Origin of the sequence: Embleya sp. NPDC008237 (genome assembly GCF_042956465.1) — a bacterium.
In the GTDB taxonomy this organism is placed as follows: Bacteria; Actinomycetota; Actinomycetes; order Streptomycetales; family Streptomycetaceae; genus Embleya.
The window spans coordinates 57672-112876 of record NZ_JBIBGL010000003.1 but is presented as its reverse complement, the minus strand read 5'-3'; the positions used below and the strand labels follow the sequence as shown (position 1 = coordinate 112876).

Below are 55205 nucleotides of genomic sequence, written 5' to 3'. Positions count from 1 at the left end.
GGCCTGCGCGTCCGCGACCCGCTGGATCAGCCCGGTCGCGGCCGCCTTGGCCATCAGCGCCGTGTCGGCGTGCACCCGGACCGGGCCGTGAGCGCTCACGCGCCGTCGCCCTTCTTCTTCCGGGCGGCCCGCGGCGCCGCGGGCTTGGCCGCGGCGGCCTTGCCCTCGCTCTTGTCGACCGCCTTGCGGGTCTCGACCCGCTTGCCGGCCGCCGCACCGGACGTGCGCTTGAGCGGCGGAGCCGTACCGACCTCCTTGGTCGCCCGGCGCAACGGCGCCTCGCCCTCCTCGACCCGCTCCACGTCCCGCACCGGCGTCTGGGACACCGGCGACTCGGTGAACGAGGCCGCGGAAGGCACCCGCGCCGCCTCCAACGCGGCTCGGGCCAGCGTCGCCGCGTACACGTCGTCCGGGTCCAGCCTGCGCAGTTCCTCGGCGACCAGGTCGGAGGCCTCGCGGCGCTTGAGCGCGACCACGCGGTCCGGCTGGCCGGGCGAGGACAGCGACGCCATCATCCCGTCCGGGCGGTCGATCACGATCTCGCCGTCCTCGGTCACCAGCGTCACCGAGGTGATCCCGGGGCCACCGGTCTCCACCCGCTCCACGTCGACCTCGAGCCGGTCGGTGAGCCACAGCGCGAGCAGTTCCGCACTCGGGTTGCCCGCCTTCGCGCCGACCTTCGCGCCCAGGATCCGGCTGTACTTCTGGTCCAGCGCCGCGGCCAGCAGGCTGCGCCACGGCGTGGTCCGGGTCCAGGCCAGGTCGGTGTCGCCCGGCGTGTACGCGCTCGCCCGCAGCCGCAGCACATCGGCCCGGCGCGGCGGCGCGGCGGCGTCGGTCACCCGACGGGTGGCCAGCGCGCCCAGCAGATCCTTGCTGGGCACCTCCGGCGCCCGCCCGGGCCACCACACCACGACCGGCGCGTCCGGCAGCAGCAGCGGCAGCACGACCGACTCGGCGTGATCGGCCAACTCGCCGTGCATGCGCAGCAGTACGGTCTCGCCCACGCCCGAGTCGCCGACCCGGACCTCGGCGTCCAGGCGCGGAGCGATCTCCTGGCCGGGGCGGCCGATCACCACCAGGATCCGCGACGGGTGCTCGCGGGCGGCCTCGCCCGCGGCCTTCATCGCGTCGTACTGGTTGGCCTCGTCGGTGACGATGACCAGGGTGAGCACCATGCCCAGGGTGGGGCTGCCCATCCCGCGGCGGGCCTCCACCAGTGCGGCATTGATCTTGCTCGACTTGGTGTCCGTCAGATCGATCATCATGGGCGGCGCCAGCTCCGTCCGTCACGTGCGAGCATCTCGTCGGCCGCGTCGGGACCCCAGGTCCCGGACACGTAGGGCTCGGGCTTGCCGTGCTGCGCCCAGTGTTCCTCGATCGGGTCGAGGATCTTCCAGGACAGCTCGACCTCCTCGTGCCGCGGGAACAGCGGCGCGTCGCCGAGCAGGACGTCGAGCAGCAGGCGCTCGTACGCCTCCGGGCTCGACTCGGTGAACGACTCGCCGTACGCGAAGTCCATGTTCACGTCGCGCACCTCCATCGCGGTGCCCGGCACCTTGGAGCCGAACCGCACCGTCATGCCCTCGTCCGGCTGCACCCGGATGACCAGGGCGTTCTGCCCCAGCTCCTCGGTCGCGGTGGCGTCGAAGGGCAGGTGCGGCGCGCGCTGGAAGACCACCGCGATCTCGGTGACCCGGCGGCCGAGCCGCTTGCCCGCGCGCAGGTAGAACGGCACGCCCGCCCAGCGGCGGTTGGCGATCTCCAGCTTGATCGCGGCGTAGGTGTCGGTGCGCGAGTCCGGCGGGATGCCGTCCTCTTCGAGGTAGCCCTTGGCCAGTTCGCCGCCCTGCCAGCCGCGGGTGTACTGGGCCCGGACGGTGCCGCGGGACAGGTCGTCGGGCAGCTTGACCGAGCTGAGCACCTTGAGCTTCTCGGCGACCAGCGAGTCGGCGTCGAAGGACACCGGCTCCTCCATCGCGGTCAGCGCGAGCAGTTGGAGCAGGTGGTTCTGGATCACGTCGCGCGCGGCGCCGATGCCGTCGTAGTACCCGGCCCGGCCGCCGATGCCGATGTCCTCGGCCATGGTGATCTGGATGTGGTCCACGTAGGACCGGTTCCACAGCGGCTCGAACATGGTGTTGGCGAAGCGCAACGCCATGATGTTCTGGACGGTTTCCTTGCCCAGGTAGTGGTCGATCCGGAAGACCGCCTCGGGCGGGAAGACCTCGTCGACGACCTTGTTCAGCTCGCGCGCGCTCTTGAGGTCGTGCCCGAACGGCTTCTCGATCACCACGCGGCGCCACGAGTCGGCCTTGGGGTCGGCGAGCCCGTGCTCCTTGAGCTGGCGAACCACCTCGGGGAAGGCCTTCGGCGGCACCGACAGGTAGAAGGCGTGGTTGCCCTGGGTGCCCTGCTGCTCGTCCAGCTCGTCGATCGTCTGGCGCAGCTGGTCGAACGCCTTGCCGTCGTCGAACTCGCCCTGGACGAACCGGAATCCCTCGGACAGCTGCTGCCAAACCTCTTCCCGGAAGGGGGTCCGGGCGTGTTCCTTGACCGCCTCGTAGACGACCTGGGCGAAGTCCTGGTTCTCCCAGTCGCGCCGGGCGAACCCGGTCAGCGCGAAGCCCGGCGGCAGCAGGCCGCGGTTGGCCAGGTCGTAGATCGCCGGCATCAGCTTCTTGCGGGACAGGTCGCCGGTGACGCCGAAGATGACCAGGCCGGAGGGGCCGGCGATGCGCGGGAGCCGGCGGTCCTGCGGGTCGCGCAGCGGGTTCTCCGGCCACACGGCCGGCTCGGACTTGGGGGCCTTGGGGCTCATCGAGCCGCTCCGTTTGCGAGGGCGCGGGCGGCGTCGAGCAGTTGCTCGAGTCCGGCCGCGCGGTCGGTCAGGTGCAGGCGCAGCACCGGGCGCTCGCGCGAGGTGATCGCGCCGAGGTCGCCGAGCGCCTGGGCCAGTTGCAGGCGGCCGAAGCTGTAGGGCTTGCCGGGCACGTCCAGGTCCTCGGCGTTCGCGCCGGTGATCTGGAGGAACACGCCGACCGCAGGCCCGCCCTTGTGGAACTGGCCGGTGGAGTGCAGGAATCGCGGCGCCCAGCCGAAGGTGACCTGCTCGCCGCCCTGTGCCTCGGCCAGCAGCGGGCGCAACTTGGGCGCGTCGGTGTCGCCGAGCCGGTCCAGGTAGGCCATCACCGCGACATAGCCGTTGTCCGGCACCGTCGCGAGCAGCGCGCGCAGCGCACCGGTGAGGTCGCTCGCCCCGTCCAGGAGTGCGGCGTCGCCGTGCACCTCGACCGCACCGTCGACGAACGCGGGTGTGCCCACGGGCAGCGGGCCGTCGTCGCCCGCCTTGGTCAGCAGAGCGCCGGTGTTGTCCTTGGACTCCTGCACGTTCGGCTGGTCGAACGGGTCGATGCCGATCACCCGGCCGGCAACCGCCGTCGCGTACTCCCACAGCAGCAACTGCGCGCCCAACGGGCCGGACACGCGCAGGTCGGCCTCGGGCCGGTCGATGTCCTCGTCGCCGATCACGGTACGCACCGCGTCGGCGCCCACCGCGTGGTCGAAGCCGGGCGCGTCCATGCCCTCGACCACGACCGGCAGGATGCCGCGACCCTGCTTGCCGGTGGACTCGGCGATCAACTGCTCGGCCCAGTCGCCGAAACCGACGATGTCGCCGGTGTCGGCGAGCACGAGCTTGTCCCGGCCGTGGTTGGCGGCGGCGCCGAGCACCGCGCCCAGCAGCAGGCCCGGGTTGTCCCGGTCGCCGGCGAGCGAGGGGGCGAGCGCGGCTGCGTCGTCGAGGAGTTGCTCGACGTCCACGCCGGCCAGCGCGCTGGGTACCAGGCCGAACGCGGTCAGCGCCGAGTAGCGGCCGCCGACGTTGGGGTCGGCGAGCACGATCGTGTAGCCGGCGTTGCGCGCGGTGTTCTCCAGCGGCGATCCCGGGTCGGTGACGACCACGATCCGGCCGGCCAACTGGTCGTTGGTGAGGCCCTCGTCGAGGAAGGCCTGTTCGAACGCGCGGCGGTGGCTGTCGGTCTCCACGGTGCCGCCGCTCTTGCTGGAGACGACCACGACGGTGCGCTCCAAGTCCTCGCCGAGCGCGCGGCGGACCTGGGCGGGGTCGGTGGTGTCCAGCACGGTGAGCTTCTTGCCGTAGGTGGCGGTGATCACCTCGGGCGCCAGCGACGAGCCACCCATGCCGGCCAGGACCACGTGGTCCAGACCCTCGGCGCTCAAGCGCTCGCGCAGTTCGGCGAGTTGCGGCAGCAACGCTCGCGAGGAGGCGGGCAGATCCACCCAACCCAGGCGGATCGCGGCCAGCGATTCGGCCTCCGGACCCCACAGCGTGGCGTCCGAGGCGACCAGGCGCGCGGGCACCTTGTCCACGACGCAGGCGGTGATGACTTCGGCGACTGCGGCGGCGTGCGATAGGTCACCGGAAACGGTGACGTCCACGCCGCCGGCGGTCACGCGTTCGTCGTTTGCGTGTACCACGGGCGGTCAGCCCTCCTATTAATGGGGTGGGAGTGTGCTGAAATCATGCCCTGATTGCGTGGAGTATCCGTCCTGTCGCCGCCGAACGGGTCACGTTCGGCGGCGACGGGACGAAGGGGTGCTGCGCCGGTCGGCGAGGGAGGCCGACCGGGTCCTGCGGTCCTGCGGTCCGCGCTGCCACGACCTGCGACCACACGGCCTGCGATCCATGCGGTCCGCGGCCGCGGAACGGCCTGCGGTCGTGGCGCGGGTCGTTCGTCGGTCCGGCGGGCGTCAGCCCTTGGCGAGCCGCTCCAGCTCGCCCTGCACGGACGCGAGCAGCTCGTTCCAGGAGGTCTCGAACTTCTCGACACCCTCCTCTTCGAGCAGGTCGACGACCTCGTCGTAGGAGATGCCGAGCTTGGCGATCGCGTCCAGGTCGGCCTGGGCCGACTCGTACGTGCCGTGCACGGTGTCACCGGTGATGGAGCCGTGGTCGGCGACCGCGTCCAAGGTGGCCTCGGGCATCGTGTTCACCACGCCCTTGACGACCAGGTCGTCCACGTACATGGTGTCGCGGTACGCCGGGTCCTTGACGCCGGTCGAGGCCCACAGCGGGCGCTGCGGCCGGGCGCCGGCGGCGGCCAGGGCCTGCCAGCGCTCCGTGCCGAAGACCTCCTCGTAGGCCTGGTAGGCCAGCCGCGCGTTGGCGACGGCCGCCTTGCCGGCCGCGGCCTTGGCCTCGTCCGTGCCGAGCGCCGTCAGCCGCTTGTCGATCTCGGTGTCCACGCGGGAGACGAAGAAGGACGCCACGGACTCGATCTTGGAGATGTCCAGGCCGGCCGCGCGGGCGCGCTCGATGCCCTCGACGTAGGCCTCCATCACCGCGCGGTAGCGCTCCAGCGAGAAGATCAGCGTGACGTTGACGCTGATGCCCTCGGCGAGCGCCTGCGAGATCGCGGGCAGACCGGGCTTGGTGGCCGGGATCTTGATGAACAGGTTCGGCCGGTCGACGAGCCACCACAGCTGGCGGGCCTCGGCGATGGTCGGCTCGGTCTTGTGCGCGAGGCGCGGGTCGACCTCGATCGAGACCCGACCGTCCACCCCGTTCGTCGCGTCGTAGACCGGGCTCAGCACGTCGCATGCCCGGCGCACGTCGGCCGCGGTGATCATCCGCACGGCCTCTTCGACGGTCACGCCGCGCACGGCGAGGTCGCGCAGCTGCGTGTCGTAGACGTCGTTGCCGGTGATCGCCTTTTGGAAGATCGCCGGGTTGGTGGTCACGCCGACGACCTCGCGGTCGCGGACGAGTTCCTGCAGGTTGCCGGACTCCAGCCGCGTCCGGCTCAGGTCGTCGAGCCACACGGCCACGCCCTCGGCGGACAGGCGACGCAGGGGTTCCGTCATGACACTTTGCTCCTTATCGAGTCGGCGGCCGGACCCGGCCGCCTCGTGGGCGGCGGATCGGCGCCCGGCGTGGGCGGTGTCGGGCGGGTGTTGCCACCCGACACCGCCCACAGGGTTACGTGATCTTCAGCTACCGGCGTGCGCCAGGGATTCCCGAGCGGCCGAAACGACCGCCTCGTGGGTCAGCCCGAACTCGGCGAACAGCTTCTTGTAGTCCGCCGACGCGCCGAAGTGCTCCAGCGAGACGATCCGGCCCGCGTCGCCGACCAGCTCGCGCCAGCCCTGCGCGATGCCGGCCTCGACCGACACGCGCGCCTTGACCGACGGCGGCAGCACGTGCTCGCGGTACGCCTGGTCCTGCTCGTTGAACCACTCCAGGCAGGGCAGCGAGACGACCCGGGTCGGCACGCCCTCGGCCTCCAGCACCTCGCGCGCCGCGACCGCGGTCTGCACCTCGGAGCCGGTGCCGATCAGGATCACCTGCGGGGTGCCGCTGGACGCCTCGGCAAGCACGTAACCGCCGCGCGCGGTGCCCTCGGCCGGGCCGAACTCGGTGCGGTCCCAGGTCGGTACGTCCTGGCGGGTGAGCAGGATGCCAGCCGGGCGGTCCGTGGTCTCCAGGATCTTGCGCCATGCCACCGCGACCTCGTTCGCGTCCGCCGGGCGGACCACGTCCAGGCCGGGGATCGCGCGCAGCGCCGCGATGTGCTCGATCGGCTGGTGGGTCGGGCCGTCCTCGCCCAGGCCGATCGAGTCGTGCGTCCACACGTACGTCGTGGGCAGCTTCATCAGCGCGGCGAGCCGCACGGCCGGGCGCATGTAGTCGCTGAAGACCAGGAACGTGCCGCCGTAGATGCGCGTCCCGCCGTGCAGCGCGATGCCGTTCATGGTCGAACCCATGGCGTGCTCGCGGATGCCCCAGTGCACGGTGCGGCCGTAGGGGCTCGCGCCCTCGAGCGGGTTGCCCTCGGGCAGGAACGAACTGCCCTCGTCGATCGTGGTGTTGTTCGACTCGGCGAGGTCGGCCGAGCCGCCCCACAGCTCGGGGATGACCGCGCCGAGCGCGGCGAGCACCTTGCCGGAGGCCTTGCGGGTGGCGACCGGCTTGCCGGCCTCGAACTCCGGCAGCACCTTCTCCCAGCCGTCGGGCAGCCGGCGGGCGGAGATCCGGGCGTGCTCGGCGGCGCGCTCGGGGTTGGTCTCGGCCCACTTGGCGAACGCGCTCTTCCACGCGTCGTGCGCCGCGCGGCCGCGGTCGACCACCTTGCGGGCGTGCGCCAGCACGTCGTCGGCGATCTCGAAGCTCTGCTCCGGGTCGAAGCCCAACACCTTCTTGGTGGCCGCGACCTCTTCGGCGCCCAGCGCCGAGCCGTGCGCCTTGCCGGTGTTCTGCGCGTTCGGCGCGGGCCACGCGATGATCGTGCGCATGCCGATCATGGTCGGCCGGCCGGTCTCCGCCTTGCCCGCCTCCAGCGCCGCGTGCAGCGCCTCGACGTCGATGTCGCCGTTGGCCTGCGGCTCGACCCGGATGGTGTGCCAGCCGTAGGCCGCGTAGCGGGCGAGGACGTCCTCGCTGAACGCGGTCTCGGTGTCACCCTCGATCGAGATGTGGTTGTCGTCGTAGACCACGACGAGGTTGCCCAGCTTCTGGTGACCGGCGAGCGAGCTGGCCTCGGCGGAGATGCCCTCCTCCAGGTCGCCGTCGGAGGCGATCACCCAGATGGTGTGGTCGAACGGCGAGGTGCCGGGGGCGGCTTCGGGGTCGAACAGGCCGCGCTCGTAGCGGGCGGCCATCGCCATGCCGACCGCGTTGCCCACGCCCTGGCCGAGCGGCCCGGTGGTGGTCTCGACGCCGGCGGTGTGGCCGTGCTCGGGGTGACCGGGCGTGCGGCTGCCCCAGGTGCGGAACGACTTGAGGTCGTCCAGGGTCAGTCCGTAGCCGGACAGGTAGAGCTGCGTGTACAGGGTCAGGCTGGTGTGCCCCGGGGACAGCACGAAACGGTCGCGGCCGGTCCAGTCCGGGTCGGTCGGGTCGTGGCGCAGGAACTTCTGCCAGATGAGGTAGGCCGCGGGGGCCAGGCTCATGGCCGTTCCGGGGTGGCCGTTACCGACCTTCTGAACGGCGTCCATCGCCAGCACGCGAGCGGTGTCGACGGCTCGCTTGTCGAGGTCGCTCCAGTCGAGAGAGCTGTTGTCGGGGGTCGGCTTGGTGCTCACCCTGTTCAGGGCTCCTTCCGGGGTCTTCCGGGATAGGCCGAATAAAAGCGGCCGGCTCGGGACCTTCGCCCCGGCGCCTCAGGCACGTGGCCGAGCCTACCGGGGGTGACATGGTCCCTCGCTCGGAGGACGCCCACGCGGGTGGTGACTTTCACTTTGTGGACAGGACGGGAGATACGCGGGGGCCGGGTGCGACCCACGGTGGGCACGGGGCCGGACGCACGGCGACCTTCGTCTCGGCTACCCGGCGGTGCTGCGGGCATGCCCCCGAGGGTTTGTGCCCCTGGTGAGGGACTACAGTTTCCTGCTAGTGGGTCCGGGCCTGGACGCTCCGACGCCGCTTGCATACCGCTTACATATTGACGAGCAAACCGGCTTCCGGGCGACACCCGGGCCCGGCCGAAAACGCTGCTGATGGGGTGTTCGTGACAGCCGTCGAATCCCGACCGGCCGGGCTGGTGGGAAATGCGCCCGCCGGCGCCCGCCCGCCGATGGCCCGGATTCTCGCATTCGTGGCCCTCACCAAGCCGCGCATCATCGAACTGCTGCTGATCAGCACGATTCCGGTGATGTTCCTCGCGGCGCACGGCCTGCCGGACCTGGGTCTGGTGCTCCTGGTCGTGTTCGGCGGCTACCTCTCCGCGGGCAGCGCGAACGCCTTCAACATGTACCTCGACCGGGACATCGACCGGCTGATGCACCGCACCGAACGCCGGCCGCTGGTCACCGGAATGGTGTCGCCGCGCGAGTCGATCGTGTTCGCGAGCGTGCTGGGCGTGGTTTCCACCGCGTGGTTCTGGTTCCTGGTCAATCCGCTGTCCGCGGCGCTTTCGGTCTTCGCGATCTTCTATTACGTGGTCGTCTACACGATGCTGCTCAAGCGGCGCACGCCGCAGAACATCGTGTGGGGCGGCATCGCCGGCTGCATGCAGGTGTTGATCGGCTGGACCGCGGTGACCAATTCGCTGGACTGGGCCCCGGTGGTGCTGTTCGCGGTGATCTTCTTCTGGACGCCGCCGCATTATTGGCCGCTGTCGATGAAGTTCACCGACGACTACACCAACGCCGGCGTGCCGATGTTGCCCGTGGTCGCGGGCAACAAGGTCGTGGCGAACCAGATCGTGGCCTACAGCTGGGTCATGGTCGGCGTCTCGATGCTGCTGTGGCCGGCCGCGGACACCGGCCCGCTCTACCCGATCGCGGCGGCGTTGCTGGGCATCGCGTGGTTGTGGGAGGCGCACGGCCTCCAGCGTCGGGCCAAGGCCGAGATCACGGGTGGCAAACTCAAGGAGATGCGGCTGTTCCACTGGTCGATCACCTACCTGACCCTCCTGTTCGTCGCGGTGGCGGTCGACCCGCTGTTGTTCTGATCCGATTCGGATGCTGCGGTCCGGCTTTTCCGATCCGATCGGCCGCCGGGGGCCAAGTGGATCGCACGATCGAGGGTGACGTGATCCGGACCACGCGCATTCGCCCGGATCCGGCGGCGCGCCCTCGGTAATGTGGGCGCCATGACGGACACCGAGACCACGACGGCCACGCCGGACCCGGGTTCCCCGGATGCGCGGGTCGAGCGACAGGTGCGCAGAATCGCCAAGCACATCGAGCGCTTCACCGCCGCACACGGCGGCGGGGGCGACGCGATCGTCGAGTACGTCGGGCGCGACGCGACCCGGATCGTGCTCGTCGGGGCCGACGGGGCGTGGGGCGACCAGGTCGTCCGCGACCCGGACATCGCGCGGGCGGCCATCGCCAAGGCGGGCGTCACGCTGCACGAGGAGTTCCCGAACGACCTCGCGGCGAAGGTGCGCACGACCAAGTACGAGTGGTCCCGGATGGCGGGCCTGCAACTGGGCGGCTCGCAGGGCTGATCCGGTCGTTCACGACATCACGCGGGCGGCCCCGCGTACGGGTCGAGTGCCCGGAACCGGACGGTGTCGCTGCGACGGTCGAACCACAGTTTGGTGGAGTAGCCGTCGCGGTCGAGTTCGTTCACCTGCCGCACGGCCCACCAGGCGGGTAGGACCGCCGATCCCGTCCCGATCCCCAACAACGTCCGTCGCTCCAACGCGTCCTCCTGATGTCCGCTGCGGGGGGCGCCTCATCCGGATCGAGCGCCTCACCCGGACCACCTGTTGATCGCGCCACATACGCGCCCTAAGGCAGCAGGCCCACCCGGCGGCGGAGGTCGGCTTCGGGGGTCAGGGTGGTCGGATCGATCCGGGTCCGCTCGGGCACGTACCGCTCGTAGAGGGGCTCGCCGCCGCGCGGGATCGGCTGCCGGTCGAGGAGTACGAGCAAATCGGAGCGGGCGCATGCGTACGCCCGGACCGCCCGCACCGCCGCGTCGTGGCGCTCGTCGGTCGGATCCTCGTCCCCGACCCGCACCGCCTCGTGCGCCCGGTCCTCCGCGGCCCGGGCCCGAAAGTACGTCGGCGCGACGTCGTGGTGCCAGGCGGCGAGGTCGAAGAGCAGCCTGTCGCGCCGAGCCGCTTCGAACCGGTGACCCGAATCCTCCGCGGCGCCCTCCGGCGCCGGCGCGAAGAAGGCGAACCCGCGCTCCCGATGCAACGGATGGTCGTGCTCGTGCCTGCCGGTGTAGCCGTCCAGGTCGATGGGCGGCATCGGGGTCGGCGTCGGCTGCGCGGCGGTCATCGCACCATGACAGGGCACGCGTACGGCGTTGTCCAGCACCGGTCGCGTCCTCGCACGGACCGATGAATCGCCGGCCGGCCAGGCGGATCCGGACCCGGGCCCGAGACCGGGCGGATGGCCGACGCCCCGCCCTCCCGTGTCGAGCGATACGCCCGCGCCCACGCCCCCGCACGCCACCTGCGGATTTCGCCCGGGACTACCCAGGGCAACCAGGCGGGCTCGTCCCGGAGCCGTTCGGGCGCCACGTGGGCGTGGTTCGGGGTTCACGGGGGTACGGGTGTTCCGGTCTTGTTCGCCGGGTACAGCAGAGCGGGAAAGTGACATGAGGGACCGAACCGGGGACCTCGACCGGGACCGGACCACGGGACCACACGATGGACCGAAGGAGTGAGAGGGCGATGGCTACCGCTCTGAAGGAGGACGACGCACAGGCCCACGTGCACGGCGTGTGCTTCAAGACCGGCCCACCCGCACGGGTCGGGATCGAGCTGGAATGGATCGTGCACGACGGCGCCGACGCCCGCCGGGAGGTGGCGCCGGAGCGGCTGGACGAGGCCCTGGCCCCCTTGAAGGCGCAGGGGCTGCCGTTCGGCAGCGGATTGACCCGCGAGCCGGGTGGGCAGGTCGAGCTGAGCTCACCGCCCGCCACCTCGCTCGCCCGATGCGCCCAGGACCTCCGGGCCGACACGGCCGCCCTGGAGCAGGCGCTGGCGGCGAGCGGACTGGTGCTCGCCGGCCACGGCCTGGAGCCGTATCAGGACCCGCCACGGATCGTGGACCATCCCCGCTACCGGGCCATGGAGGCGTACTTCGACCGGGACGGCGCATGGGGCCGGATGATGATGCGCGGCACCGCGTCCGTGCAGGTCAACCTGGATGCGGGAGAGGAGGGCGAGGGCCGCCGGGGCTACCGATCACGCTGGGAACTGACCCACCGACTCGGCCCCGTACTGGTCGCCGCGTTCGCCAACTCCCCGCTGTGGCAAGGCAAACCGACCGGATGGCGGTCGACCCGACAACTCGTCTGGGCCCGGATGGACCCCGGCCGCACCCGGCCGCCGGGACCACCGCCGGGAGCCGACCCCGACCCGCGCGCCGCATGGGCGTGCTACGCGCTGGACGCCCCGCTGCTGTGTGTACGCGGCAGTTCGGCGGACGGCTGGACCGCACCCGAGGGGCTGACCTTCCGCTCCTGGCTGCGCGGCGCACCCGGAGTGCGTCCACCCACCCTGGAGGATCTCGACTACCACCTGACCACGCTCTTCCCGCCGGTCCGCCCGCGTGGCTGGCTGGAGCTGCGGATGATCGACGCCCAGCGCGGTGACGACTGGGTCGTCCCCGCCGCAATGGCCGCCACCCTCTTGGACGACCCGGTCGCGGCCGAGGCGGCCTGGGAGGCGACCGAGCCGCTGTGTCCGAACGGCTCGGCGGTGCCGACCGATTCGGTCTGGAGCCGGGCCGCCCGACTCGGGCCCGCCGACCCGGTACTCGGCAAGGCGATTCGGGCGTGCTTCGCGGCCACCGAGAACGCCCTCTCCGACAACGGCACCCCCGGACCGCTCCGTGCGGCCGTCGCCGAATTCACCAGGCGCTACGCCGAACGGGGCCGATGTCCCGCGGACGACCTGCTGGAAAGGACCAGTCGATGAAGTCGTTGAAGCCGTCGCAGTCGCCGAAGGCGTCGAAGCAGTCGAAGCGGTCCCGGCGAGCGAGGTCGCAGGCCGCACAGCCGACCGAAGCCGGCCCCACCCGATCCACGCGATCGGCAGAGCCGACGGACGCGCACGTCGAGCCCCCGGTCGCCGACCGCCGGACGATAGCCCGGGCCGCGCTGGCCCGGGCCCGAGCCCGGACGCTGGCTCTCACCGACTGCCTGACCGACGAGGAACTGACCGCCCAACACTCCCGGTTGATGTCGCCGCTGGTCTGGGACCTGGCGCACATCGGCAATCAGGAGGAGCTGTGGCTGGTCCGCCGGGCCGGCGGTGAACCGGCGCTGCGTCCGGACCTGGACCCGCTGTACGACGCATTCCGTCACCCGCGTGCCGACCGGCCCGCGCTGCCCCTGCTCGGGCCCGAGCAGGCCCGGGAATACGTCGGGATGGTGCGCGAACACACTTCGCGCGTACTGGAATCCGTCGATCTCGACACCGGCGGTGACCCGCTCCTGGCCGAGGGATTCGTGTTCGGCATGCTCGCCCAGCACGAGCAACAGCACGACGAGACCATGCTGGCCACCCACCAACTGCGGCTGGGGGAACCGGTGTTGGACGCGCCCGCGACACCCGGAGCGGCCGACGTGGATGCCCTGCCGCAGGAAGTCCTGCTCGCCGCAGGACCGTTCGAGATGGGCACCGACACCGACCCGTGGGCGCTGGACAACGAACGACCCGCGCACATCGTGGACGTACCGGAGTTCTGGTTGGACACCGTGCCGGTGACCAACGCGGCCTACCAGGAGTTCATCGCCGACGGCGGGTACGCGGACGAGCGTTGGTGGAGTCCGCAGGGTTGGCGACACCGACAGGAGGCCGAGCTCACCGCGCCGCTGTTCTGGCGGCGCGACGGGGAGACGTGGCTGCGCCGGCGGTTCGGCCGGACCGAACCGGTGCCGCCCGACGAACCGGTCCTGCACGTGTGCTGGTACGAGGCCGACGCCTACGCCCGCTGGGCCGGCCGGCGGTTGCCGACCGAGGCCGAGTGGGAGAAGGCGGCCCGGCACGATCCGGCCGGTGGGCGCTCGCGGCGGTATCCGTGGGGCGACGCGGAGCCCACCCCCGAACACGCCAACCTCGGCCAACGGCACCTGCAACCGGCGCCCGCCGGCGCGTACCCGGCGGGTGCCGCGGCGTGCGGGGCCCGCCAGCTGCTCGGCGACGTCTGGGAGTGGACCGCCTCCGACTTCCTTCCCTATCCCGGGTTCGCGGCGTTCCCGTACCGCGAGTACTCCGAGGTGTTCTTCGGCCCCGGCCACAAGGTGCTGCGCGGCGGCGCGTTCGGCGTGGACGAGGTGGCCGCCCGAGGCACGTTCCGCAACTGGGACCTGCCGATTCGTCGGCAGATCTTCGCCGGCTTCCGGACCGCCCGCGACGCGGCGCCCCGGGAGGTGCGCTGATGTGCCGTCATCTGGCCTATCTGGGACCGGAGATCACCCTCGCCGAGGTGCTGACGGAACCGGCGCACGGCCTGTACGAGCAGTCCTGGGCGCCGCGCCGGCAGCGCTACGGGACGGTCAACGTGGACGGCTTCGGCTTCGGCTGGTACCCGGGCGGATCGGCCGAAGCGGGCTCCGGCGACGCGGCCGAGGCCGTCGTGGACGTCGAACCCGCCCGCTACCGGCGGGCGTTGCCGATCTGGGCCGACCCGAATCTGCCCGACCTGGCCCGCACCGTGCGCAGCGGCGCGTTCCTGGCCGCCGTGCGCAGCGCCACCGCCGGCACCAGCCAGGACGAGGCCGCGGCTGCGCCGTATCGGGACGGCCGCCTGCTGTTCAGCCACAACGGCGCGATCCCGGACTGGACCCGGTTGCCGATCGGGCCCGCGCTCGACCCGGCCGACCTGCTGACCCTGGAGGCGCGCTGCGACTCGGCGCTGCTGTGGGCCATGCTCGCGCGCCGACTCCGCCGGCGCGAGCCCGTCGGCGGGGCGCTGGCCTCGCTGGTGCGTGGGATCGCCGAGGTGCGCCCGAATGCCCGGCTCAACATGTTGCTCACCGACGGGGCGACCGTCTTCGCCACCCGATACGGGGACACCCTCTGGTACCGCACCGCCCCCGGGCGGGTCCTGGTCGCCTCCGAGCCCGACGAGGACACGGTCGGCGGCTGGGGCGCGTGGGTCGAGGTACCCGATCGTTCCCTTCTCGTGGCCACCCGCGGCGGTGTCCGCATCGCCGCGATCCGCCCCGTACGGGCGGTCGCCGCACGTCCGCCATCCGCCGCACAGGCACAACGTCCGTCATCCGCCCCACAGGAACGGCGTCCCATGAACAGCCGCTTCACCCTCGACCACCGGCTGCCGGCCGACTACTTCGACACCACCCTGCGCGCCGACGTGCTCCGGGGCCTCACCGCGCCGACCAAGTCGCTGCCGCCGAAGTGGTTCTACGACGCGCGCGGCAGCGAGTTGTTCGAGGAGATCACCCACCTGCCCGAGTACTACCCCACCCGCGCCGAACACGAGATCCTCACCCGGCGCGCCGAGGAGATCGCCGCCGCCACCGGGGCCCACACCCTGATCGAGCTCGGCTCCGGTTCCTCCCGCAAGACCCGGCTGCTCCTGGACGCGCTCACCGCCGCCGGCACGCTGGACCGCTACGTGCCGCTGGACGTGAGCGACTCGGCGCTGACCCAGGCCGGTGAAGCGCTGTGCCGCGACTACCCGGGGCTGCGGGTCGCGGCCACGGTCACCGACTTCGAACACGACCTGGCCCTGGCCGACGAACCCGGCCCCCGCCTGCTCAGCTTCCTGGGCAGCACGCTCGGCAACCTCGACCCGGCCCAGCGTGTGGACTTCTACCGCATCCTGCGCCGTGCCCTGAGCGCCGACGACACCCTGCTGCTCGGTGTCGACCTGGTCAAGGACCCCGGCGTGCTGGTCGCCGCCTACGACGACAGTCAGGGCGTCACGGCCGCCTTCAACAAGAACGTGCTGCACGTGCTCAACCGCGAACTCGACGCCGACTTCGACCCCGACGCCTACGACCACGTCGCCCTGTGGAACGCCGAGGCGGAGCGCATCGAGATGCACCTGCGCTCCCGCGTCGACCAGACCGTCAAGATCCCGACCCTCGACCTCTCCGTCGACTTCGCGCGCGACGAACTGCTGCGCACCGAGATCTCCACCAAGTTCCGCCGCGCCCCGCTGGAAGCCGAACTCGGCACGGCAGGCTTCACCATCCGCCACTGGTGGACCGATCCCCGGGAGCGCTTCGCCCTCCTGTTGGCGGTCCCCACCCGCTGACCCGGGAGGTTCCGGAACATCGAAACGGGTCGAACCCGCGAGGGTTCGACCCGTTTCCGCGCCGGCGCCCGACGGTCAGTAGCGGGTGGCGACCGGTTCGCGCAGTTCGGCGTCGTCGAAGTGGCCGATCTCGGCTTCGGGCGATGCGTCGCCGCGGATGCGCAGACCGAACAGGGCGCGGGTGGCGGTGACCACGGTGAGGGCGGCGCCGAGCATGTGGGTGAGGACCATCCACTCGGGGAGGCCGTTGAAGTACTGGATGTAGCCGATCAGGCCCTGCGGGATCAGCACGGCCAGCAGCCACCAGACGCGGTGCTGGGCGTCCGTGGGGGCGTCGGTGACGCGCAGGGCCAGGGCCAGGGCGACGGCCGCGCCCAGGAGCAGGAAGGCCAGGTCGGCGTGCAGCCAGGCCATCTGGTCGATGTTCACGTCGAAACGCTTGGCCTTGAGGTCGCCCGCGTGCGGCCCGGAGCCGGTGACCACGGTGCCGATCACGACCAGCGCGCCGGCCACGGCCAGCGTGCCGTAGCCGAACCAGCGGATCTCCGGGCGCACCGGCAGCCGGGCCGGGGCGTCGCCCTCGCCGCCGCGTTCGTACAGCGCGACCGCCGAGGCGATCAGCAGCATGGACAGGAGCAGGTGACTGGCCACCGCCATCGGGTGCAGGTCGGTCAGCACGGTGATGCCGCCCAGTACGGCCTGGCCGACGACCGTGCCGATCTGGATCCAGGCCAGCGTGGTGATGTCCTTGCGGCGCACCGTCAGCCGGTATGCGGCCACCACGCAGGCCACCGCGATCGCGCCGACCACGTAGGTCAGCATGCGGTTGCCGAACTCGATGTACGCGTGGTGGCTGACCGCCTGGTGCGGCGTCCAGTCGCTGGTGTCCTTGTCGCACCGGGGCCAGGTGTCGCACCCCAGGCCCGAGTCGGTGAGTCGGACGAGACCGCCCGTGACGACGATGCCGATCTGCGCCACCAGGTTCGCGAGGAACACCCGGCGGGCGACGAGGGGGGAGACGGCCTGCAGACTCATGCGCGACATGCTACGTCGTGAATGAATTCACAAGCGCACCAGGGGTGTCGACCGATGCCGATCCCGCGCCGCGCCCGCCGCGCTCGCGGACCTCACTCCCAGCGGAAGAAGCGCGCCGCCGCGCCCAGGCCCAAAACCGCCCAGACCGCCAGGATCGCCAAGTCGCCCAGCGGCAGCCCGGATCCGTCCCGGAGCACGTCCCGCAGCCCGTCCGACAGCGCCGAGATCGGCAGCAGCGCGAGCGTGTGCTCGACCCCGGAGGGGAACTTGTCCAGCGGCACGATCACCCCGCCGCCCAGCAGCAGCAGGATGAACACCAGGTTCGCGCCGGCCAGTGTGGCCTCGGCGCGCAGTGTCCCGGCCATCAACAGGCCCAGCCCGGAGAAGGCCGCGGTGGCCGACAGGAGCAGCAGGACCACCCACACCGGATTGCCGTGCGGCGACCAGCCCAGCGCCAGCGCGATCACCACGAGCAGCGCCACCTGGAGGATCTCCACCAGGACCACGCAGGCCGTCTTGGCGAGCATCAGCCCCCACCGCGGCAGCGGCGTCGAGCCGAGCAGCTTGAGCACGCCGTAGCGGCGCTCGAACCCGGTCGCGATCGCCTGCCCGGTGAAGGCGGTCGACAACACCGCCAGCGCGAGCACGCCCGGGGTCAGGAAGTCCACCCGCTCGCCGTCCCCGGTGTCCACGATGTCCGCCGAGGAGAAGACCACCAGCAGCAGCGTCGGGATGATCACCGTCAGTAGCAGCTGCTCACCGTTGCGCAGCAACATCCGGGTCTCCAGCGCGCTCTGCGCCAGGATCATCCGGCGCAGCGGCGCCGCCCCCGGCGCGGGCGCGAACGTACCGCGCGTCCCGTCCTTCGATACCGCAGCCTTCGCCACCGCGCTCAACTCCGCAGCTCCCGTCCGGTCAGCTCCATGAACACGTCCTCCAGGCTGCGTCGTTCCACCGTCAGCCGCTCGGGCATCACCCCGTGCTGCGCGCACCACGAGGTCACCGTGGCCAGCAGCTGCGGGTCGATGTCGCCCTCGATCCGGTACGCACCGCGGGACACCTCCAGCGCCTTGGCGCCCTCCGGCAGCGCGTTCAGCAGCGAGCCCAGGTCCAGGCCGGGCGGTCCGGCGAAGCGCAGCGAGTTCTCCGCGCCGTCGTGGCACAGCGCCTCGGGCGAGCCGGACGCGATCACCCGGCCCCGATCCACGATCGCCACCTCGTCGGCGAGCTTTTCGGCCTCGTCCATCAGGTGGGTGGTGAGCACCACGCTCACCCCGTCGCCGCGCAGCTCGCGCACCAGATCCCAGGTGGCGTGCCGGGCGTGCGGGTCGAGTCCGGCGGTCGGCTCGTCCAGGAAGACCAGCTCGGGGCGGCCGACCACGGCGAGCGCGAGCGCCAGGCGCTGCTGCTGTCCGCCGGACAAGCGCCGGTAGGTGGTCCGCCCGCACGAGCCCAGGCCCAGCCGCTCGATCAGCATCGACACGTCCAGGGGGTGGGCGTGCAGCTTCGCCACGTGCCGAAGCATCTCCTCGGCGCGCGCCCCCGAGTACACGCCGCCCGACTGCAACATCACCCCGATCCGGGGCCGCAGCGCGGCGGCGTCGCGCACCGGGTCCAGGTCGAGCACCCGCACCTCGCCCGCGTCGGCGCGCCGGTAGCCTTCACAGATCTCGATCGTGCTGGTCTTCCCGGCACCATTGGGGCCGAGCACCGCGGTCACCAGGCCGCGTTCGACGGTGAGCGAGAGCCCGTCCACGGCGGTCTTGTCGCCGTAGCGCTTGACCAGGCCCGTGATCGCGACTGCCGGCGGCGAGGAGTCCATGACGAGTCAGTCTAGAAAGGTCTCGGCACCCCTCGTGGCGGGGTCGTCCGGATCGGTCCATCTGACGGGCCGTCAGGAAATCCGCAGGTCGGGCCGGGTGCGACCCGAGGTGTGTTGTTAGGCACACCTAAGTGACGGACCGCACGTGATCGCCGTTTGGTCTGGGGACCGATTAACGCAACAATGGTGTTGTGGAATACATGCGAACGAGCGAAGAGGCACCGAGGCGGACCCCCGCCGCGGCTGTCGGCACGCCCGAGCATGACGGTCACGAGGGCACCCGGCACCGGGTCACCCGCTCGATCGTCGACCACGGCCCGTCCACCGCGGCGGACCTGGCCGAGCGACTGGAGCTGACCCCGGCGGGCGTGCGTCGCCATCTGGACGCACTGGTCGCCGAGGGTGTCGTCGAGGCCACCGAGCAGCGCGTCTACGGGCGCCGAGGCCGGGGTCGCCCGGCCAAGGTGTTCGCGCTGACCGACGTCGGCCGCTCCGGCTTCCACCAGGAGTACGACGAGCTGGCGGCGGATGCGCTGAGCTTCGTGGCCGAGCACCTCGGCGACGAGGCAGTGACGAAATTCGCCCGCGAGCGGCTTGCCGCGCGCGAGGAGAGGTATCGTCCCTCGGTCGAGTCCGCACCCCCCGGGGAGCGGGCCCGAGCGCTGGCCGAGGCGCTGTCCGCCGACGGGTATGCCGCGAGTGCGCGGCCCGCACCCGGCGGAGAGCAGCTTTGCCAGCACCACTGTCCGGTGGCTCACGTCGCCGAGCGGTTTCCGCAGCTCTGCGAGGCCGAGGCCGAGGCGTTCGCGCGCCTTCTCGGTACGCACGTGCAACGGCTGGCGACGATCGCCCACGGCGACGGCGTCTGCACCACGCACGTTCCCGCTGTACAGGCTGAATCGGCCGGTCCGACCGGCCGCAGGGTCGGCTCGTCCGGCCCGAAGGCCGTTTCGTCCGGCCCGAAGGCCGTTTCGTCCGGCCTGAAGGCCGGCTCGTCCGGTCGCAAGAACAGCGAAGACAAGAATCCGCCGCGCCGGGGCCCTTCCCGTCTGCGGGAATCGACCGACGCCACCCCGGCTTCCGGGAGGACTACTTCATGACCACCGACGCTCGCCCCGAGCTCGAGGGCCTGGGCACCTACGAGTACGGCTGGGCCGACTCGGACACCGCCGGTGCCTCGGCGCGACGAGGCATCTCCGAAGAGGTCGTCGCGGACATCTCGGCGAAGAAGTCCGAGCCCGAGTGGATGTTGAAGCAGCGCATGAAGGGCCTTCGGCTCTTCGGCAAGAAGCCGATGCCGACGTGGGGCTCCGACCTCTCCGGGATCGACTTCGACAACATCAAGTACTTCGTGCGCTCGACCGAGAAGCAGGCCGCCTCGTGGGAGGACCTGCCCGAGGACATCAAGAACACCTACGACCGGCTCGGCATCCCGGAGGCGGAGAAGCAGCGCCTGGTCGCGGGCGTCGCCGCCCAGTACGAGTCCGAGGTCGTCTACCACCAGATCCGCGAGGACCTGGAGGAGCAGGGCGTCATCTTCCTGGACACCGACACCGGGCTGCGCGAGCACCCGGAGCTGTTCAAGGAGTACTTCGGCTCGGTCATCCCGACCGGCGACAACAAGTTCTCCGCGCTGAACACCGCGGTGTGGTCCGGCGGCTCGTTCATCTACGTCCCGCCGGGCGTGCACGTGGAGATCCCGCTCCAGGCCTACTTCCGGATCAACACCGAGAACATGGGCCAGTTCGAGCGCACGCTGATCATCGCCGACGAGGGCTCCCACGTGCACTACGTCGAGGGCTGCACGGCGCCGATCTACAAGTCGGACTCGCTGCACTCGGCCGTGGTCGAGATCATCGTCAAGAAGAACGCCCGGGTGCGGTACACGACCATCCAGAACTGGTCGAACAACGTGTACAACCTGGTGACCAAGCGCGCGGTGGCCCACGAGGGCGCCACGATGGAGTGGATCGACGGCAACATCGGTTCCAAGGTCACCATGAAGTACCCGGCCGTGTGGCTGCTCGGCGAGCACGCCAAGGGCGAGACGCTGTCGATCGCCTTCGCGGGCGAGGGCCAGCACCAGGACGCCGGTTCGAAGATGGTGCACTGCGCCCCGAACACGTCGTCCAACATCGTGTCCAAGTCGGTCGCGCGCGGCGGTGGCCGCACCTCCTACCGCGGTCTGGTCCAGATCGAGGAGGGTGCGCACGGTTCGACCTCGTCGGTCAAGTGCGACGCGCTGCTCGTGGACACGATCAGCCGCTCGGACACCTACCCGTACGTCGACGTCCGCGAGGACGACGTGTCGATGGGTCACGAGGCGACCGTCTCGAAGATCTCCGACGACCAGCTGTTCTACCTCATGAGCCGCGGCATGACCGAGGACGAGGCCATGGCGATGATCGTGCGCGGGTTCGTCGAGCCCATCGCGCGCGAACTGCCCATGGAGTACGCCCTCGAGTTGAACCGCCTGATCGAGCTTCAGATGGAAGGGGCTGTGGGCTAGTCCATGGCTGCGAACACCAACACTCCCGGTAGCACGACCGCCGGATCGATTGCCGTGCGCGAGGCCGGGGCCGAGAACGTGCTCGCCGGCCCCGGCACCGGTCGCTCGGTCGCCCAGCCCGCGGACGCCCGTCAGGTCGCCGTCGCGTCCTACGACGTGGCCGACTTCGTGGTGCCCACCGGCCGCGAGGAAGACTGGCGGTTCACCCCGCTGGCCCGCCTGCGCGGCCTGCACGACGGCACCGCCGCGGGCGGCGACCGGGGCGAGGTCACCGTCTCGGTGACCGCGCCCGAGGGTGTCACCGTCGAGACGGTGGACCGCTCCGACGCGCGGATCGGCCGCGCCGGCGCGCCCGTCGACCGGGTCGCGGCCCAGGCGTACAGCTCGTTCGAGAAGGCCACGCTCGTCGTGGTCGGCAAGGACACCCAGCTCGCCGAGCCGGTCGTGGTCACCCTGCACGGCGCCGGCGGCACCGCGTTCGGGCACGTCACGATCGAGGTCGAGCGGTTCGCCGAGGCGACCGTCGTGCTCGACCACAGCGGCTCCGCGACCTACGCGCAGAACGTCGAGTTCATCGTCGGCGACGGCGCCAGGCTCAAGGTCGTCTCGATCCAGGACTGGGACGCCGACTCCGTGCACGTGGCCTCGCACCTGACCCGGGTGGGTCGGGACGCGTCCTTCACGTCGGTCGTGGTCACCCTCGGCGGCGACCTGGTCCGGCTGTTCCCGCGCGTGGTCTACGACGGCCCGGGCGGCGACGCCGAGCTGTACGGCGTGTACTTCGCCGACGCCGGCCAGCACCTGGAACACCGGCTGTTCATCGACCACGACGTGCCCCAGTGCCGCAGCCTGGTCACCTACAAGGGCGCGCTCCAGGGTGCGGACGCGCACACGGTGTGGATCGGCGACGTGCTCATCCGGGCCGCCGCCGAAGGCACCGACACCTACGAGCTCAACCGCAACCTGGTGCTCACCGACGGCGCGCGCGCCGACTCGGTGCCCAACCTGGAGATCGAGACCGGCGAGATCGCCGGCGCCGGGCACGCCAGTGCGACCGGGCGCTTCGACGACGAGCAGCTCTTCTACCTCCAGTCGCGCGGCATCCCGGCGGACGAGGCCCGCCGCCTGGTCGTGCGCGGCTTCTTCGCCGAGGTGATCTCCCGGGTCGGCCTCGCCGACCTCCAGGAGCGGCTGATGAAGCAGATCGAGGCGCGCCTCGAAGGCGGCGCCCGATGAGCTATCTCAAGGCCTGCGCCGAGACCGACCTGCACGAGGACACGCCGCTGCGCGTCGTGCTCGACGAGGTCCCGGTCACCCTCGTGCGCACCGAGGGCGACGTGTACGCGATCAACGACGTGTGCTCGCACGCCAACGTCTCCCTCTCCGAGGGCGAGGTCGAGGACTGCACGATCGAGTGCTGGCTGCACGGCTCGCGCTTCGATCTGCGCACCGGCCGCCCCTCGGGCCCCCCGGCCAACCTGCCGGTCCCCGTGTACCCCGTGAAGATCGACGGCGGCGCCGTCTATGTCGAAGTGAACCAGGAGTCCTGAGTCCGTTATGGCAACGCTTGAGATCCGCGACCTGCACGTCAGTGTGGACGCCGAGAACGGTCCGCGCGAGATCCTTCGCGGCGTCGACCTGACCGTGAAGCAGGGCGAGACCCACGCCATCATGGGCCCGAACGGCTCCGGCAAGTCCACCCTGGCGTACTCGGTCGCGGGCCACCCGAAGTACAAGGTCACCGGCGGCAGTGTGCTGCTCGACGGCGAGGACGTGCTGTCCATGACCGTCGACGAGCGGGCCCGCGCCGGCCTGTTCCTGGCCATGCAGTACCCCGTCGAGGTCGCCGGCGTCTCGGTGTCCAACTTCCTGCGCACCGCCGCCACCGCCACCCGTGGCGAGGCCCCCAAGCTGCGGCTGTGGATCAAGGAGGTCAAGGAGGCCATGGAGCGCCTCCAGATGGACCCCGCCTTCGCCGAGCGCAACGTCAACGAGGGCTTCTCCGGCGGCGAGAAGAAGCGCCACGAGATCCTTCAGCTGGAGCTGCTCCGCCCGAAGATCGCCATCCTCGACGAGACCGACTCCGGTCTGGACGTCGACGCGCTGCGCGTGGTGTCCGAGGGTGTCAACCGGGTGCAGGCGACCGGCGAGATCGGCACCCTGCTGATCACCCACTACACGCGCATCCTCAAGTACATCAAGCCCGACCACGTGCACGTCTTCGCAGGCGGCCGGATCGTCGAGTCCGGCGGCGCCGAGCTCGCGGACAAGCTCGAGGACGAAGGCTACGAGGCGTACACCGGCAAGGGGGAGACTGCATGACAGTGCACCTGCCGGGGCTGCTCGACACGGACGTGATCCGCAAGGATTTCCCGATCCTCGAACGGCTCCTGCACGGCGACCGACCGCTTGTCTATCTGGACAACGCGGCCACGTCGCAGACCCCGCGCCAGGTGATCGACGCCATGACGCAGTACTACGCGAACAGCAACGCGAACGTGCACCGCGGTGTGCACGTGCTGGCCGAAGAGGCCACCGCGCTCTACGAGGGTGCCCGGGACAAGGTCGCGGAGTTCATCAACGCGCCCAGCCGGGACGAGGTGATCTTCACCAAGAACTCCTCCGAGGCGATCAACCTCGTGGCCAACATGCTGACCTGGGCGGACGAGCCGTTCAAGGTCGGCGTGGGCGCCGACGTGGTGATCACCGAGATGGAGCACCACTCGAACATCGTGCCGTGGCAGCTGCTCGCGCAGCGCACCGGCACGAAGCTCAAGTGGTTCGGTCTCACCGACGAGGGCCGGCTCGACCTGTCGAACATCGAGCAGGTGATCACCGAGGAGACCAAGGTCGTCTCGGTCGTGCACACCTCGAACATCCTCGGCACGGTCAACGACCTGGAGCCGATCGTGCGCCGCGCGCACGACGTCGGCGCCCTGGTCGTGGTCGACGCGTCGCAGGCCGCGCCGCACACCGTGCTGGACGTACAGGCCCTGGGCGCCGACTTCGTCGCGTTCACCGGCCACAAGATGTGCGGCCCGACCGGCATCGGCGTGCTCTGGGGCCGGCTGGGTCTGCTGGAGGAGCTGCCGCCGTTCCTGGGCGGCGGCGAGATGATCGAGACCGTGACGATGAGCGCGTCCACGTACGCGCCCGCGCCGCACAAGTTCGAGGCCGGCACCCCGCCGATCGCGGAAGCGGTCGGGCTCGGTGCGGCGATCGACTACCTGTCGGCGATCGGCATGGATCGTGTCGCCGCGCATGAGCACGCGATCACGGGGTACGCGATCGACGCGCTCAACGCCGTCGAGGGTCTGAAAATCATCGGCCCGGCGGACAACGTGGCGCGCGGTGCGGCGATCTCCTTCACCTTCGGCGACATCCACCCGCACGACGTGGGCCAGGTGCTCGACGAACAGGGCATTGCGGTCCGGGTGGGTCACCACTGCGCCCGTCCGGTGTGCCTGCGCTACGGCGTGCCGGCGACCACGCGGGCCTCGTTCTACCTCTACTCCACTCCGGCCGAGGTCGACGCGCTCGTGGCCGGGCTGGAACATGTTCGACAGTTCTTCGGCTGAACGGGGCGGGAGGCGAAGAGATGAAGCTTGACGGGATGTACCAGGAGATCATCCTGGATCACTACCGGCACCCCCACAACAAGGGGCTGCGGGACCCGTTCGACACCCAGGTCCACCACGTCAACCCGACCTGTGGGGACGAGGTCACGCTGCGCGTGAAGCTGGACGGCGAGAAGGTTCTCGACGTCAGCTACGAGGGCCAGGGGTGTTCGATCAGCCAGGCCAGCGCGTCCGTGATGACCGACCTGGTGATCGGGCACACCATCGAGGACGCGATGCGCGCCGGGGACGAATTCCTCGCGCTCATGCAGTCCAAGGGACAGGGCGAGCCGGACGAGGACGTCCTGGAGGACGCCGTGGCGTTCGTCGGCGTCAGCAAGTACCCGGCGCGGGTGAAGTGCGCGCTGCTGGGGTGGATGGCCTTCAAGGACGCCACCGCGCAGGCGCTGCAGACGACGGAAGGGCAGAAATGACCGAGACGCAGGCGCGTCCCGCGGCTACGCCGGAGGACGTCACCGAGGCCATGTACGACGTCGTCGACCCCGAGCTCGGGATCAATGTCGTCGACCTGGGTCTGGTGTACGGCGTACACGTCGACGACGCGAACATCGCGACCATCGACATGACGCTCACCAGTGCGGCGTGTCCGCTCACGGACGTGATCGAGGACCAGACGCGGACCGCGACCGAGGGGATCGTCGCGGACATGCGGATCAACTGGGTCTGGATGCCGCCGTGGGGGCCGGACAAGATCACCGACGACGGACGCGAGCAGCTGCGCGCGCTGGGGTTCAACCTGTAGCCTCCCGGGCCGGCGGGCCCTTTGGCCTCAAACGCCGGCCGGGCCGGATTGCTTGGCCTGGGCGGCCTCAGACGCCGGCCGGGCTGGTTTTGCTTGGTCGGCGTTGGGCGTTTCGGTTTGGCCGGGGTGGCTTCAGGCGTCGGCCGGGCTGGGGTTGCCCGGTCGGCGTTGCGCGTTTTGGTTGGGCTTGGGTGGGTGTGAAGAGCGCCGGGTGGGTCGATGGATGTCGGCCCGCCCGGCGCTTTCGCCTTGTCAGGGGCGGGGTTGGGTTACGCCGAGGAGTTCGAGGACGTCGGTGTCGCCGCGTTGTTGGAGGCGTTGGAGGACGGCCTTGAGGTCGATGCCGGGGTCGAGGCCGATTCGGGCACCGAGGAGCTCGGGCAGGTTGACCTGCTCCGGGACCGGGTCCACGCCGGTGTGGCGTAGGGCGCGGGCCCAGCGGGGGAGCCGGACCGTGGCGTCGCCGCGGACCAGGCGGGCCTCCAGGCGGCCCTGGTGGATGGACGAGATGAAGACCATGTCGCCCTCGTGCGCGGTCAGGCCGGCCAGGATGGCGCGCAGGGACACCAGGTAGGGCGTGTCGGACCAGCGCAGCGCGGCGGGGCCGTGCCCGTGGTGCAGGCGGACCTGCCCCCCGGGTGTGACGCCCAGGGCCTGGGCGAACGCGACCGGCAGCTTGACCGGTTCGCCCTCGATCATCGCGGTGGACACGTCCACCCGGAACGCCCACGCGCCGTTGTCCTCGCGGAAGCAGCCCGCGGTCCAGGACGGATCGCCGATCGGCGCCGCCTGCTGCTGCTTCTGGGCCGGCCGCTCCAGGGTGTCCGCCGAGCGGGAGAGCACTTGGCCGTTCTCCACCTGGAAGCCGTCCAGCCGGCTGATCCAGGCGGTCTGCAGCGGCTCGCGGATACCCATCGCGGCCAGGTCGCGCTGCAGCGCCCGAAGCGGCACCGGGCCGTGGGCGCAGGCCGCGTCCAATGTGCTCTGGGTACGCTCGGACAACTCGCCGAGCGGCGCGCCGGACAGCCAGCCGTCCACCGACGTGTGCAGGCCGAGCAGGCCGCGCAACACCTGCCACACCTGGATCTCCAGGCCCGGGACGGTCTCGGTGTGCTTGGGGTGCAGCGCGCGCAGTTCGGACACCGTGGTGAGCACGCCGAGTCGGTCCCGGACGAAGCTCAGGTGGATCCGGACCGGGGCGCCCTCGGAGCGGGCGATCCGCTCGTCCAGGTTGCGCCGCAGGTCCCGCTCCAGGACCTTGACCTCGGCCGGCGAGGTGCCGAACTCGGCTGCCAGCGACTCCAGTTCGCGCGGCGAGTCGGTGAACAGGCGATCCCGGGCGAGGATCTTGCGCTGCGGTTCGGCGGCGGTGAACCAGGACCCCAGGACGGCGACCGGGTCGCCGCCGCCGGGTTCGCCGGCGCGCGGCAGCGGCCGGTCGACGAGCATCGTGGCGTCCTGGGTTCCGGGCAGCGGGCCCGGCACCATCTCGACGGTGGCCTCGGGGTCGGCGGCGGCGGCCTTGGTGCCCCGGTTGGTCCGCGGCACCGCCGAGTGGTCCGGCGGCGCGGGCACGGACGGCATCTCCGCGGCGGTCGCACCGGCGGCCGGCTCCGCGACGGACGTCGGGGCCGGCGCGGTGCGCGGCGGGTGACTCGGTCGAGGCGGGATGCGCAGGCCCTCGGGCGTGCGTGCCACGTCCGACTCGCCGACCGCCGGCAGCCGGCCCGCGGTGGGCGGCGGGACCTCGCCGAACGCGTCCTGCCCGAGGTCCTCGGTGGCATCACTCTCGGTGGAATCGGCCGCGGCGGGCTTCGACTTCGACTTCGGGTCCGACTTCGACTTCGATTTCGGCGCCGGGTCGGTCGGCCCGCGGCCCTTGATCGTGCGGAGCGGGATGTCCGCGACCGTCATCGGCGGCGTCTCGCCGAACGCATCCAGGCCGGGCAGGTCGCCCTCGGTCGCGGGCTCGGCGGACACGGCGCGCGGCGGCGCGTCCTCGGTGGTGTCCTCGGTCCGGATCACCGGCTCCCGACGGTTGCCGGATCCCGACCCGATCCCGGGCTCGTCGGACCCGTCGGCGGGGGAGGGCGACGCGGACCCGGCTCGGGGTTCGGCCTCGGCCGTCGGCTTGCGGCCGGCCGGCGCGACCGGGGCCACGTCGGCCCGGGTGGGCGGCGGGACCTCGCCGTACGCGTCGCGGCCCGTCGCCGGCTCCGGCGTCGCCGCGGGCGGCCCGGTCGGCTCGGCCTCTGCTTCGTCCGTCTCGGGCGTCTCCGGTGCGGCCACCGTCGCCGGCGGCATCGCGAGCGAGGCACGCAGCCCGGACGGGACCTGGGTGAGCAGCGCGGTCAGCGCCGTCCGGACCTCGTCCGAGGCGTCCTCCAGGCCGACCACCGCTGCGGTCTCCAGGGTGACCTGGGCGAGTTGTGCCATCAGCGGTACATCCGGCGCCTGGGCGGCCAGCCAGCGCACCACCGTGCCCAGTTCGGCGGTCAGCGGCTCGGGCAGCTTGACCGGGCGCAGTTCGTCCTCGTCCAGGTCGCCCCAGTCGTCCGGGTTGTCCCAGTCGCCGTCCGCCGGCGCGGCCGGGATCGCGGCGCTCGACGCGACGGGCACCGGCTCGGGAGTGGGCTCCGGGTCGGGCTCGGTCGGGGTCGGTTCCGGCTGCTCCTCGACCGCGGACGCCGGTACGGGCGCGCTCGCCGCGGTGTCGGGTGCGCCGAACACCGCGTCCACGTCCACCGATTCGTCGTCCGCGGGCAGGAGTCCGAGCACCTCCTCGAACAGCCGGGCCACCAGGGGCCGCACCGTCGAGGTGCCGATCTGGGTCCAGTCGCCGACTTCGCGCACGGTGGTGGTGAGCAGGTCCGCCCAGTCCGGCGTACGCACCATCACGTTCGTCCGGGCGCCGTCGGGCCACTGGGACAGCCGGAAGCCGTTGCTGGCCAGCCACGCCCCGGGCAGCAGGTCGCCCAGGCGCAGGTGTCGAAGTTCGGTGTAGGCCAGATCGGCGAGCCGCCCCGGGAGCTCGTCCCGGCCGAAGGTGTCCGCGGCCCGCACCACGGGCACGCTCATCCACCACGCCGCGGGCAGATCCTCGTGTTCGAGGTAGTCCGCGACGAGTTCGGGCGCGACGAAGCGCAGGGCCGGTACGAAATCGGCCAGAGTGGCCTGGAGCCGGGGCTGCATGCAGGTCCTCCGTGACGCGGTCGGTACCCCCGACGTTAGCGGCCGGGTGGCGAGCCGGCACCGGGTGTCCGGGCCGTTGCCATCTGCTTGCGGGACGAAGCGGCGGATCGGTTGGTTCCCCGAGCCCCGTCCCGGGCCGTGCGATACGAGTCACGCGGCGGCCCCGCGCGCTGCTCGGAGCGGCTGTCGTCGGGAATCGCTACCCCGCCGAGCCGGGCGGGAACCGCGTCCGGGGCGCCCGACGGCGCCTTTGTCGGCGGCGCGCGCCGATCGAGCGCCGGTCGCGCGTCCATCGCCGGGCCGCGCCACGTTTCACCGGGGGGAAAGAAGTCGATCTCACCAACAGCGGGGACAAGTGGCGGCTAGTTTGGACAAAGGTCGCCGATGGCTCCGGCCGCCTCATCCGTGCCACCAGGGGAGAGCAGGGGGAGACGTGGGCGAAACCGCATCATCGCCGCGATCCGGGGAGTCTTCGGCCGGCCCGCTGCTCCTGTCACTGCGGTTGACGGCCACCGTGGAAGCGGTCCCACGAGCGCGGCACGCGTTGCGTCGAGTGCTCGACGAGCGGGTTCCCGACGCACCCGTCGACACTCTCGAACTGCTCCTGTCCGAGCTGGTGACCAACGCGGTCAAACACTCGACGCGAGGTCATACGGTCGCGCTGGCCGTGCTGCGGCGGGAGAACTCGATCCGGATCGCGGTCGTGGACAACGACGCGGCGCTTCCGTCGCCGGGCGACGCGGTGGACCTGCTCGACGAACACGGGCGCGGGCTGCTGCTGGTGGACGCGATGGCGGAGGAGTGGGGCAGCTATCCCGTGCCGGACGGCAAGGTGGTCTGGTGCGACGTCAAGACCGTGGAGTGAACTCGGGTGCGTGGCACGTGGGTTGGTGGTCAGGGCGGGTGGTGCGTTCGGTGCGTTCGATGCGGCGGCGCGGGGGTGCGGGTGCCGGCGGTGGGGCGGGGTGCTGTGGGGCGCGGGGTCGCGAGGTCGGGGCGGTGTGGGGGTAGGGGCGGTTTAAACCAACAAGGGCGATTGATGGCGTAATTGGATCTCGGCGGGCACTCTGACAGGGACAGAGTCCACCCTGTGCAAGGAGGGTCCGTTGCGCGAACAGACCATCGGGGAACACCTCGACCGGCTGGCCGATCCCGACGTCGCGGGATGGGGGGCCGCTGCCGCGCTCCAGGCCGCGCAGGCTGCGGCGTTGATCGAGCGGGCGGCGGCGCTGGCGCTGCACACGACCGATGCCGAGGAGACGATGCGTGCGGCGCGGGCCGAGGCGGGGCGGATGCGGGAGCGGGCGATGCGGGTGGGCCTTGCGGCCGGAGTGGATTCCGTTGCCGTGGGCGAGGCCGAAGTGCCTTTGCGCATTGCCGCGTTGGCGGCGGATCTGATCGGGCTCGCGAGGACGGTTCGCGATGGTGCGGACGAGGACGTGTTGCCCTGTCTCGCGGCGGCTGCGGCCGGTGCGAGGGCTGCGCTGGAGGCCTCGGCTGCGTGGTTGTCGTCGCACGTCGCCGACGGCGAGGGGCGGGATGTGCGGTTGCGGTTGGCGCCTTTCGCCGACGGCGAGGGGCGAGATGTGCGGTTGCGGTTGGCGCGGCATCTTTCGGCTGTTGCCGATGCGGAGGAGATCGTGGATCGGTCTCGGTCGGCCTTGGTCGACGTGCGGGGCCTCAAGCGCCGGCTGGGCTGAGGGTTTGTTCGGCCGGCGTTGCGTTTTGGTTGGGTTGGGTTGGCCTCAAGCGCCGGCCGGGCTGAGTGGCCTCAAGCGCCGGCCGGGCTGGGTGGCCTCATGCGCCGGCCGGGCTGGGTGGCCTCATGCGCCGGCCGGGCTGGGTGGCCTCATGCGCCGGCCGGGCTGGGTGGCCTCATGCGCCGGCCGGGCTGAGGTTGCGTTCGGCCTGCGTTGCGTCTTGGTTGGGTTGGGGTGGCCTCGAGCGCCGGCCGGGCTGGGGGGCCTCATGCGGCGGCCGGGCTGGGTGGGCGGTGGGTGGGTTGGGTGGCTTCGAGTGTTGGTCGGACTGGGGCTGGGGTGGGGGTTATAGGCGGGATGTGAAGGTGTCGCATTTGGTGGGGTCGCCTGTGGTGTAGCCCTGGCGGAACCATTGTTGGCGTTGGGTTGCGGAGCCGTGGGTCCAGGTTTCCGGGGTTACTCGGCCCTGGACTTGTTGTTGGATGCGGTCGTCGCCCACGGCTGCTGCGGCGTCGAGGCCGTCGGCGATGTCCTGGTCGGTGAGTTGGGTGATCAGGGGGCGACCGTCGGCTTGCGGGGTGGTGGTCGCGTGTTTGGCCCAGACGCCCGCGTAGCAGTCGGCCTGGAGTTCGAGGCGGACGGAGCCGCTCTGCGGGCCCTCGCGGTCGTTGCCGACCTTGGCCATTTGGCCGGTCAGGTCCTGGATGTGGTGGCCGTACTCGTGGGCGAGCACGTACGCCTCGGCGAACGGTCCGCCCCTGGCGCCGAACTTGCTGCGCAGGTCGTCGAAGAAGCCCAGATCGATGTAGACCTTGCGATCGCCCGGGCAGTAGAAGGGGCCCACCGCCGAGGTCGCCCCGCCGCATGCGGTCGAGGTGCTGCCGGTGAAGAACCGGGTCGGCGCCGGCTTGTAGGTGGTGCCCCGGCTCCGGTACTCGCTCGTCCAGTACGTCTGCACGCTGTTGACCACCCCCACGATCCGGCAGTCGTCGCGCGCGTTGGCGTCGGTGCCCTTGCGGCACGAGTCCTCGACGGCGCGGTTGTCCGCGGGGGCCGGGGCCGAGCCGCCGCCGTCGCTCAGGCCGAGCTGGTCCGGGCTCAGGCCGAAGATCAGGCCGAGCACCACCGCGATCAGCCCCGCCGCGCCGCCGCCCACCGCGAGCCCGGGCCGGCGCAGCCCGCCGCCGCCCGAGCCGCGGCTGTCCTCGATTTGTGACGTGTCGAGATCCGCGTCGTCGTCGAACTGCATCGGGCACCGCCTGGGGACGCGAAGGGGAGGTGAAGGGATGTGAGAGGAGGTGAGGGGCGTGAAGGATGGCGACTGACGGATATCCCCTTTTCGGCTTTTTATGGCCCGGGTCGCCCTCGCGTCCCCAGGACGCCCGGAAATCCGCCGCGAGCGCTCCCGTAGACTCGGGTGCATGGTCGGTTTCTCTGGATATCCCCGCGAGCGGCCTTAGAGCGGTGTGGCTTCCCCGCGAGCCCCGCACGACCGTCCGTCTTCGTCAGTCCCCGACCGGGAGTCCAGTCCTTCATGATCAACGCAACCAACGTCGAACTACGTGCCGGCGCCCGCATCCTGCTCGAACCGGCTTCCTTCCGGGTCGCGGCCGGCGACCGGATCGGCCTGGTCGGCCGCAACGGCGCCGGCAAGACCACCCTCACCAAGACGCTCGCCGGGGAGACCCAGCCCGCGTCCGGCACCATCACCCGCACCGGCGAGGTCGGCTACCTCCCGCAGGACCCGCGCACCGGCGACCTGGACGTACTCGCCCGGGACCGGATCCTGTCCGCACGCGGGCTGGACGTGGCGCTCTCCGGGATGCGCGAGGCCGAGGGTCTGATGGCCAGCGCGAGCGGCGAGACCGCCGCGAAGGCGATGCGCAAGTACTCGCGGTTGGAGACCGAGTTCCTGACCAAGGGCGGCTACGCGGCCGAGGCCGAGGCGGCCACCATCGCGGCCAGTCTGGGTCTGCCGGACCGGATCCTGGGCCAGGAGCTGCACACCCTCTCCGGTGGTCAGCGGCGCCGGGTCGAGTTGGCCCGGATCCTGTTCTCGGACGCGGACACCCTGCTCCTGGACGAGCCGACCAACCACCTCGACGCCGACTCGATCGGGTGGCTGCGCGACTTCCTCAAGACCTACAAGGGCGGCTTCATCGTGATCAGTCACGATGTCGGCCTGATGGAGGCGTGCGTCAACAAGGTCTACTACCTGGACGCCAACCGCACCACCATCGACATCTACAACGTCGGCTGGAACGCCTACAAGCTCCAGCGCGAGACCGACGAGCGCCGCCGCAAGCGCGAGCGGGCCAACGCGGAGAAGAAGGCCGATCAGCTCTTCTCGCAGGCGGACAAGATGCGGGCCAAGGCGACCAAGACGGTGGCCGCACAGAACATGGCCCGACGTGCCGAGAAGCTGCTCTCCGGGCTGGAGAGCGAGCGCAAGTCGGACAAGGTCGCCAAGCTGCGCTTCCCCAAGCCCGCGCCGTGCGGGAAGACCCCGCTGATGGCGACCGGCCTGTCCAAGTCGTACGGTTCGCTGGAGATCTTCACCGACGTCGACCTGGCCATCGACAAGGGCTCGCGGGTGGTCATCCTGGGCCTCAACGGCGCCGGCAAGACCACGCTGCTGCGGTTGCTCGGCGGCGTCGAGGCGCCGGACACCGGCAAGATCGAACCCGGCCACGGGCTTCAACTGGGCTACTACGCGCAGGAACACGAGACGCTCGACCCCGAGCGCACGGTCCTGGAGAACATGCGCTCGTCCTCGCCCGACCTCGACCTGGTCGAGGTGCGCAAGGTGCTGGGGTCGTTCCTGTTCTCCGGCGACGACGTGGACAAGCCGGCCGGGGTGCTCTCCGGTGGTGAGAAGACCCGGCTCGCCCTCGCGACGCTGGTGGTCTCCAAGGCCAACGTGCTGCTCCTGGACGAGCCCACCAACAACCTCGACCCGGCCAGCCGCGCCGAGGTGCTGGACGCGCTGCGCACCTACGAGGGCGCCGTCGTCCTGGTCACCCACGACGAGGGCGCGGTCGAGGCGCTCCAGCCGGAGCGGATCATCCTGCTCCCGGACGGCGTCGAGGACCTGTGGAACGAGGACTACGCGGACCTGGTCGCGCTCGCCTGATCCATCGGGCGCCGCGCCCGGACACCCGGAACCACCGACACCCCGTCGGGTTGCCTTCATCGGCAACCCGACGGGGTGTTCGCTTTCGTCCCCCCGCCGGGTTTTCACCACGAAACCCTCACAAGGGGAAGCCATCGTTCCGGTCTGTGGGTGATTCCGGTCACCGGCCTCGACGGCGACGCAGAGCAAGGTCGCGAATCTCATGGGTGACCAGCGCCTTTGTCGACGGACACAGGATTCGGTCAAGCATTCGGCACGGGAAGGCGCGATTCCGCTCGGGTGATCTTTGTGTGCATGAGGCCACGCGCCGCGATGATCAAGCCTTCGGGCCCGGTGGAATCACTGGCCATGCCATGCCTCAGGGGTGATCATGGGATTCCAGAGCGCACTTCCTATGAGGAGGCACGTGTGGCCGAGACTCTGAAGAAGGGCAGCCGGGTGACCGGTGCCGCGCGCGAGCAGCTCGCGGCTGACCTCAAGAAGAAGTACGACTCCGGTGCCAGCATCCGCGCCCTTGCGGAGGAGACGGGCCGTTCCTACGGCTTCGTGCACCGGATGCTCAGCGAGTCCGGGGTGACCCTCCGAGGCAGGGGTGGGGCAACGCGGGGCAAGGCCAAGACCGCCGCGTCGTCCTCGTCCTGAGGTCGAGCTCCGGAGGATCGGCAACACCGTACCGTCCGTCGAACGACCATGTGACCGACCGGTAACGTCGGGCACGTGGTCGTTCGACGGAAGCGACCCGAACACGGGAGGAACCGTGGACGTGGTGGCGAATCGGCTCGACGGTACGAACAGCGACGACAGTACGAACAGCAACGGCGGCACGGACAACAACGGCGGCGGGGTCGGCAGTGCCGGCCACGCGGCACGGCAGGACCTTTCGGTCGTGATCGAAGGTTCGTTCGCGGTGGTGACCCTCACCAACCCCGACCGGCGCAACGCGCAGACTCCCGCGCTCTGGCGCGCGCTCGCCGCAGTCGGTCGCGACCTGCCCGGTGACGTCCGGGCCGTGCTGTTGCGCGCGGAGGGCACCTCGTTCTCCGCGGGCCTGGATCGGCGGATGTTCCCCGGTGGCGGAGGCATCCCGGGGGAGTCGGATCTCGTCACCCTGGCCGGGGCGAGCGACGACGAACTCGACGCGACCATCGCCTCGTTCCAGGAGGCGTTCACCTGGTGGCGGCGGCCCGATCTGATCACCGTCGCCGCCGTGCAGGGGCATGCGGTGGGCGCCGGGTTCCAGTTGGCGCTGGCCTGCGATCTGCGGGTGTGCGCCGACGACGCGCGCTTCTCGATGCGCGAGACCGCGCTCGGTCTGGTCCCGGACCTGGCCGGGACCAAGCCGTTGGTCGACCTCGTGGGGTATGCCCGTGCCCTGGAGATCTGCGTCACCGGGCGCTGGGTCGGCGCCCAGGAGGCGGTGGCGACCGGGCTGGCCACGCTCACGGTGCCGCGCGAGGATCTCGACGGCGCCGCGCGCGACCTGCTGGCCGCGCTGCTGGCCGCGCCGCGGGACGCGGTGATCGAGACGAAGGCCCTGCTCGCGGGCGCTTCGGCGCGTACGTACGACGAACAGCGCGCCGCCGAACGCGCGGCCCAGGCCCGCCGACTGCGCGACCTCGCCGGAACGGGCGAGTGACGGGCGCATAGCGGGCGCACGGCGAGACCCACGTCACATCCCGAGCCGCCGCCTGTGCGAAGGCCGGGCGGGGCCCGGGACTAAGCGGACTCGTGCCGGTGTTCCTGTACACGAAGTGCTGAGTGTGACTCAGGATTTTGTTGTCTTCATTCGATATGTACGGGAGCGAGGCGTGATGAGTGGCGGCGGCCCGATGGGCATGAATCTGCGGTCCTACACGCGCGACGCGTCGGTGGTCGAGCGCAAGCTCGCTCCCGGCACGGTTCGGCGGGTGGGCGAGTTCGCGAGACCCTTCGCGCGGCAGATCACCGCGTATCTGATCCTGGTCGTGATCGGCGCGGTGTTGACCATCGTGCCGCCGCTGCTCGCGCAGCGGATCGTGGACGACGGGGTACTCGAGGGCAACGGTCACCTGGTGACCGTGCTCGCGATGGTGGTGGCGGGCATCGCACTGCTCGCCGCCGGGTTCGGCCTGGCCGAGCGGTGGTATTCGGCGCGGATCGGCGAGGGCTCGATCTACGAGCTGCGCAGTCGGGTGTTCGCGCACGTGCAGCGGCAGCCGATCGCGTTCTTCACCCGGACCCAGACCGGCGCGTTGATCTCGCGGCTGAACAACGACGTGCTCTCCGCGCAGCGCGCGTTCACCTCGACCCTGGCCGGCGTGGTGTCCAACCTGGTGAGCCTGGTGCTGGTCGCGGGCACGATGTTCTACCTGGCCTGGCAGATCACCCTGATCTCGCTGATCCTGCTTCCGCTGTTCCTGCTGCCGGCCAAGTGGATCGGTCGCCGGTTGCAGACCATGACGCGCGAGCAGATGCAGCTGAACGCCGAGATGTCGACCGTGATGACCGAGCGGTTCAACGTCTCCGGCGCGATGCTGGCCAAGATCTTCGGCCGGCCCGAGGAGGAGGACGCGCTGTTCTCCGGGCGGGCCGCCCGGGTACGCGACATCGGCATCCGGATCGCGTTGGTGAACCGGGTGTTCGCCACCGCGCTGACCCTGGTCGCCTCGCTGGCGACCGCGCTGGTGTACCTGATCGGCGGGCATCTGGCGGTGGACGGGCGGCTGACCGTGGGCACGCTGGTCGCGCTCACCGTGCTGCTGGGCCGGCTGTACGGGCCGCTGACCGCGTTGGCGAACGTGCGGGTGGACGTGATGACCGCGCTGGTCAGCTTCGAGCGGGTCTTCGAGGTGTTCGACCTGCCCGCGATGATCGCCGACAAGCCGGATGCCCAGCCGCTGCCGGCGGATGCGGCCACCGTCGAGTTCGACGGCGTCGGGTTCGCCTACCCGGGTGCGGACCAGGTCTCGTTGGCCTCGCTGGAGAGCGTCGCGGTGCTCGATCGGCGGCGCTCCGAACCGGTATTGCACGACGTGTCCTTCCGGGCCGAGCCCGGTCGGGTAGTGGCCCTGGTGGGGCCCTCGGGTGCGGGCAAGACCACGATCACCTCGCTGGTCGGCCGGCTCTACGACGTGACCGAGGGGTCGGTGCGGATCGGTGGTCACGACGTGCGCGACGTCACGCTGGACTCGCTGCGGGACACGGTCGGCGTGGTCACCCAGGACTCGCACATGTTCCACGACACGATCCGGGGCAACCTGCTCTACGCCAAGCCGGACGCGAGCGAAGAGGAGCTGTGGGCCGCGCTGCGCGGGGCGAACATCGGTGATCTGGTCGCCGAGTTGCCCGATCGGCTGGACACCGTGGTCGGCGAACGCGGGCACCGGTTGTCCGGCGGGGAGAAGCAGCGGCTCGCGATCGCCCGACTGCTGCTCAAGTCACCGCGCGTGGTGGTGCTCGACGAGGCGACGGCACACCTGGACTCCGAGTCCGAGGCGGCGGTGCAGCAGGCGCTGGCCACCGCCCTGGAGGGCCGTACCGCACTGGTGATCGCCCACCGGTTGTCCACCGTGCGCGACGCGGACCTGATCCTGGTGGTGGACGGCGGCGGCATCGTCGAGCGGGGCACGCACGCCGAGTTGCTCGTCCGGAACGGACTGTACGCGGACCTGTACCACCGTCAGTTCCGGGACCGGGAAGAGGACACGGCGGATTCCGAGGTGCTGGCCGGGTGAGCCGCGCGTCGGCCGACCGCAGCCCGGGCCGGCGGGTAGTGTGTTGATATTCCAAATGGTTGGCAAGAGGGGCTTTCTACGTGCGTGTTCTCGTCGCCGGCGGCGGCATAGGTGGACTGGCTGTGGCACTGAGCCTGTACGACGCGGGCATCACCGACGTGACGGTGATCGATGCGGCACTGAGAATCCGGCCTCTCGGGCTCGGGATCAGCCTCCTGCCCCACGCGGTGCGCGAACTCGCCGAACTCGACCTCTACCATCCGATCGCCAACCTGGGCGTGCCACTGTCCGGCGTGGCCTACCCCGATCGGGCGGCCAAGCGCGTGGTGCTCGAACCGCGCGGCCAGCGGGCCGGCTTCCTGTGGCCGCATCTGTCCGTGCACCGCGGTGAGTTGCAGGTCGCCCTGCTGCGCGCGGTCTACCAGCGACTGGGCCGGCCGGCGGTGCGCACCGGATCGCGACTGACCGGATTCGACCAGGACGACGACGGCGTGACCGCGTACTTCGTCGACGGCGAGGGCCGGCCCTGGCAGGAGCGGGCCGACGTGCTGGTCGGGGCGGACGGGATCAACTCGGCGACCCGCGCGACGCTGTTGCCGGACGAGGGCGTGCCGGTCGCGCAGCCGCGCATCCTGATGCGCGGCACCACCCGCTGCGCACCGTTCGCCGACGGACACACGATGATCATGACCGCGCACGGCGAGGCGCGCTTCATGGCGCACCCGATCAAGCCGATCGACCCGCGGGACGGGACCACGCTCACCAACTGGCTCGCGGAGCTGCCCGATCGGCAATCGGCCGGCGAACTCGGCGACACCGGCTGGAACGGTCCCGCGGACCTGCGTCGGCTCACCCGGGTCTTCCGCGGCTGGAGCATCGCGGGCGCGGACATCGGCGCGATGGTCGGCACGCCGACCGAGGCGTCGGGCTATCCCCTGGTGACCCGACCGCCGCTGGACCAGTGGTCGTTCGGCCGGGTCACCCTGCTCGGCGACGCGGCCCACCCGATGTACCCCTACGTGCTCGGCGGCGCGTCCGAGTCGATCGTGGACGCGCGGGTGCTGGCCCGCTCGTTGGCCTCGTACCAGGATCCGACCGAGGCCCTGGAGGTGTACGAGCGGGCCCGGCTGCCGCTGAACAAGTGGCTCCAGCTGATCGGCCACGGACGCGTGCCGCGTGCCGCCGACGCGACCGGGCCGCTGACCGCCACCGAGGAGATCGGCGGCATCATCGGCGCCTACGGCCACCTGCCCGGACACGATCCGGCCGCGCTGAACGAGCGGCCCTCGTACAGCCTCGCCGGCGTCTGACCCGGGACCGGTCCGGCGGGGCCGCTCGGCATGCGCACTTCGGCCCCCTCGCCGCGTTCGCCCGGCCGGACCGGGGCGGCGCGGAGCCGGCCGCGGGAAGCCGGTTCACACCCCCGCGTCGGTGACCAGGATGTGCACCACCACCCGCTGGTGGCCGGTCTGCCGGCGCACCTCGGCGGTGACCGCCGCACGCACCGCGCGGGCCACGTCCAGCACCCGGTGGTCCGCCGCCGCGCGAAACTGCACGTCCACGTGCAGGACTCCGTCGAGCACGCGCGTGGTCACCCCCGGGACCCGGCCCGGGATCAGCCCGCCGGAGACCTGGGCGACCGCGTCCAGCAGACCCGGTTGCAGGTCCACCACACCCGGCACCGCCAGCGCCGCGCCGCCGGCGGTGGTCCGGGCCAGGACGGACATCTCGCGTGAGATGCGCGTCGCGGGCTGTGTCATCGGTCCGCCTCTCCGGCCCCGGCGGCCGGTTCCAGGCCCACCACGTCCACGTCCACCTTCGCCACTTCCAACCCCAGTCGTTCGCTCGCGGCCCGGCGCACCCGCTCGCGCAGCCGATCGGCCAGCGCGTGGATCGGCTCGCCGTAGGGCACGCCGACCGACAACCGCACGGTGACCGGTCCCGGCACGGCCGCGCCGGTCCGGTTCTCGTACGGCCGGATCCGGCAACTACGGGCCTGCACACCGGGTTCGGCGTCCACCGCCGCGCGCAGCGTACGCGCCGCGGCGGTCTCGGTCAGCGTCAACTGCTCGTCCGGCTCGCCCAGCGGCAACAACCGGCCGGTGTGCAGCTCGGCCCGAACCAGGCGCATCACCCGCGCGCCCAGGTCGTCCGGCACCGGCACCGGCAACTCGGCCCATTCGCGGGTGACCTGATCGAGCACCGAGTGGTCGCGCAGCAGCGCCTGGCATTCGGGACACGAGCGCTCGTGCTCGTCCGACTCGCCCGCGGCGGCGTGTTCGAGCACCGCCTCGGGATCTCGCCCGCACGGCAGCAGATCCGGATCGGGATCGGCGTCCGCCGCAGCGCCCGTCGACGGGGCCGCCGCGGTGGCCGGCTCCGCCGAGGTGTGCCGGGTCGCCGCGAGCAGTTCCGCCGCGGACGGCAGCCGCAGTGCGTCGGGCCCGCTGCCCGCCTCGTTCGTCACGTCCACGGCCGCATCGCCTCCGCCAGGGTCTGTCGTGCTCGGAAGATCCTGCCTCGGACCGCGTTCGCCCCGATTCCCACGGCCGCCGCGATCTCGTCGTAGCTCTGCCCGTGCAACTCGCGCAGAACCCAGCAGGCCCGCTGCTCCTCGGTGAGCGTGGTCATCGCGTGCTGCAGCGCCTTGAGCGCCGCCGACCCCTCCGCTCGTCGCTCCGGATTGTCCGCCATCTGCTCTATCGCCCGATCCGGCACCTGGTCCAGACCGACCGTGGGCCGCCTGGTCCGGGCGATGTTCAACGCGCGGTTGGTGACGATGCGATACATCCAGGTCAGGAACGACGACTCGGCCCGGAACCCGGGCAGTCGGCGCCACGCGCTGATGAACGCCTCCTGGACCGCGTCCTCCGCGTCCGTGGGGCGTCCCAGGATGCGCAAGGCGAGCGTGTACAGGGATCGACCGTGCCGACGCATCAGCACCTCGAATGCCTCGGCGTCGCCCTCTTGAGCCCGCACCACCAGGGTGCCCTCGTCGAGCACGGCCTCGTCGGCCATCGGCTTCCCTCCTCGTCCCAACCCGGCGACCGTACTGCGCCGGGGGGCCACAACACGAGAACCGCCACCCCACGGCGAGCCGCAGGTCCGGGTACGTGTAAGGAGGCGTTCGGCGGGATAGCGTCGGATTCCGCGAAACATCCTCCGATCGACGCGTGACGTTCGCCCGGTGTGTGTGTCGTACAGGTGTGGTGAACCCGGCAACGGGCACCGATGTCAGGCGGGACCGAGTGGGGTTCCGGTCGCACGGTTCGGGCAGTCGAGGAAGGAAGTGCGCCGATGGCGGACACAACGACCCAGGGCAAGACCGGCTCGCAGGCGCTCCAGAAGGACGAGGAGCGTTCACCGGCGGGCGGCGCTCGTTCCACGGAGGTCGTCAAGCTGGCCACCGACAAGGGCCGCACGTCCATCGCGGACGGCGTGGTCGCCAAGATCGCGGGCATCGCCGCCCGCGAGATCCCGGGCGTGTACGCGCTCGGTGGGGGCGCCGCCCGAGCGTTCGGAGCGGTGCGTCAGCGCATTCCGGGGGGCAAGCCCAACGTGGCGCAGGGCGTCAGCGTCGAGGTGGGCGAGCGGCAGTGTGCCGTGGATCTCAACATCGTCGTGGATTACGGCGTGCCCATCGCCGAATTGGCGCAGGCGGTCCGCGAGAATGTGATCGACTCCGTCGAGCGGATGACCGCGCTCGAAGTGGTCGAGGTCAACATCGCGGTGGACGACATCCACATCGAATACGACGGAGACGACTCCAAGGAGCGCCAGCTTCAGTGACGGTCGGGCCCGGCGACGACGCGCGGCGACAGCTGCTGCGCGAATACCGGGAGTTCATCCGCGCGAGCCATCCCGATCGTGGGGGTGACCCGGAGGAATTCGTCGCCGGGCTGGAGCGGTTCAGAGCGCTGATCGACGCGGCCGGGCCTCCGGCGCCGGTTCGCTCCGGGGCCGCGGCGGAGACCACGGTCTACCGTCGCGGCCGGTTGCCGGGCCGGCTCTGGCGGCAATTGGCGGAGCGGCATCGACGGCGCAACAACCCGCGCGTCGAGTAGCGGGCGGGGTGCGCGGCGGCCGGCCGGATTCCGTACGGCCCCTCGGCACCCGACCCGACGGGGGTCGACGACAACCGTCGACAACAACCAATGGTCGGTTCAGTGAGGAGTCGTTCGCCAATGACTACACCCATGGTCGGCCTGCTGGTCGGCATGGCCCTCGGCCTGGCCGCCGCGCTCGGCGGGTTCGGGGCCTTTCTCCTGGTCGCCGCGCTCGGGGTGGTCGGCTTCCTGGTCGGCCGCTTCCTGGACGGCGACCTGGACCTCGGCGAGCTGTTCAGCTCGCGCAACCGGCGGCGCTGATGCGCGCGGTACCGGCGGAGGGCCTGGCGCCGGCCGCGCATCGCGGAGTACTCCAGATCGGCGGGCGCGTGGTGGAGAAGATCGCCGCCCGCGCGGCGCGTGCGGCCACCACCGAGGCCGCTCCGGACACCGTGCTGCGCGCCCCGCGCGCGGGCGCCACCATGCACCACGACCATGCGACGGTCGACCTCGACGTGGACGTGCCCTACCCCGGGCCGGTGGTCGAGATCGCCCGGACGATCCGGCAGCGAGTGCGTGCCGACGTGGAGTACCTGACCGGGATGCCGGTGGTGCGGGTGGACGTGACGGTCGGCCGGTTGACCCGTGGGGGGCACGGCAAGAGGAGAGTGGAGTGAGCCTGGAGGCTGCGCCGGAGGCGCCCTCGGGTGCCTCGCCGGCCGAGACGTCGGCGGGTGCGACCGACGACTGGGGTGACGGTGCCAAGGTGCGCCGGGCCTGGTCCCCCCGTGGTTTTCCGGCCGGGCTGGTCGCCCTGCTCGTGGCCGGCGTCGCGGGCACCGCGCTGTACATCGGGGTGACGGCCCGGATCGACCGGGCCCCGCGCTGGTCGCGCGACCTGCTGGAGCGCGCCCAGACGCACGAGTGGCGGGACAACTGGACCATCGTCGCCGGGCTGACCGCCGCGGTGCTGGGCCTGTGGCTGATCGTGCTCGCGGTCACCCCGGGCCGGCGCAGTCTGCTGCGGCTGCGCTCGCCGGGCGACGCGATGACCGTCTACATGACCCGGCGCACCGCCGCCTCGTTCCTGCGGCACACCGCGCTGGCCTCCTCGGGCGTATTGGACGCGCGGGTGCGGATGGGCCGACGCAAGGCGGTGCTGCGGGTGGACTACCACTTCCGCGACCCGGACGACCTGCACGACGAGTTGATCGAACGACTCGAGGAACGCGCGAACGCGCTCACGCTGGCCCGGGTGCCTCGCGTGGATCTGCGCCTTCAGCCCGTGAGCGGGAGGTGAGGCGGGCATGCGTACGGTCTGCAACCGGATCCTGTTGGTCCTCGTCGGACTGGGCCTGATCGCGGGCGGGCTCGCGGTCGCCGCGCGCGGCCGGGGCTGGTATCCCGATCTGGTGCGTACGGCGGACAAGCCGTTCATCACCACGAGTCAGGCCGAGCGGCTGACCGACCACAACTGGTGGTGGTGGGTCGCCTTCGGCGTGCCGGGACTGCTCCTGCTGCTGGCGCTGTGGTGGCTGTTCGCGCAGTTCGGCCGGCGGCCGGTGCGCTCGCTGCGGGTCCGGGACACCACGGACGGGGCCGGCGACGGTCCGTCCGGGCTGGGCACCGGCTTCGGCATGGTGGGCGACGAGGCGGACACGCTGACCGTGTCCGGCAACGCGCTCGCCGACGCGATCGAGGACGACCTGTCCTACGTGGACGGCATCGAACACGTCTCGGCGCATCTGGTCCGCCGTCGGCACGGCCCCACGCTGCGGGTCCTGGTCCGGGCCGAACCCGGCGCCGAACCCCGCGCGTTGCTCGGCTCGGTACGCGACCGGGTGCTGCCCAACGCGCGCGAGGCGGTGGGCCTGTCCACGCTGCCCACGGTGCTGACCCTGCGGACCAGCCGGGGCCTGCCCAAGCGGCACCTGGAGTAGTCCCGGGCGGCACTCGGAGCAGTTCCGGGCCGCGCCCGGAGCAGGATGAACGAGCGGGCCCGGGACGTGTCCCGGGCCCGTCGGTATCGGGCCCCGGGCTCGGATCCCGGGCCCGGTCGGGTCACAACGAGCGGGCCAGGCCACCGTCGACCGGGATCATCACGCCGCTCAGGTAGGACGCGGCCGGGGACAGCGTGAACGCGGCCACCCGGCCGAACTCCTCCGGGGTGCCGTAGCGGGCCAGCGGGATGGACTCGGCGTGTCGGGCCCGGGTCCCCTCCGCGTCGCCGCTCAGGTCGTCCAACTCGCGCACCCGGTCGGTGTCGATCCGCCCGGGCAGCAGCCCGAACACCCGGATGCCGCGCGGGCCGAGTTCGTCGGCCAGCGTCTTGGCCACCATCGCCAGTCCCGGCCGCAGGCCGTTGGAGACGCCGAGCCCGGGGATCGGCTGGCGCACCGACGACGACAACACGAAGCCGATCGAACCGCCGTCGCCCAGCGCGGAGGCGGTCGCCCGGGCGAGTCGGACCGCGCCCAGGAACACCGATTCGAACGCGTCCCGCCACTGGTCGTCCTCGATCGCGGTGATCGCGCCGGCGGGCGGCCCGCCGACGCTCACGAGCGCGCCGTCGAGCCGCTCGAACCGGGCCAGTGTCGCGGCCACCAGCCGCTCGGCGGTACCGCTGTCCCCGTTGTCGGCGGCGATGCCGAGCGCCTGTTCGGGTCCGCCCAGCGCGGCGACGGCCTCCGCCGCGCGCTTTTCGTCCCGCCCGGTGACCACCACCCGGGCGCCGTCGTCCACCAGCGCGCGGGCGGTGGCGAAGCCGAGGCCGCGAGTGCCGCCGGTGACCAGATATACGCGATCGCGCAGTCCAAGATCCATGCCACCCATCCTGCCCGCTGCCGGCCCCGGCACGAGGTAAATGACAGGTCGTCAGGTCGGCCGGTCGCTACCCTCGGTGGCATGACCGAGCAGATCGACATCGTGCGGGAGTGGATCCGGGGGGCCGACGACGGGGTGACCGTGCTCACCGGTGCGGGCATCTCCACCGACTCCGGCATTCCCGACTATCGGGGCCCGCAGGGCGTGTGGACCAAGGACCCCGACGCGGAGAAGCTGGTCACCTACGGCTACTACATGGGCGACGAGGACATCCGCCGCCGCTCGTGGTTGTTGCGCCGGGACAACCCCGCGCGCCTGGCCGGGCCGAACGCGGGGCACACCGCGCTGCTCGCCCTGGAACGGGCCGGTCGGCTGAACGCGTTGATCACCCAGAACGTGGACGGCCTGCATCGGCGCGCGGGCACCGCCCCGGAGAAGATCATCGAACTGCACGGCACCATGTTCTACGTGGTGTGTACCGACTGCGACGCGCGCACGACCCTGGACGCGGCCCTGGAGCGGGTGGCGATGGGCGAGGACGACCCGCGCTGCGTGCGCTGCGGCGGGATCCAGAAGACCGCGACGATCATGTTCGGTCAGGGGCTGGACCACGGCGTGCTGGAGCGGGCCGCGATCGCCGCGCAGGTCGGTGACGTGTTCCTGGCCATCGGCACCTCGCTCCAGGTCGAGCCCGCCGCGTCGTTGTGCCGGGTGGCGCAGGAGGCGGGCGCCCGGCTGGTGATCGTCAACGCCGGGGAGACGCCCTACGACCGGGTCGCCGACGCGGTGATCCGCCAGCCGATCGGCGAGGCGCTCCCGGAGCTGGTCGAGGGGTTGTGACCCGCCTGCGCCGCCGCGCCCGGGGTGCCGCCGCTCAGATCGTGGCCGGCTCTTCGGACGCGGAGGCGGCCTCCTCGTCCAGCGCGGCCAGTTCGCTTTCGAGCTCCTTGGCCTCGCTGCGCACCAGCTTGACGAACATCGCCACCAGTGCGAACGCGAAGATCCACCACTGCACCGCGTAGGCCAGGTGCGGGCCCAGGTCCTCGTCGTCCGGCTCCGGGATCAGCGCCGGCGCCTTCGCGGCCATCGGGGTCTGCTCGGTGAGTTCGACGTAGCCGCCGAGGATCGGGTGCGGCAGCTTCGCGGCCAGCTCGAAGCCGGAGATCCGCATCACCAGGCCGTCGGGCAGGTCGAGGTCGCGGATGCCGGAGTCCTTGCGGGTCTCGTCCGGGCGCAGCCGGCCGGTCACCGTGACCCGACCGCTCGGCGCCGGCGGCACCTCGGGCCGTTCGCTCGCGGTGGGCGGGTTCTTCACCCAGCCCCGATCGACCAGGAGGGCACGGCCGTCGGCGGTGATCAGCGGGGTGACCACGTAGAAACCGGGCACGCCGTCCTGCGACCGGTTGCGCGCGAGCATCTCGTGCTCGGTGTCGTACATGCCGGTCACCGTGACCCGGCGCCACTGGAGATCGCCGGGCAACTTGCGGCCCACGGCGAGGATCGACTCCGCGGGCACCGGCTCGCGCTCGATGTTGGCACTGATCAGGTCGTTGTGCGCGACCTTGTGCTCGTGCCGGTGGAACTGCCAGAAACCGAGCTCGACCATGATCGGGACCAGCACGAGGACGAGCAGCGCCATCGCGATCCAGCGCGGGGTCAGCAGGAAGCGGTACACCCGAGCACGGTACCCCTCGCCGTGCCCGGTGTGTCCCGCCGGGTGCGGGCGGGCGACACGCGGTGTGGTGCTGCGTGCGGCGGGTCGGGCGCCGCCGGGTGTCGCCGGCCGTCGCGGGGCGCGGCCGGCCTCACGAGCGGCAGGGGTGCCGCAGGTCGACCCGTCCGGGACCCGGCCGGGACCCGATACCGGTCGTGACGCCCCGCTTTCCGGGTCGGCAGCCGGCCGGTCGGTCCCGCCGATAGGCTTCCGGCACGCCGTCTCCCGGTCCATCGCCCGCGACTCCCGGTAGACCGGGTGCGGACGCGGCATCGATTCACCTCGTGCGGGGAGTCGGCCGGCCTCGGGAGTCACACAGCCTCGGGAGTCACACAGCATGGAAGGTCCGTCGCGCGATCCGGTGCCCGGTCGACGCGGTACCGCCGGTCACTGGTTCGGGCTCATCGGGCTCGCCGTCCTCCCGTTCGTCTCGATCGGGTTGCTGGCCTGGGTCCCCCCGCTCGTGTCGGGCGCGCGCACCCGCAGGCGCTGGGACTGGGTGATCCTCACCGGCGTGGCGGTCGGCGTGGTCCTGGCCTTCGTGTGCCTGGTCGTGGGCAGCGAGTCGGATGACGAGAAGCGCGCACGCGAGGCGGTGGGCGGGCCCGAACCGCAGACGATCCTGGACGACGTCGGGACGATCATGCTGCTCGTGCTGATGGTCGCGGTGCCGGTCTGGTGGTGTGTCAGGTCGGCCCGCTGGGCCAAGGCGATGCGCGTCCACCAGCCGCATGCGCAGGCCGGATACGCGCCGTGGCAGCAGGCACCCGTCGGGCCGCTTCCGCACCCGCTTCCGCACCCGCAGCCGATGCCCTACCGCCCGGCCCCGCCGCCGCAGACCCCGCCGGGCTATCCGCGAACCGGCCCGGCCGCCGGGCCCGCCGACCAGCGCGGGCCGGTCGCTCCGCCGGCCGCGGCCGGCCCGCCGCCGCCGGACGATCCCGCCGCACGGGCCCGGGCCCGGTTGCAGGGACTGAGCGAACGGCTGCGCGAACAGGACGGCGGCGGCAACCCCGGAGGATCCCGATGAGCATTCCCGGACGTGTGATCGCGGGCCGCTACGAACTGTCCGCGGCGATCGGCCGCGGCGGCATGGGGCAGGTCTGGAAGGCGTACGACCGGACTTTGCAGCGGCGGGTCGCGGTCAAGCTGCTGCGCACCGACCTGGTGGACGCCGCCGGTGACCGAGGCGCGATGGAACGGCGCTTCCTGCGCGAGTGCCGGGTCACCGCGGGCATCGATCACCCGGGCCTGGTCACCGTGTTCGACGGCGGCACCGACGAGGGCGACCTGTACCTGGTGATGCAACTCCTGGACGGTTGCGACCTGGCCGACCTGATCGCCGAGAACCAACCGGTGCCGTGGGAGTGGGCGGTCGCGGTGGCCGCGCAGATCTGTTCGGTGCTGGCCGCGGTGCACGCGGTGCCGGTCGTGCACCGCGACCTCAAGCCGCGCAACGTGATGGTCCGCCGGGACGGCACGGTCAAGGTGCTCGACCTGGGTGTGGCCGCGGTGCTCGACCCGGAGTCGACCAAGCTGACCACGACCGGTGCGATGCCGGGCTCGCCCGCGTACATGGCGCCCGAGCAGATGAACGGCATCGTCGAACCGCGCACCGACCTGTACGCGCTCGGCTGCCTGCTCTACGAAATGCTGGCCGGGCAGGCGCCGTTCGCCGGGCCGACGATGGCCTCGGTGATGCTCGGCCACCTCAACGGCACCCCGGAGCCGCTCGGCGCACGACGCCCGGACATTCCCGCCGGGCTGGACCGGCTCGTGCTGCACCTGCTGGGCAAGCAGCCCGATCAGCGGCCCGCGAACGCGCAGGAGGTCTACCGGTTGCTGGTGCCGCTGCTGCCCGTGGGCGACGGCGACGCGCTGGCGCCGACCGCGCCGATGGACCCGACCCGCCCGCTGCGCTTCCCGGCCGCACCGCAGCCGCTGCCGGGCCTGCCCGGACCGGTGCGCGCGGCGGTGCCCGACCGGCCGGCGCCGCCGTGGGCGATGAGCGCCGGCCCCGCCGCGCATCCGCCGCGCCCGGATCCGGACTGGGCCGCGGTGCCCTCCGCCGCGCCGCCCGTGCCGGATGTGCGCAGCGCGCTCGACGAGGCCAACCGGCTGCTCGGCGAGGGCGCGCTGACCCAGGCCGTGGATGTGCTCGGCGCGGCCCTGCCGGTGGCCATCGCCCGGCACGGTGAACACGACCCGCTCGTCCTCGGGTTGCGCCAGGCGCTCGCCGACACGTTGTTGGCGGACCGTCAGTTCCGGCGCGCGCTGCCGGAGTTGCAGTACATCGCGGGCGTGTTCGCGGCATCCGGCGGGCCGCTCGACGCGGAGGCGATGGAGTACGGCCGACAGGTCGCGGCGTGCCTGGAGGAACTGGGCGAACTGCCCGCCGCGCTCGGCGAGTACCGACGGCTGCTGGACCTGCATCGGCGGGTGCCCGATGCCGACGTGTACCAGGGGTTCGACCTGCGCGAGCGGATCGGGTTGTTGCTCGCCGCGCTGGGCGACCCCTACCAGTCCGAGCGGATGCTGGTGCCGTTGCTCGCCGAACAGGAGCACCGCCTGGGCCCGCAACACCCCCGGGTGGCCACGCTGCGCCAACACCTGGCCCGGATCCACGGTGTGACCGGCTACCGCCGCCGGTGACGCCGCGGGCGGGACGCCCGCGGCGGGTCGACGCGTCGTGCGCCCGCGACCGAGGCGCGGAGCCGCCTCGACGGCGGCTCGGACTTCGCCGAGGTCGCGCAGGGCCGCAACGGCGACCGCCGCGCGGCCGGTGGGGTGAATCGGGCGAAGGGCCGTGCCGTGGGTCGAGCCGGGCGGAGCCGCGCATTTTCTGCCACTTGTCGAGGCCGTGGTCTTCCGCCGGGGGCCGCCATGGGCGACCGTGGAGACATCGACGCGCGCGAAGGGGTGACGTGGCGATGGAACTGCCCGAGGTGTCCCTGCCCTGGTTTGTACTCGGTGTTGCCGGCGCGGTGCTGTCCCTGGCCCTGCCGTGGTTCCAGACCCGGACGTATCGCCGGGCGCGCGCACTCGACTTCGACGAGTCGCGCTATGCCACCACGCCCGGCACCGTTTTCCGGGTCCCGATCACACCGCTGAAGGTGTACGCGGAGCCGGTCGCGGCGCGCGCGGTCGGCCTGCCGCTCGGCGCGGCCGGCGCGGTGTTGTTCCTGGTGTTCGGCCTGTGGCCGTCGATGCTGACCTGGTCGGTGTGCGGCGGGGTGACCATCCTGCTCACTCCCGTGCGGCGTGCGCTGGGTTTGCGGGTGACCCACCGGATCGCCCGGGACGTGTCGTTTCGCAACGGGCCGCTGCGCGATCGGGACGGCACGGTGATCGCCGAGCAGACCTGGCCGCAGGTGGTGCGCACCTGGTACCGGCACGAGTACCGGGACCGGCCGCCGGGCGAGGACGATCTCTCGGTGGCCGTGCTCGGCAAGTTCTGGTGGTTGGCCGGGCATCTGCTGTGCTGGCCGGTGACGTTGCCGGGCACCCAGATCGTGCAGACCGCGATGTGCCAGAACCCGGCCTGGGCGCTGGGACATGTGGGCGACGACGCGGGTGCGCCGTGGCTGGCGGACCTGGGCGACGCCCGAACCCCGGGCCGCCGCGACGCGCACGGACAGGCCCGGCAGACCGCCCCGGACGGGTGACGCCCGCACGGGTGACCACACGCCCACCCGATCGTTGGGCCGGGTGTGACGCGAAATGTCTCCATGGTCCGGATCGCGGCGGCGTCCTTCGCCGGCACGTCGATCGAGTTCTACGATTTCTTCGTCTACGGCACGGCCGCGGCTCTGGTGCTCGGACCGCTGTTCTTTCCCGACTTCTCGCCGATCGCGGGCACCCTCGCGGCATTCGCCACGTACGCGGTCGGGTTCGTCTCGCGACCGCTGGGTTCGGTGTTGTTCGGCCGGCTGGGCGACCGGCGCGGGCGGCGTCCGGTTCTGGTCGGCTCACTGCTGCTGACCGGCATCGCGACCGTGCTGGTCGGGTTGTTGCCCACCTACGACCGGATCGGTCCGGCCGCGCCGATCCTGCTCGTGCTGCTGCGCTTCTGCCAGGGGTTGGGGGTCGGCGGTGAATGGGGCGGTGCGGTGCTGCTGGCGGCCGAGCACGCGCCCCCGGGACGCCGTGCGCTGTGGGGCAGCTTCCCGCAGGCCGGCCCCGCGATCGGGTTCCTGCTCGCCAACGGCATCATGCTGACCCTGTCGGGGGCGCTGAGCGACGCACAGTTCCAGTCCTGGGGCTGGCGGGTGCCGTTCCTGTTCGCCGGCGTGCTCGCGGCCGGCGGACTGCTGCTGCGCGCCTCGATCGAGGAGACCCCGGCGTTCGTCGAACTGGCCGCCGCGAACGGGCTTTCGGCGAGCCCGTTCACCGAGGTGGTGCGCGGGCACTGGCGGCTGATCCTGCTCGTCGCCGGGGCGCTGACCTGCGGCTACGTGGGGTTCTATCTGACCACGACCTGGTCGTTGCACTACGCCACCGACAAGCTGGCGGTCGGGCGCACCACGATGCTCGCGTGCATCATGGTCGCCGTGGTCGGCAAGGCCGTGGCCACGCCGCTGTTCGCGCTGCTGGGCGACCGGTACGGGCGCAAGCCGCTGTGCGTGGCGGGGTGTGCGGCGATGGGGTTGTGGGCGTTCCCGATGCTGGGGCTGCTGGCCACCGGTGAGCCGGTGTGCATGACGCTGGCCTGCCTGGGCACGCTGATCGCCTTCATCACGATGTTCTCGGTGGTCGGCACCTACCTGTCCGAACTGTTCGAGCCGCGCGTGCGGTGCACCGGCGCGTCCACCGCGTACAACCTGGGCGGTGTGTTCGGCGGTGCGCTGACCCCGATCGTGGCCACCGAACTGGCCCGGGGCGACGGCACCCCGTGGAGTGTCGCGGCCTATCTCGCGGCGGCCGCGGTGCTCAGCGTGGCGTGCTTCACCGCGCTGCCGGAGACTCGCGCGGTGCCGGCCTGGGAGGGACAACCGGCCACCGCGTGATCTTCCCTCGGCAACCGTTGTGGGCCAGGCTGCGGCCATGGATGCGAACGACCCCGAACAGGCCCGCACGCGACGCGCGCACCACGTCCGGATCGCCGAGCGGCTGCTCGCGGCGGTGAGCGCGGGCGACCGGAGCGCCCAGGTGGCCTGCTACCACCCGGACGTCGTGCTCGAATTCCCCTACGCCGACCCGCCGGTGCGGATCGAGGGCAAGGCGGCGGTGGACGCCTATCTGGAGGTCGCGCTCGGCATCTTCGAGCTGCGCCTGACGGTGACCCGGGTCCACGGCTGCGTGGACCCGGACACCGTGATCGTGGAGTTCACCGGCGAGGGTCGGGCCAGGCCCACCGACCGCGCCTACGCGAACACCTACATCGCGGTGCTGGCCTTCCGGGACGGCCTGGTGGTCGGCCAGCGCGAGTTCTACAACCCGGTGCCGGCCGCTCAGGCCTTGACCGCGACGCCCGCCAGCTGAGGCAGCTTCACCGCGGGGTCGCCGAGCCGGCCCTCGGGGCCCCACACGTCCACCGGGACCAGGCGGGCGGGCAGCAGTTCCAGGCCGCCGAAGATGGCCAGGATCCCGTCGTGCGAACGGGCGTGCATCTGCTGCACGTTGGACGAGTACTCGCTGAGCGCGCGGTCCATCCCGGCCGGGCGCTCCTCGCTGCGGTGCGCGTGCGAGAGGGCGAGGTGGCTGCCGGGCACGGTCGCGTCCATGTACTGGCGCACCACACCCGGCGGGTCCGCCTCGTCCGGCAGGAAGTGCAGCACCGACACGATCAGCACGCCGACCGGCTGGGAGAAGTCGATCAGCTTGCGCACCTCGGGCGAGTCGATCACCTTGGCCGGATCGGTCAGGTCGGCGCCGACCACCGTCGCGTTCGGGTTGTTCGCGAGCAGGGCCTGGCTGTGCGCGACCGCGACCGGATCGTTGTCCACGTAGACCACCCGCGCGTCCGGATCGGCCTTGTGCGCGATCTCGTGCACGTTGCCCACCGTCGGGATGCCCGAGCCCAGGTCCAGGAACTGCCGGATGCCCAGGTCCAGCAGGTGGTGTACGGCCCGAGTGAGGAACACCCGGTTCCCGCGCAGCACGTCGCGCAGCTCGGGCATCGCCTGGGTGACCAGTTCGGCGGCCTCGCGGTCGACCGCGAAGTTGTGCGCGCCGCCGAGCGCGTAGTCGTAGACGCGGGCCACGCTGGCGCGCGTGATGTCGATGTGCTCTGGAGCCCAGTCCGGTCGAGTCATGGCTCGGACTCTAAAGCGTGTCGATCGAATTCACCGGAAAAATCGCCGGCCCGACGGTTGGCGGCCCTGTGCAAGGCGTCACACCCGCACGGATGCCGCGGCGCCCCCGGCGTCCACGGGATCGGAACGAAACGTTCCGGTCCCCGGACGCCGGGAGCGCCGCGTGCCGGGCGCGGTTACGGCTTGATGCCCGCCGCGCCCACGAACGCCGGACACTTGTCCGCGCCGACCGGGATGTCCTCGGGCGCCAGCGGTGCCCACACCTGGTCGACCCGGGGCCCCACCTTCGCCGCGATCGGGGCCAGCGCCGCGAGGTCGAAGCCGTACAGCTTCGCCGCGTTGCCGCCGACCATGGCCGCGACCTCGACCGGGTCGATGCCGTTGTAGGTCAGCTGGAGCGCCTCGCGGCTGAACGGATGGCTGGCCTCCTTGTGCGGGTAGTCGCTGCCCCACATGATCCGGTCCACGCCCACCTGGTAGCGCAGCTTGGCCTCGGCCGGGCGCTGGAAGCTGGCCCCGACGTGGCACTGCCGGGCCCAGTACTCGCTGGGCTTGAGCTCCATCCGGCCCACCAGCGCACTGCCCCACTCGTACTCCTGGGAGCCGACCGCGGTGCTCATCCGGTGCCAGTAGTAGTCCAGCCGGCGGGTCTCCTCCGGGATCCAGGCGGTGCCCTGCTCGGTGAAGACGAACTGGAGCCCCGGGTGGCGATCCATCGCGCCGGAGACCACCAGGTGGGTGAACGCGCGGTGTGCCCACCAGGACACCTCGGTCAGGAACACCACCTTGTCCACGTCGGTGTCCCCGGCCGGCGGCGCGGCCGAGCCGGTGTGGTGGTTCACCGGCATGCCCAACTCCTCGCACACCCGCCACAGCGGCTCGTAGTGCGCGTAGTCGAACATCGGCACCAGGCCCGAGCCGGGCGGGGTGCCGGGCAGCAGCACGCCGCCGGTGAGACCGGCCTCCTTGGCCCAGCGGATCTCCTCCACCGCCGCCGGGATGTCGTGCAGCATGATCTGCACGATGCCCGCCCGGCGGCCGGGCGTCGCTGCGCAGAAGTCGACCATCCAGCGGTTGTGCGCCTTCAGTCCCTCCCAACGCAGCGCCAGGTCGCCCGCGTTCGCGGCCGGCGGCTGATCGGTGAGCGAGGGTTTGGGAAAGAACGGCGGCACGGTGTTGGGAAAGATCACCTCGGCCACCACCCCGTCCGCTTCGAGGTCGCGCATGCGGCGGTCGGAGTCCCAGTTGCGCGGACCCAGATCGCCCTTGAGGTCCTCGTAGGGAATCTCGTAGCCGCTCACCCACGCGTCGAACTCGGCGTGCAGGCGTGCGGGCAGGTAGTCGCGATAGCCGTGGATCTCGCCGCCGCCGTGGCAGTCGGCCGAGATCACCGTGTACCGCTCGGGGTGATCGCCCGTCGGGGGGCCGCTCGGGACGGAGAGCGGGGTGGTGCTGTCAGTCATGGGGGATCAGACCTCCAGGGCTTCCGCGTTGGGGTTGATCGCGGCGCCCGTGTCGTGTCCGGTGAGCCAGTGCCGGCCGATCTCGGCGGCGGCTGCCCACTTGGTCGTCAGGTCCTTCGCCGACCCGTCCTCGTTCACCTGACCGAGTGTCGCGGGGGTGACCCCGACCCGCTCGGCGTGCGGCTTGAGGGCGGCCAGGTCGAAGCCGTACACGTCCGCGACCGCCTCGCCGAGCATCACGCGCGTCTCGGCGATGGGCACGTCGGAGAACGTCTTGCGCAGGATGTTGAGCGTCTCGGGCCAGGTGCCCTCGGGGTGCGGGAAATCGTTACCCCAGCAGATGTTGCCGACACCGATCTCGTAGCGCATCCCGATCTCGCGCCGCTTGGTGTTGGACGCGCCGATGAAGCAGTTGCGGTCGAAATACTCGCTCGGAAGCAGCTTGATCTCCTCGAACCCGGCCAACTTGGCCGCGCCGCGCGAGCCCAGCAGCAGCCGGTCGGTGAACCACAGCAGGTTGCCCACCCACCAGCAACCCGCCTCGGTCACCCCGAACCGCAGCCGCGGGAAGCGCTCGAACACGCCGGACCACAGCAGGAACCACAGCGGCCGGGAGGGCCACCAGGTGACCTCGGTGACGTAGATGCCCAGGTGGTTCCCGTACGCCTCGCGGTCGGCCGGCCCCGAGTGGGTGACCACCGGGAGCTCCAGGTCCTCGCACAGCGCCCATACCGGGTCGTACTTGCGGTCGTGGTAGGGCGTCTGGTTCATCCACATCGCCGGGATCATCACCGCACCCAGGCCGTCCGCCTTGATCCGGCGGATCTCCGCGAGCACGTCCTCGATCGCCGCGGTGATCGGGATCAGCGCGACCCCGCGCCGCCGCTCCGGGCTGGTCTTGCACAGCTCGGCCAGCCAGCGGTTGTGCGCCTGCGCGCCGGCCAGGCCCAGTTCGGGATCCATGTCGCCGGACAGGCCCAGGCCCGCGCCGAACGGCACGCACGTGCGCGACTCGACCGCGTCGGCGTCCGGGAAGATCACCTCGCCGACCACGCCGTCCTTGTCCAACTCCAGGTCGCGCCGGTCCACCTCCCAACCGCTGCGCAGCACCTCCTCGTTGGTCTCGAACCAGTTCGCCGCGAAGTCCTCGTTGCGCACGCCCAGGTCGGTGATCGCCTTGAGCTGCGCCTCGCGCTCGGACATGAACTGATCGAACGCGCCGTGGTGCTTGGTGGCGAGGTAGTCGCGGTACAGCTCGGTCGGCAGCCCGGCGTGGGTGTCCGAGGAGATGATCGTGTAGGGGGTGGTGAGTTCGTCGGGCCCGGTGGGCCTGTTCCGCTCGGTGTGCTCAGTCATCGTCACTCACTTGTCCAGCACGAAGGTTTCGAGGTACGAGGGGTTGCTGCGGGCGAGCATGCTCTGCGACCGCGCGGTGATCTGTCCGTCGCTGTGCTCGCTGGCGGGCAGGATCCAGAACCGGTTCTCCCGGATGCCGTCGAGCACGTCGGCCGCGACCGACTCGACCGGGGTGAACTCGATCTCCTGCCCCGCGTCGCGCATCGCCTTCTCCCACGCGTCGAGCGTGTTGTACGGCGTCTTGCGCGGCACCGACTTGGCGAACCGCTCGGGCCGGTTGCGGTAGGACTCCCACAGGCCGGTGCGCAACATCTTGGGTCCGGGGAACAGCACGGACGCGCCGATTCG

Annotated in this window: 54 protein-coding genes and 1 pseudogene (2 of these 55 cut by a window edge); 33 read left to right on the top strand and 22 right to left on the bottom strand. The window is 71.5% G+C overall.

Going from position 1 to position 55205, the window contains the following annotated elements:
- From pgl to tkt, 6 genes are all read right to left on the bottom strand, one after another.
- Positions 1-99, bottom strand: partial view of a 6-phosphogluconolactonase gene (gene pgl / locus ACFZBU_RS07465; protein WP_391582542.1) — the 5' portion only. It extends 657 nt beyond the left edge of the window; only the first 99 of its 756 coding nucleotides appear in the window; it begins with the start codon at positions 97-99; the stop codon falls past the left edge of the window.
- Positions 96-1268, bottom strand: coding sequence for a glucose-6-phosphate dehydrogenase assembly protein OpcA (opcA, locus tag ACFZBU_RS07460; RefSeq protein WP_391582541.1), 1173 nt, complete (start codon positions 1266-1268; stop codon positions 96-98). Before opcA ends, pgl begins: the two co-directional genes overlap by 4 nt.
- Positions 1265-2821 (bottom strand): glucose-6-phosphate dehydrogenase, encoded by a 1557-nt coding sequence (zwf, locus tag ACFZBU_RS07455; protein ID WP_391582540.1) that lies wholly within the window; start codon positions 2819-2821, stop codon positions 1265-1267. The genes opcA and zwf overlap by 4 nt, the downstream gene beginning before the upstream one ends.
- Positions 2818-4500: a glucose-6-phosphate isomerase gene (locus ACFZBU_RS07450; RefSeq protein ID WP_391582539.1), complete on the bottom strand. Its 1683-nt coding sequence runs from the start codon at positions 4498-4500 to the stop codon at positions 2818-2820. The genes zwf and ACFZBU_RS07450 overlap by 4 nt, the downstream gene beginning before the upstream one ends.
- A 273-nt stretch (positions 4501-4773) precedes the next feature.
- Entirely contained in the window at positions 4774-5886 is a 1113-nt protein-coding gene (gene tal, locus ACFZBU_RS07445) for a transaldolase (RefSeq protein WP_391582538.1), read from the bottom strand.
- Between the two features lie 126 nt (positions 5887-6012).
- Positions 6013-8103, bottom strand: a complete 2091-nt coding sequence (tkt, locus tag ACFZBU_RS07440; protein WP_391582537.1) for a transketolase — start codon at positions 8101-8103, stop codon at positions 6013-6015.
- A 425-nt stretch (positions 8104-8528) separates the two neighbouring features.
- Between tkt and ACFZBU_RS07435 the strand changes: the two genes are divergently transcribed.
- Both ACFZBU_RS07435 and ACFZBU_RS07430 read left to right on the top strand, forming a co-directional pair.
- Entirely contained in the window at positions 8529-9473 is a 945-nt protein-coding gene (locus tag ACFZBU_RS07435; RefSeq protein ID WP_391582536.1) for a heme o synthase, read from the top strand.
- 141 nt (positions 9474-9614) lie between these two features.
- The gene (locus ACFZBU_RS07430) at positions 9615-9974 is read left to right on the top strand and encodes a hypothetical protein (protein WP_391582535.1); all 360 of its coding nucleotides are present in this window, start codon (positions 9615-9617) and stop codon (positions 9972-9974) included.
- 17 nt (positions 9975-9991) lie between these two features.
- Here ACFZBU_RS07430 and ACFZBU_RS07425 read toward each other — a convergent pair whose 3' ends face one another.
- Complete coding sequence (locus ACFZBU_RS07425) at positions 9992-10171, bottom strand: hypothetical protein (protein ID WP_391582534.1); 180 nt, start codon at positions 10169-10171, stop codon at positions 9992-9994.
- 89 nt (positions 10172-10260) lie between these two features.
- Complete coding sequence (locus tag ACFZBU_RS07420; RefSeq protein ID WP_391582533.1) at positions 10261-10797, bottom strand: hypothetical protein; 537 nt, start codon at positions 10795-10797, stop codon at positions 10261-10263.
- Positions 10798-11156: 359 nt separating this feature from the next.
- Here ACFZBU_RS07420 and egtA point away from each other — a divergent pair, with 359 nt between their 5' ends.
- The 4 genes and pseudogenes from egtA (at position 11157) to egtD (ending at position 15717) form a co-directional block, all read left to right on the top strand.
- Complete coding sequence (egtA, locus tag ACFZBU_RS07415; protein WP_391582532.1) at positions 11157-12407, top strand: ergothioneine biosynthesis glutamate--cysteine ligase EgtA; 1251 nt, start codon at positions 11157-11159, stop codon at positions 12405-12407.
- Positions 12404-13873 (top strand): ergothioneine biosynthesis protein EgtB, encoded by a 1470-nt coding sequence (gene egtB / locus ACFZBU_RS07410; protein WP_391582531.1) that lies wholly within the window; start codon positions 12404-12406, stop codon positions 13871-13873. The genes egtA and egtB overlap by 4 nt, the downstream gene beginning before the upstream one ends.
- A pseudogene (gene egtC / locus ACFZBU_RS07405) lies at positions 13873-14592 on the top strand (ergothioneine biosynthesis protein EgtC); the annotation flags it as partial. The gene egtB and the pseudogene egtC, both read left to right, overlap by 1 nt.
- A 147-nt stretch (positions 14593-14739) precedes the next feature.
- On the top strand, positions 14740-15717 hold the full coding sequence (gene egtD, locus ACFZBU_RS07400; RefSeq protein WP_391583062.1) for an L-histidine N(alpha)-methyltransferase: 978 nt from the start codon (positions 14740-14742) through the stop codon (positions 15715-15717).
- 75 nt (positions 15718-15792) lie between these two features.
- On the opposite strand, the gene ACFZBU_RS07395 is transcribed toward egtD, so the two are convergent.
- From ACFZBU_RS07395 to ACFZBU_RS07385, 3 genes are all read right to left on the bottom strand, one after another.
- Complete coding sequence (locus ACFZBU_RS07395; RefSeq protein WP_391582530.1) at positions 15793-16752, bottom strand: heme A synthase; 960 nt, start codon at positions 16750-16752, stop codon at positions 15793-15795.
- A 92-nt stretch (positions 16753-16844) separates the two neighbouring features.
- Positions 16845-17561, bottom strand: coding sequence for an ABC transporter permease (locus ACFZBU_RS07390; RefSeq protein WP_391583061.1), 717 nt, complete (start codon positions 17559-17561; stop codon positions 16845-16847).
- Between the two features lie 83 nt (positions 17562-17644).
- Positions 17645-18574, bottom strand: a complete 930-nt coding sequence (locus tag ACFZBU_RS07385) for an ABC transporter ATP-binding protein (RefSeq protein WP_391582529.1) — start codon at positions 18572-18574, stop codon at positions 17645-17647.
- Positions 18575-18774: 200 nt separating this feature from the next.
- Between ACFZBU_RS07385 and ACFZBU_RS07380 the strand changes: the two genes are divergently transcribed.
- Genes ACFZBU_RS07380 through ACFZBU_RS07345 form a run of 8 tightly spaced genes read left to right on the top strand, consistent with a single transcriptional unit; the run spans position 18775 to position 25463 of the window.
- Complete coding sequence (locus tag ACFZBU_RS07380; protein ID WP_391583060.1) at positions 18775-19674, top strand: helix-turn-helix transcriptional regulator; 900 nt, start codon at positions 18775-18777, stop codon at positions 19672-19674.
- Positions 19671-21083, top strand: coding sequence for a Fe-S cluster assembly protein SufB (gene sufB / locus ACFZBU_RS07375; protein ID WP_020553549.1), 1413 nt, complete (start codon positions 19671-19673; stop codon positions 21081-21083). Before ACFZBU_RS07380 ends, sufB begins: the two co-directional genes overlap by 4 nt.
- A gap of 3 nt (positions 21084-21086) precedes the next feature.
- The gene (gene sufD / locus ACFZBU_RS07370; RefSeq protein WP_391582528.1) at positions 21087-22319 is read left to right on the top strand and encodes a Fe-S cluster assembly protein SufD; all 1233 of its coding nucleotides are present in this window, start codon (positions 21087-21089) and stop codon (positions 22317-22319) included.
- Positions 22316-22633: a non-heme iron oxygenase ferredoxin subunit gene (locus tag ACFZBU_RS07365; protein WP_355541499.1), complete on the top strand. Its 318-nt coding sequence runs from the start codon at positions 22316-22318 to the stop codon at positions 22631-22633. Before sufD ends, ACFZBU_RS07365 begins: the two co-directional genes overlap by 4 nt.
- Positions 22634-22640: 7 nt before the next feature.
- Complete coding sequence (gene sufC, locus ACFZBU_RS07360) at positions 22641-23405, top strand: Fe-S cluster assembly ATPase SufC (RefSeq protein WP_391582527.1); 765 nt, start codon at positions 22641-22643, stop codon at positions 23403-23405.
- Positions 23402-24661, top strand: a complete 1260-nt coding sequence (locus ACFZBU_RS07355) for a cysteine desulfurase (protein WP_391582526.1) — start codon at positions 23402-23404, stop codon at positions 24659-24661. Before sufC ends, ACFZBU_RS07355 begins: the two co-directional genes overlap by 4 nt.
- A gap of 20 nt (positions 24662-24681) precedes the next feature.
- Positions 24682-25134 (top strand): Fe-S cluster assembly sulfur transfer protein SufU, encoded by a 453-nt coding sequence (gene sufU / locus ACFZBU_RS07350; protein WP_391582525.1) that lies wholly within the window; start codon positions 24682-24684, stop codon positions 25132-25134.
- The gene (locus ACFZBU_RS07345; RefSeq protein ID WP_355541487.1) at positions 25131-25463 is read left to right on the top strand and encodes a metal-sulfur cluster assembly factor; all 333 of its coding nucleotides are present in this window, start codon (positions 25131-25133) and stop codon (positions 25461-25463) included. The genes sufU and ACFZBU_RS07345 overlap by 4 nt, the downstream gene beginning before the upstream one ends.
- Positions 25464-25715: 252 nt before the next feature.
- On the opposite strand, the gene ACFZBU_RS07340 is transcribed toward ACFZBU_RS07345, so the two are convergent.
- A complete protein-coding gene (locus tag ACFZBU_RS07340; RefSeq protein WP_391582524.1) occupies positions 25716-28655 on the bottom strand; it encodes a hypothetical protein in 2940 nt (979 codons plus the stop codon).
- A gap of 433 nt (positions 28656-29088) precedes the next feature.
- Here ACFZBU_RS07340 and ACFZBU_RS07335 point away from each other — a divergent pair, with 433 nt between their 5' ends.
- Positions 29089-29520, top strand: a complete 432-nt coding sequence (locus tag ACFZBU_RS07335; RefSeq protein ID WP_391582523.1) for an ATP-binding protein — start codon at positions 29089-29091, stop codon at positions 29518-29520.
- 241 nt (positions 29521-29761) lie between these two features.
- A complete protein-coding gene (locus tag ACFZBU_RS07330; protein WP_391582522.1) occupies positions 29762-30355 on the top strand; it encodes a hypothetical protein in 594 nt (197 codons plus the stop codon).
- A 346-nt stretch (positions 30356-30701) separates the two neighbouring features.
- Here ACFZBU_RS07330 and ACFZBU_RS07325 read toward each other — a convergent pair whose 3' ends face one another.
- The gene (locus ACFZBU_RS07325; protein WP_391582521.1) at positions 30702-31604 is read right to left on the bottom strand and encodes a neutral zinc metallopeptidase; all 903 of its coding nucleotides are present in this window, start codon (positions 31602-31604) and stop codon (positions 30702-30704) included.
- Between the two features lie 285 nt (positions 31605-31889).
- Between ACFZBU_RS07325 and ACFZBU_RS07320 the strand changes: the two genes are divergently transcribed.
- From ACFZBU_RS07320 to ACFZBU_RS07300, 5 genes are all read left to right on the top strand, one after another.
- Positions 31890-33488 (top strand): ABC-F family ATP-binding cassette domain-containing protein, encoded by a 1599-nt coding sequence (locus ACFZBU_RS07320; protein ID WP_391582520.1) that lies wholly within the window; start codon positions 31890-31892, stop codon positions 33486-33488.
- 408 nt (positions 33489-33896) lie between these two features.
- Entirely contained in the window at positions 33897-34130 is a 234-nt protein-coding gene (locus ACFZBU_RS07315) for a helix-turn-helix domain-containing protein (protein WP_391582519.1), read from the top strand.
- Between the two features lie 244 nt (positions 34131-34374).
- Positions 34375-35124, top strand: coding sequence for an enoyl-CoA hydratase/isomerase family protein (locus ACFZBU_RS07310; RefSeq protein ID WP_391583059.1), 750 nt, complete (start codon positions 34375-34377; stop codon positions 35122-35124).
- Positions 35125-35299: 175 nt separating this feature from the next.
- Positions 35300-37201 carry an ABC transporter ATP-binding protein gene (locus ACFZBU_RS07305; RefSeq protein ID WP_391582518.1) on the top strand — a complete coding sequence of 634 codons (1902 nt, stop codon included), beginning with the start codon at positions 35300-35302 and terminating at the stop codon, positions 37199-37201.
- 80 nt (positions 37202-37281) lie between these two features.
- Complete coding sequence (locus tag ACFZBU_RS07300) at positions 37282-38511, top strand: FAD-dependent monooxygenase (protein WP_391582517.1); 1230 nt, start codon at positions 37282-37284, stop codon at positions 38509-38511.
- Positions 38512-38616: 105 nt separating this feature from the next.
- Here the strand turns inward: ACFZBU_RS07300 and ACFZBU_RS07295 are convergent, their stop codons facing one another.
- The 3 genes from ACFZBU_RS07295 to ACFZBU_RS07285 are packed head-to-tail and all read right to left on the bottom strand — an operon-like array spanning position 38617 to position 40219.
- A complete protein-coding gene (locus ACFZBU_RS07295) occupies positions 38617-38961 on the bottom strand; it encodes an Asp23/Gls24 family envelope stress response protein (RefSeq protein ID WP_391582516.1) in 345 nt (114 codons plus the stop codon).
- On the bottom strand, positions 38958-39674 hold the full coding sequence (locus ACFZBU_RS07290; RefSeq protein WP_391582515.1) for an Asp23/Gls24 family envelope stress response protein: 717 nt from the start codon (positions 39672-39674) through the stop codon (positions 38958-38960). Before ACFZBU_RS07290 ends, ACFZBU_RS07295 begins: the two co-directional genes overlap by 4 nt.
- Positions 39665-40219 carry an RNA polymerase sigma factor gene (locus tag ACFZBU_RS07285; protein WP_391582514.1) on the bottom strand — a complete coding sequence of 185 codons (555 nt, stop codon included), beginning with the start codon at positions 40217-40219 and terminating at the stop codon, positions 39665-39667. The genes ACFZBU_RS07290 and ACFZBU_RS07285 overlap by 10 nt, the downstream gene beginning before the upstream one ends.
- 279 nt (positions 40220-40498) lie before the next feature.
- Here ACFZBU_RS07285 and ACFZBU_RS07280 point away from each other — a divergent pair, with 279 nt between their 5' ends.
- The 6 genes from ACFZBU_RS07280 to ACFZBU_RS07255 all read left to right on the top strand — a co-directional run bounded on the left by ACFZBU_RS07280 (position 40499) and on the right by ACFZBU_RS07255 (position 43187).
- A complete protein-coding gene (locus ACFZBU_RS07280) occupies positions 40499-40990 on the top strand; it encodes an Asp23/Gls24 family envelope stress response protein (RefSeq protein WP_391582513.1) in 492 nt (163 codons plus the stop codon).
- Positions 40987-41265: a hypothetical protein gene (locus ACFZBU_RS07275; RefSeq protein ID WP_360305301.1), complete on the top strand. Its 279-nt coding sequence runs from the start codon at positions 40987-40989 to the stop codon at positions 41263-41265. Before ACFZBU_RS07280 ends, ACFZBU_RS07275 begins: the two co-directional genes overlap by 4 nt.
- A gap of 120 nt (positions 41266-41385) precedes the next feature.
- Positions 41386-41568 (top strand): hypothetical protein, encoded by a 183-nt coding sequence (locus tag ACFZBU_RS07270; protein WP_078977717.1) that lies wholly within the window; start codon positions 41386-41388, stop codon positions 41566-41568.
- A complete protein-coding gene (locus ACFZBU_RS07265; protein WP_391582512.1) occupies positions 41568-41924 on the top strand; it encodes an Asp23/Gls24 family envelope stress response protein in 357 nt (118 codons plus the stop codon). Before ACFZBU_RS07270 ends, ACFZBU_RS07265 begins: the two co-directional genes overlap by 1 nt.
- Positions 41921-42547: a DUF6286 domain-containing protein gene (locus ACFZBU_RS07260; protein WP_391582511.1), complete on the top strand. Its 627-nt coding sequence runs from the start codon at positions 41921-41923 to the stop codon at positions 42545-42547. The genes ACFZBU_RS07265 and ACFZBU_RS07260 overlap by 4 nt, the downstream gene beginning before the upstream one ends.
- 7 nt (positions 42548-42554) lie before the next feature.
- Entirely contained in the window at positions 42555-43187 is a 633-nt protein-coding gene (locus ACFZBU_RS07255) for a hypothetical protein (RefSeq protein WP_391582510.1), read from the top strand.
- Positions 43188-43308: 121 nt separating this feature from the next.
- Here ACFZBU_RS07255 and ACFZBU_RS07250 read toward each other — a convergent pair whose 3' ends face one another.
- Positions 43309-44070: an SDR family oxidoreductase gene (locus ACFZBU_RS07250; protein WP_391582509.1), complete on the bottom strand. Its 762-nt coding sequence runs from the start codon at positions 44068-44070 to the stop codon at positions 43309-43311.
- Between the two features lie 81 nt (positions 44071-44151).
- On the opposite strand from ACFZBU_RS07250, the gene ACFZBU_RS07245 reads away from it, so the two are divergent.
- On the top strand, positions 44152-44910 hold the full coding sequence (locus ACFZBU_RS07245) for an NAD-dependent deacetylase (RefSeq protein ID WP_391582508.1): 759 nt from the start codon (positions 44152-44154) through the stop codon (positions 44908-44910).
- 34 nt (positions 44911-44944) lie between these two features.
- Here the strand turns inward: ACFZBU_RS07245 and ACFZBU_RS07240 are convergent, their stop codons facing one another.
- Positions 44945-45745: an SURF1 family protein gene (locus tag ACFZBU_RS07240; RefSeq protein WP_391582507.1), complete on the bottom strand. Its 801-nt coding sequence runs from the start codon at positions 45743-45745 to the stop codon at positions 44945-44947.
- Positions 45746-46121: 376 nt separating this feature from the next.
- Here ACFZBU_RS07240 and ACFZBU_RS07235 point away from each other — a divergent pair, with 376 nt between their 5' ends.
- From ACFZBU_RS07235 to ACFZBU_RS07215, 5 genes are all read left to right on the top strand, one after another.
- A complete protein-coding gene (locus ACFZBU_RS07235; RefSeq protein ID WP_391582506.1) occupies positions 46122-46814 on the top strand; it encodes a hypothetical protein in 693 nt (230 codons plus the stop codon).
- Positions 46811-48436: a protein kinase gene (locus ACFZBU_RS07230; RefSeq protein WP_391582505.1), complete on the top strand. Its 1626-nt coding sequence runs from the start codon at positions 46811-46813 to the stop codon at positions 48434-48436. The genes ACFZBU_RS07235 and ACFZBU_RS07230 overlap by 4 nt, the downstream gene beginning before the upstream one ends.
- A gap of 272 nt (positions 48437-48708) precedes the next feature.
- Positions 48709-49449, top strand: coding sequence for a hypothetical protein (locus ACFZBU_RS07225; protein ID WP_391582504.1), 741 nt, complete (start codon positions 48709-48711; stop codon positions 49447-49449).
- A 63-nt stretch (positions 49450-49512) separates the two neighbouring features.
- Positions 49513-50790: an MFS transporter gene (locus tag ACFZBU_RS07220; RefSeq protein ID WP_391583058.1), complete on the top strand. Its 1278-nt coding sequence runs from the start codon at positions 49513-49515 to the stop codon at positions 50788-50790.
- 37 nt (positions 50791-50827) lie between these two features.
- A complete protein-coding gene (locus ACFZBU_RS07215; protein ID WP_391582503.1) occupies positions 50828-51265 on the top strand; it encodes a nuclear transport factor 2 family protein in 438 nt (145 codons plus the stop codon).
- Here ACFZBU_RS07215 and ACFZBU_RS07210 read toward each other — a convergent pair.
- The 4 genes from ACFZBU_RS07210 to ACFZBU_RS07195 all read right to left on the bottom strand — a co-directional run.
- Positions 51235-52038: an SAM-dependent methyltransferase gene (locus ACFZBU_RS07210; protein ID WP_391582502.1), complete on the bottom strand. Its 804-nt coding sequence runs from the start codon at positions 52036-52038 to the stop codon at positions 51235-51237. The two genes, ACFZBU_RS07215 and ACFZBU_RS07210, sit on opposite strands and share 31 nt — an antisense overlap.
- 176 nt (positions 52039-52214) lie before the next feature.
- Positions 52215-53501 carry an amidohydrolase family protein gene (locus tag ACFZBU_RS07205; protein WP_391582501.1) on the bottom strand — a complete coding sequence of 429 codons (1287 nt, stop codon included), beginning with the start codon at positions 53499-53501 and terminating at the stop codon, positions 52215-52217.
- Positions 53502-53507: 6 nt separating this feature from the next.
- On the bottom strand, positions 53508-54857 hold the full coding sequence (locus ACFZBU_RS07200) for an amidohydrolase family protein (RefSeq protein WP_391582500.1): 1350 nt from the start codon (positions 54855-54857) through the stop codon (positions 53508-53510).
- Positions 54858-54863: 6 nt separating this feature from the next.
- Positions 54864-55205: the 3' portion of an SDR family NAD(P)-dependent oxidoreductase gene (locus ACFZBU_RS07195; RefSeq protein WP_391582499.1), read on the bottom strand. The gene runs 549 nt beyond the window's last position; 342 of the gene's 891 nt are visible here — the last part of the coding sequence; its start codon lies beyond the right edge, outside the window; its stop codon occupies positions 54864-54866.

What these genes read in the sequence shown, in the direction of transcription:
- ACFZBU_RS07205 (WP_391582501.1), bottom strand. Translation starts at nt 53,501, where the DNA reads ATGACTGACAGCACCACCCCGCTCTCCGTCCCGAGCGGCCCCCCGACG.
- ACFZBU_RS07280 (WP_391582513.1), top strand. Translation starts at nt 40,499, where the DNA reads ATGGCGGACACAACGACCCAGGGCAAGACCGGCTCGCAGGCGCTCCAG.
- egtA (WP_391582532.1), top strand. Translation starts at nt 11,157, where the DNA reads ATGGCTACCGCTCTGAAGGAGGACGACGCACAGGCCCACGTGCACGGC.
- ACFZBU_RS07245 (WP_391582508.1), top strand. Translation starts at nt 44,152, where the DNA reads ATGACCGAGCAGATCGACATCGTGCGGGAGTGGATCCGGGGGGCCGAC.
- ACFZBU_RS07220 (WP_391583058.1), top strand. Translation starts at nt 49,513, where the DNA reads ATGGTCCGGATCGCGGCGGCGTCCTTCGCCGGCACGTCGATCGAGTTC.
- ACFZBU_RS07340 (WP_391582524.1), bottom strand. Translation starts at nt 28,655, where the DNA reads ATGCAGCCCCGGCTCCAGGCCACTCTGGCCGATTTCGTACCGGCCCTG.
- ACFZBU_RS07215 (WP_391582503.1), top strand. Translation starts at nt 50,828, where the DNA reads ATGGATGCGAACGACCCCGAACAGGCCCGCACGCGACGCGCGCACCAC.
- ACFZBU_RS07385 (WP_391582529.1), bottom strand. Translation starts at nt 18,574, where the DNA reads ATGGACTCCTCGCCGCCGGCAGTCGCGATCACGGGCCTGGTCAAGCGC.
- ACFZBU_RS07430 (WP_391582535.1), top strand. Translation starts at nt 9,615, where the DNA reads ATGACGGACACCGAGACCACGACGGCCACGCCGGACCCGGGTTCCCCG.
- ACFZBU_RS07365 (WP_355541499.1), top strand. Translation starts at nt 22,316, where the DNA reads ATGAGCTATCTCAAGGCCTGCGCCGAGACCGACCTGCACGAGGACACG.
- zwf (WP_391582540.1), bottom strand. Translation starts at nt 2,821, where the DNA reads ATGAGCCCCAAGGCCCCCAAGTCCGAGCCGGCCGTGTGGCCGGAGAAC.
- ACFZBU_RS07200 (WP_391582500.1), bottom strand. Translation starts at nt 54,857, where the DNA reads ATGACTGAGCACACCGAGCGGAACAGGCCCACCGGGCCCGACGAACTC.
- ACFZBU_RS07270 (WP_078977717.1), top strand. Translation starts at nt 41,386, where the DNA reads ATGACTACACCCATGGTCGGCCTGCTGGTCGGCATGGCCCTCGGCCTG.
- tal (WP_391582538.1), bottom strand. Translation starts at nt 5,886, where the DNA reads ATGACGGAACCCCTGCGTCGCCTGTCCGCCGAGGGCGTGGCCGTGTGG.
- ACFZBU_RS07345 (WP_355541487.1), top strand. Translation starts at nt 25,131, where the DNA reads ATGACCGAGACGCAGGCGCGTCCCGCGGCTACGCCGGAGGACGTCACC.
- ACFZBU_RS07250 (WP_391582509.1), bottom strand. Translation starts at nt 44,070, where the DNA reads ATGGATCTTGGACTGCGCGATCGCGTATATCTGGTCACCGGCGGCACT.
- sufB (WP_020553549.1), top strand. Translation starts at nt 19,671, where the DNA reads ATGACCACCGACGCTCGCCCCGAGCTCGAGGGCCTGGGCACCTACGAG.
- ACFZBU_RS07210 (WP_391582502.1), bottom strand. Translation starts at nt 52,038, where the DNA reads ATGACTCGACCGGACTGGGCTCCAGAGCACATCGACATCACGCGCGCC.
- ACFZBU_RS07235 (WP_391582506.1), top strand. Translation starts at nt 46,122, where the DNA reads ATGGAAGGTCCGTCGCGCGATCCGGTGCCCGGTCGACGCGGTACCGCC.
- ACFZBU_RS07380 (WP_391583060.1), top strand. Translation starts at nt 18,775, where the DNA reads ATGCGAACGAGCGAAGAGGCACCGAGGCGGACCCCCGCCGCGGCTGTC.
- ACFZBU_RS07295 (WP_391582516.1), bottom strand. Translation starts at nt 38,961, where the DNA reads ATGACACAGCCCGCGACGCGCATCTCACGCGAGATGTCCGTCCTGGCC.
- ACFZBU_RS07265 (WP_391582512.1), top strand. Translation starts at nt 41,568, where the DNA reads ATGCGCGCGGTACCGGCGGAGGGCCTGGCGCCGGCCGCGCATCGCGGA.
- sufC (WP_391582527.1), top strand. Translation starts at nt 22,641, where the DNA reads ATGGCAACGCTTGAGATCCGCGACCTGCACGTCAGTGTGGACGCCGAG.
- opcA (WP_391582541.1), bottom strand. Translation starts at nt 1,268, where the DNA reads ATGATGATCGATCTGACGGACACCAAGTCGAGCAAGATCAATGCCGCA.
- sufD (WP_391582528.1), top strand. Translation starts at nt 21,087, where the DNA reads ATGGCTGCGAACACCAACACTCCCGGTAGCACGACCGCCGGATCGATT.
- ACFZBU_RS07390 (WP_391583061.1), bottom strand. Translation starts at nt 17,561, where the DNA reads ATGATCCTGGCGCAGAGCGCGCTGGAGACCCGGATGTTGCTGCGCAAC.
- ACFZBU_RS07355 (WP_391582526.1), top strand. Translation starts at nt 23,402, where the DNA reads ATGACAGTGCACCTGCCGGGGCTGCTCGACACGGACGTGATCCGCAAG.
- ACFZBU_RS07325 (WP_391582521.1), bottom strand. Translation starts at nt 31,604, where the DNA reads ATGCAGTTCGACGACGACGCGGATCTCGACACGTCACAAATCGAGGAC.
- egtD (WP_391583062.1), top strand. Translation starts at nt 14,740, where the DNA reads ATGAACAGCCGCTTCACCCTCGACCACCGGCTGCCGGCCGACTACTTC.
- ACFZBU_RS07395 (WP_391582530.1), bottom strand. Translation starts at nt 16,752, where the DNA reads ATGAGTCTGCAGGCCGTCTCCCCCCTCGTCGCCCGCCGGGTGTTCCTC.
- ACFZBU_RS07255 (WP_391582510.1), top strand. Translation starts at nt 42,555, where the DNA reads ATGCGTACGGTCTGCAACCGGATCCTGTTGGTCCTCGTCGGACTGGGC.
- ACFZBU_RS07320 (WP_391582520.1), top strand. Translation starts at nt 31,890, where the DNA reads ATGATCAACGCAACCAACGTCGAACTACGTGCCGGCGCCCGCATCCTG.
- sufU (WP_391582525.1), top strand. Translation starts at nt 24,682, where the DNA reads ATGAAGCTTGACGGGATGTACCAGGAGATCATCCTGGATCACTACCGG.
- ACFZBU_RS07305 (WP_391582518.1), top strand. Translation starts at nt 35,300, where the DNA reads ATGAGTGGCGGCGGCCCGATGGGCATGAATCTGCGGTCCTACACGCGC.
- egtB (WP_391582531.1), top strand. Translation starts at nt 12,404, where the DNA reads ATGAAGTCGTTGAAGCCGTCGCAGTCGCCGAAGGCGTCGAAGCAGTCG.
- ACFZBU_RS07285 (WP_391582514.1), bottom strand. Translation starts at nt 40,219, where the DNA reads ATGGCCGACGAGGCCGTGCTCGACGAGGGCACCCTGGTGGTGCGGGCT.
- ACFZBU_RS07230 (WP_391582505.1), top strand. Translation starts at nt 46,811, where the DNA reads ATGAGCATTCCCGGACGTGTGATCGCGGGCCGCTACGAACTGTCCGCG.